Source organism: Paenibacillus oleatilyticus, assembly GCF_018998565.1.
GTDB lineage: Bacteria > Bacillota > Bacilli > Paenibacillales > NBRC-103111 > Paenibacillus_G > Paenibacillus_G oleatilyticus.
Map to the genome: position 1 here is coordinate 113109 of NZ_JAHNZO010000011.1, position 57671 is coordinate 170779.

A 57671-nucleotide genomic window follows, 5' to 3' on the forward strand; every position below is an offset into this window, starting at 1 on the left:
CGGCTGCTGCAGGATTTGGTGCGGATTCCGAGCGTTAATCCGGGCTTCGACGGCGGCGTGCCGGAGCGGGAGATGGCCGACTATGTCGAGGCTTTTTTCACGCGTCTCGGACTGAAGGCCGAACGCAGGGAAGTGCGTCCGGACCGGCCGAATGTGATCGGCATCCTGCCTGGGATTGCCGACGATGCGCCCGCTCTCCTGCTGGAGGCCCATATGGATACGGTGCAGACCGCAAACATGACCATCGATCCGATCGGCGCGGAAATACGCGATGGCAAGCTCTATGGCCGCGGCGCCTGCGACACGAAGGCGTCGCTGGCAGCGATGCTGGCCGCTATGGAGTGGTTCGCCGAGAACGGCGTGAAGCCGCCTGTGCCGGTTCATCTGGCAGCGACCGTCGACGAGGAGGTTAACTATCTCGGCGTAGTGGACGTGCTGGAGGCGGGACACGATTATGCCGCCGCCATTGTCGGGGAGCCGACCGGACTTCAGACGGTTGTCGCGCACAAGGGCGTCGTCCGCTGTGAGATCGAGACGGTGGGCGTCTCCGCCCATTCCGCGAAGCCAGAGGAAGGCGTCAACGCGATCAGCGGCATGATGAAGGTCGTCGCCCATATCGAAGGGGCGATGCAAGCCCGGCTGCGCCGTGCTGCGCACCCGCTTGTCGGTCCGGCGACGCTTGCCGTGACGCAGATTCAAGGCGGCGTGGCGCCGAACACGATTCCGGAGCGATGCGTGATCCGGATCGATCGCCGGACGATCCCCGGCGAGGATAGCGAGCAAGTATGGCGCGAGATCCGGGCGGAGATGGAGCAGCTGGCGGCGGAGGACGGCGGGCTGAGCGTCATCGTTCATCCTGCTTTTGTGCTGGATTACGCGATGGATACAAGCCCTGACAGCGAGATTGTGAGGCTTGTGGCTTCGGCAGCTGCGAGGAAAATTGGCGAAGCGTGCACGCTCGGCGTGCCATACGGCACGGATGCAAGCAAGCTGGCCCGGGCAGGCATTCCTTCGGTCGTATTCGGACCGGGCTCCATCGAGCAAGCGCACACGAAGGACGAATGGGTGGAGCTGAAGCAGGTGGTGCTGGCGGCTGAAATCATTGCGGAGACGATGCTGGAATTTGGGAAATAACGCTTGGAATTTGCCAAGGGAAAAATCTTGCCCATTGTAGTGCCGAAACTGTATCAAAGAAACGGAAAGTATAAAGGAAAGCAACGATTTATTTGTAAATCCTGTAATAAGACTTTTACTGACTTCACAAACTCTGCCACTTACAAAAGCAAGAAAACATTAGATAGATGGCTTAAATACGCTAAATGTATGATTGCAGGTTATTCCATTACAGAAAAGAGAGGTATCTCTAACGAACAGATTTGCATTGCTACTGCTATTGATAGACAGGGTAATCTAATTATGGAGTTACTATGCAGAGGTAGAATCATGAATTAGCTTCCTCGCTACTCGACATGGGTAAAATAGACCGCGATTTTATATGGAGGGGCGAGCATGATAAGCTAGTTAGCATCGCGAAGTCCTTATGCTTCTCGGCTTTCGCGAGATAATCATGCCCGCAGAGGCTCCATGTCAAATCGCTCTATTAGCCAAGAAAACGTAAATTTACCCACGAATAGAGCGAAGAGCCATGAATTATTTATTTTTCATGGAGGATCGATGTAATGATAAGACATAATTTAAAGATAGAAAATATTCCAGCAATTTTGTGGGGGGACAAATCAGATAAGTTATTTATAGTTGTGCATGGTAACATGTCAAATAAGGCAGATGACTTGATTATTGTATTTGCAGAAGAAGCAACAGCAGTAGGTTATCAAGTTCTTAGTTTTGATTTGCCTCAACATGGTGATCGTAAAGATGATACTTATCTTTGTACAGTTCAAAACTGTGTTCAAGACCTTAATAAAATTATGACATATGCAAAATCGTTATCAAATAATATAAGCATTTTTGCTTGTAGTATGGGAGCATATTTCAGCCTGTTAGAATATTGCCATGAGCCATTGAATCAGTGTTTGTTTCTCTCTCCCGTGGTAAATATGGAACGTATAATAAATAATATGATGACATGGTTTAACGTAAGTGAGAGTAGACTAAAAATAGAGAAAGAAATTTCTACGCCTATTGGACAAACTCTCTATTGGGATTACTACTGTTATGTGAAAGAACATCCTATTGTTGCTTGGAATAATCCGACTTCAATTCTCTATGGTTCAGGAGATAACTTATGTGAGTTTGACATTGTATCTGAATTTGCTAAACGCTTTAACTGTAATTTGCAAGTAATGGAGAATGGAGAACACTATTTCCATACTCAGGAACAGTTGCAGTATTTCAGACAATGGCTAAAAAACCATATATACGTTAAATGATACTAGAAAATGGTTGATGTATAACCTTCTTTAAAAGCGAATTAAGGGAAGTCAAAATGGCTTCCCTTAAAGGTTATATAATTTCAACATTATTTTAAAACACAGCCGAAAACAAAAAGCCTGAATCCGCCGTCCGACCGGATTCAGGTTTTTTTGCTGCGTCGTTGCAGCACTTCATGCTTCCCCTAAGCCCCCAGTCCGGTTTCTCCTCTCCCACGAAAGGGGCCCGAAAGGTCTTCCACGAAGTTTACGTGCTCATCTATTGCATCTTCCTAAAATAAGGCTCAAACGGCAAAGAGGCGAAAGCCGAGCATCAGAGGGTGTTGCTTACTTTATGAAGCCGCCGATCATCGGACAAAAAGACCGTTACCGGATAAATAGACGATCCGCTGCGAACAAAATGACACCCCGGCGGGCTTCCGGGACCGCCTTGCGGAAAAACGCGCAAACAGACACGAAGCAGCGAACAGAAAGCCGTTTTGCGGGAAACGCTTTTTACTTATAATTCATGTAAACGCTCTCTTACTTTTTTTGTTTAAGAGAGCCGTTATCCAGACGACGAGGGGGCTATCGGAATCCGCATGTTGTTCGATCTTCATACCGTGCCGTTCAGCCGTTTCGGTTCGTATTTTGCCTTTTCGATTCTTCCGGAGCGTCCCGACAGGGAAGCGGGTCTGTACTTGAGGCTGGTGCGGGGCGGGGATAACGATATCGGAGCCGTGTTCCGAATCGAGCTGCTCGCAGATGGCCACGCCGTTCCCTTTACTTGCTCCGCTTCTCCGACGTTATTGCGGCTTGAAGCGGAGGAAGGGACAGTCGAGTGGTGCATACCGGAGCCGGATTTTATACGCGTTCGTTCGCAGGGTGTTGGCGTGCGGTTAACCTGTTCGCCCGGCGTATACGATTATGCGTTTCCGCTTGGTGAGCGGGGCTGGGAGTTCAACAGCTTCGTGCGGGAACGTCGCTTTCTGCTCTCTCCAGTATCCGGTGCGATTTACGAGGACGTTCGCTGGGACGGGGTGAAGGCGCAGCGGCTTGCGTTCGACGGAGTGCCGGGCGGCGACGGGAAGCTGGAGCTTACGCTGGAGGAATACCGCACCGTTCCGTGCCCGCCGCGCCCCGGATCGTTCGATCAAGGGCTTGTACAGGTGGAAGGCGAGTACGCCGCTTGGCGCAGCCGGATGCCTGCCGTTGCCGCGGTCTGGTCCGAAGCGGAGGAACTGGCCGCTTATATTACTTGGTCCTGCGTCGTGCAGGCCGACGGGTATTTGCCCCGGCCGGCGATGTATATGTCCAAAAACTGGATGACGAATATTTGGAGCTGGGACCACTGCTTCAATGCGATGGCGCTTGCCGCGACCGATCCCGATTTGGCTTGGGACCAGTTTGCGATCTTCTTTGACCGGCAGGACGATAGCGGGATACTGCCGGATTTTATGAACGACAAATATGCGCTGTGGAACTGCTGCAAGCCGCCGATCCACGGCTGGACGCTGCGGTGGCTGATGAACCGCTCCGAGGCTGTCACGATAGAGAGGCTTGCGGAAATTTACGAGCCGCTGGCCCGCTGGACGCAGTGGTGGTTCGATTACCGCGATGACGACCGCGACGGCGTGCCGCAGTACAATCACGGCAACGACTCCGGGTGGGACAACAGCACGGTCTTTTTGGCGGCGATTCCCGTGGAAAGTCCCGATTTATGCGCCTTTCTTATTTTGCAGATGGAAACGCTTGCTACAGTGGCGGCCAAACTGGGACGCGCCGGAGAAGCGGAGCAATGGGAGCGCCGGTCGCAGGAGCTGTTGACGCGGATGATCGAGCATTTTTGGCGCGGCGACCGCTTCCAAGCCGTACAGTCCGGCACGCATGCCGGAGCCGTCGAGGGCGACAGCTTGATGGCGTACTTGCCTGTTGTTTTGGGCAAGCGTCTGCCGGAGCCGATTCTGCGCAAGCTCGTCGAAGGGCTGCGAGAGGAAGGGCGCTTTCTGACGGCGCACGGCTTCGCGACCGAAAGCGTCCGAAGCCCGCTGTACGCGCCGGACGGCTATTGGCGGGGGCCGATCTGGGCCCCGGTCATGCTGCTGCTCGTGGAAGGGCTGAAGGAGGCGGGCGAGGAACAGTTTGCGGGCGACGTTGCGAGGCGTTTTTGCCGGATGGCGGCTTCCGCGGGCATGGCCGAAAACTTTGACGCGCTCGAGGGGCACGGGCTGCGGGACCGGGCGTTCACGTGGACGTCCAGCGTCTTTCTGCTGCTGACCCGGGAATACGGGGCGTAAGCCGATTAATCTGAGCTTGTCCTAGGATAAGGGGGAACAAGGAAGATGCAAATGACAGAACAATTGCTTGCATTGGATGGAAAAGTCGCTGCGATCACCGGAGGCGCTTCTGGGATCGGGCTTGCCACGGTACGGAAACTCGCCCGGCACGGGGCGTCCGTCGTCATCCTTGACGTGAACGAGATGGCCGGCAGCCAAGCCGCAGAAGAGCTTCGGAGTGAAGGGCTTGCGGCCCGCTTCATCGGCTGCAACGTAACGTCTGCGGCCGATTGCGAAGCGGCGGTGGAAACGATACGTCGGGAATACGGCCGGTTGGATATTTTGTTCAATAACGCCGGAGTTATCCGGCGGCGCACCATCGTTGAAATGACGGAGGAGGAATGGGACGCGGTAGTCGATATTTCGCTCAAGGGCGCTTTTTTGCTCTCGAAATACGCGGTTCCGCTCATGGCAGAAAGCGGCGGAGGTAGCATCATCAACACCGGGTCCGGCTGGGGATTGAAGGGAGGCGACCGGGCGGCCGCCTACTGCGCCGCCAAGGCAGGGATCGTCAACCTGACGAAGGCGATGGCGATCGACCACGGCGGGCAGCAGATCCGGGTCAACTGCGTCTGTCCCGGAGATACGGATACGCCACTGCTGCGGGACGAAGCGAAGCAGCTCCAGCGGGAGGAGCAGTCATTCGTGCAGGCGTCAGCGCTCGAACGGCCCTTGAAGCGCATCGGCACGCCGGACGACATTGCTAACGCCGTACTGTTTCTTGCGAGCGGCATGTCTTCGTGGGTGACGGGCTCGGTGCTTGTCGTCGACGGCGGCGGACTGGCATAACGAAAAGGAGGAATTGCGACGCATGGCCACGCTTAAAAAAACAACGTCTCATCCGTATATCCCGAACACCGTGCCCGAGGTCCAGCAGGCGATGCTTGACGAAATCGGCATATCCGATATCGACGAGCTGTACCGGATGGTGCCGAAGGAGCTTCGGCTGACGGGCCCTCTGAAGGTGGAGCCCGCGCTGTCCGAGTATGAGCTGCAGCGTCATGTCGACCGGCTGCTGGAGCGCAACCGGAGCGCGAAGGAAACGGTCAGCTTCCTCGGAGCAGGCTGCTGGCAGCACTTTGTGCCCGCCGTTTGTGACGAAATCAACCAGCGCTCGGAGTTCGTCACCGCGTATGCGGGGGAGCCTTACGAGGACCATGGCCGCTTCCAGGCGCTGTTCGAGTACCAGAGCCTGCTGGCGGAGCTGGTCGACATGGACGTCGTGAACGTGCCGACGTTCGACTGGGCGCAGGCCGCTTCCACCGCGCTGCGGATGGCGGGCCGCATCACCGGCCGCCGTACGGCGCTGCTTCCGGCGGCAATGCATCCTGAGCGGCTTCGGGTCATCCGCAATTATTTGTCCCCGCAGATGGACTGCGTGCTCGTCGATTACGAGCCCGGCACCGGACTCCTCGACATGGCCGATCTGCAGGCGAAGTTGTCGGGCGACACGGCCGCCGTGTATATCGAGAATCCGTCCTACATCGGGCATATCGAGACACAGGGCCGCGAAATCGCCGAGCTTGCACATGCGGTAGGCGCGCTCTTTGTCGTCGGCGTCGATCCGATCTCGCTCGGCCTGCTTGAGCCGCCGTCCCGGTATGGTGCGGACATCGTCTGCGGCGACCTGCAGCCGCTCGGCATCCGGATGCAGTACGGCGGGGGTCAAGCGGGCTTTATCGCCACGCGCGACGAGGAGCAATTCGTCATGGAATATCCGTCCCGTCTGTTCGGCATTGCTCCGACAGCGGTCGAAGGCGAGTACGGCTTCGGGGACGTCGCTTATGAGCGGACTTCTTTTGCCAAGCGGGAGAAGGGAAAGGAATCGGTCGGGACCCAAACGGCGCTGTGGGGAATCACGGCAGGCGTTTATCTGGCCTTAATGGGGCCTCACGGCATGCGCGAGGTCGGCGAAACGATAATCCGGCAGGCCCGGTATGCGGCTGATAGAATGGCGGAGCTGGAGGGAGTGCGGATTCGGTTTCAGGCGTCGTCGTTCAAAGAGTTCGTCGTCGATTTCAACGGGACGGGGCGTATGGTGAGCGACATCAACAAGCGGCTGCTGGAGTACGGGATCTTCGGAGGCAAGGATTTGTCCGGGGAATTTCCGGACTGGGGCCAATGCGCGCTCTACTGCGTCACCGAAATCCACACGAAAGAAGATATCGACGCGCTTGCGGCCGCTCTGAAGGCGGTCCTGTAAGCCCAAGGGCAGAAGGGAGCCATGCGAATACCTATGAAACGGATACCTAGAAACCGGAACGTGCGTCAATTTCATCAGGCCAAATGGGACGAACCCGTCATTTTTGAGCTGCATCAGCCGGGCGAACGGGGCGTCATCCCGCCGTCCGTCAGCGAGGAAGTGGCAGCGGCCGTTGGGGACGCCGAAGCCTGCGTGCCGCAAGGCATGCTGCGCAGCCAAGCTCCGGCTTTGCCGGAGATCGGGCAGGCCCGGGTGCTGCGCCATTATCTGCGCCTGTCGCAGGAGACGCTGGGCTCGGATTTTAACGTCGAGATCGGACAGGGCACCTGCACGATGAAATACATTCCGCGGGTCAACGAAATGCTGATCCGCAACCCGAAAATGACCGAACTGCACCCGCTGCAGGACGAGTCGACCGTGCAGGGGATGCTGGAGGTGTACCACCGCCTGGACCTCGCGATGCGCGAGATTTCGGGCATGGACCGGTTCACGTTCCAACCGGGGAGCGGGACGCAGGCGTTGTTCGCTATGGCGTCGATTGTGCGGGCCTACCACGAAGCGAACGGTGAAGGCGACAAGCGGGACGAAATCATAACCACCATATTTTCCCATCCATCACAAGCGGCGACCGCTGCCGTGAAGGGGTATAAAATCATTACGCTTTACCCTGACAAAGACGGATTCCCTGATTTGGAAGCGCTGCGGGGGGCAATCTCCGAGCGGACGGCGGGCTTCGTCGTTGCCAATCCGGAGGATACAGGCATCTTCAACCCGCGGATTCGCGAGTTTACCGACCTCGTGCACGCCGCAGGCGGGATATGCTATTACGACCAAGCGAACGCAAACGGGCTGCTCGGCATTACCCGGGCGAAGGAAGCGGGCTTCGACATGTGCTTTTTCAACCTGCACAAAACGTTCGCCGCCCCTCATATGTGCGGGGGCCCGGCGACGGGAGCACTCGGCGTGACGGAGCGGCTGGCCCCGTTCCTGCCCGGCCCGCTCGTCGAAACGGACGGAACCCGCTACACGCTGAATCATTCGCCTGCCCAAAGCATCGGCAAAGTCCGCATGTTCCAAGGCGTGGCCCAGACGGTGCTCCGCTCGTATGCATGGATTCGTGCGTTGGGACCGGAAGGGCTGCTGGACGCGGCGAAGGTGGCGGTGCTGAACAACAACTATTTGTACAGCCGCATCCTGAAAATTCCGGGTGCCAGCGCTCCGTATGTGGAGGGCGGACGGCTGGAGCAGGTGCGCTACAGTTGGGAGGGGCTGACCAAGGAAACCGGCATTACGACGGAAGATGTGCAGCGCCGCATGTGCGACTTCGGGCTCCATTACTGGACCAGCCACCATCCGTACATTGTGCCGCAGCCGTTCACGCTGGAGCCGACCGAGTCGTATTCCAAGGAAGACTTGGACGAATACGTGAGCGCCTTGGAACAGATCGCCAAGGAAGCCTACGAGCAGCCGGACATCGTCCGCAGCGCCCCACACAACAGCACCGTGCACCGGATCGACGAATCGAGCTTCGACGACCCGGCGAAATGGTGCATCACTTGGCGGGCTTATCTCAAAAAGACCGCCCCGCTTGAGGCCGGTGTCGAGTCTTGATCCAATAAAGCCGGGGTGATCCCGACAATGTCAGCAGCAGCCGGAATCCGCCTTGGAGTCCGGCTTTTTGCTTCACGAGACGTTCCCGCATAGGTAAAGTTTCCGGCAGGCGCAGGTCCTGCGCTTGATGCTGGCGGTCTTGGGGGCGTGGTATAATAAACGCGGAAAGCGCTTACGAGATTGCAAAAACAACAACTGCTTGCGGGGGATGTCCATGCTATCCATGCTGCCAAGAAACGGATTGAAGCTGCCGCGGGGGTTTCGAAGCACCCTGCAGACCAAGCTGATGCTGCTCATTGCGCTTGCCGCGGCAATTCCGCTGCTGACGCTCGGGTACGTGCTGTACCACAAATCGTCGGGAACGATCAACGAGCAATTCGGCCGCTACGGGGAAAACTCCGCCTCGCAGCTGCAATTTCAGATCGATTCCACCTTGGGACAAATGAAGTACACGGTCAGCGACATTTTGTCGTACTTGCTTGATCCGAAGTTTACGGTGCTGCACGAAGAGGTGCCGACGTCGTACAAGGGCTTCCAGGAGGAGCAGCAGCTTGAACAGTATTTGAAAGCCCATAAATCTCTGGACATGAAAGGCATTTTCCTGATTACAAAATCGGGCTACTATTACGGCGAACGGATCATCCGCTTCGATCTGCTTCAGGCGGAGCCATGGTTTCGCGACGATGCCGACGGCTACCGCTTCGACCTGTACGAGCCGAACCATTACAACGACACGGCCCGCGTTCCCGGGGAGAAAGTGATTGGTCTGCTGTTCCGCATCCGCAATCAGGTGGGGGTGCTGGAGAACAGCAGCATTTTGATCGAGACGAACGCCGACAAGCTGCTGCGGCTGTTTCATGAATTCGAGGAGGATACGGGCTCACAGTTGACGATCACGGGGGGCGGCAAAACCGTTTACCAGACGCAGGGCTCGTTTGCCAAACGGGACGACGATGTCGTCTGGACGAAGCATTCGGACGAGACGGACTGGACCATTGAGGTGCGGACGCCGTACGAGCAATTTTATAAGCCGTCGCTGCTGATCCGCACTTTTACGTTCTCCGCGGTCAGTCTGTCGATTGTGCTGGCATTCGTGCTGGCCTATATGTGTTCGGCTCCGCTGCTCAAGCGGGTCAAGAAAATGAAAGAATCGATCCGCCGCGTCAGCCTCGGAAAGCTTGATACGCGGATCGACGTGGAGTCCGAAGACGAGCTGGGGCTGCTCGGCCACAGCTTCAACCGGATGGTGGGGCAGCTTCAAACATTGTTTCACGAGATGAAACAGGTCGAACGGCAGAAAAAAGAAGCCGAGCTCCGCGCGCTGCATCATCAGATTAACCCGCATTTGCTCATCAACACGCTCGCTTCCATTCAATGGAAAGCCAGATTGGCAGGGGCCGCCGACGTCAACAAAATGATTTATCATTTAACCAACGTGCTGGATGGCAATCTGAATGTGGATCGGGAGGTCGTTACGCTGGAGCGGGAGCTTGAGGTGATCGATCATTATTTGAATTTGCAGGAGCTGCGGTACGGCAGTGTGTTCGCCTACCGGATCGAAGCCGCCGGAGTCGATCTGTCCGCCGTGGACATTCCGCGGATGACGCTGCAGCCACTGGTGGAAAATGTCTTTTTTCACGCGTTTGAGGATGGGGAGGGGACGATCGTGCTGCGCATTGAAGCGGACGGCGCGGACGTGCTCGTCTCTTTAACCGACGACGGAAAAGGCATGAGCGAACGCACGCGTCAACAGCTGCTTCAGCCGCAACTGGACGGCGTCCGCAAACGCCGGAGCATCGGCCTGCGCAATGTGGAGGAGCGCATCAAGCTGCATTTTGGCGAAGCTTACGGACTGTCCGTTCAGTCCGCGCCGGGAGCGGGGACCCGCATCGTTATCCGATTGCCGATCAAAGCCAAGGAGGGGATCGCATGAATGCCAAACCGATTAAAGTGCTGATTGCCGACGACGAGGTCATCATCCGCCGGGGGTTGATCTCGACGGTGCCGTGGGACAAGTACGGGATGACCGTCGTAGCGGACGTGCCCAACGGCAGCCGGGGCTGGGAAGCGTTTCTGGAACACCGGCCGGATGTGGTTATTACCGACATCGTCATGCCCGAGATGGACGGAATCGAGCTCGCCCGAAAAGTGAAAGCATGCGAGCCCCGGACCAAAATATTGCTGCTCAGCTGTCACCGCGACTTCGACTATGCGCAGCAGGGGATCAAGCTGGGCGCTTCCGGCTATTTGCTGAAGACGTCGTTCAACGATGAGGAACTGGAGGAATTTTTGGCCGCTTTTCGTCAGGAGCTCGGCGCGAACGACATTGAGGCTCCGCGGCGCGCTGCCGCCGACCTCGCTACTCCCGCGATCTCCGGGCTGCTGCTGGAATGGCTGTACGGCGTCGGCGACCGGTTTCCGGCCGAGCTGGACAGGCTGCTTCAAGGAGCTTGGAGCTGGATGAATGCGCCGACCGCGCTGTTTCTGATCTCCGCGCCCGGGAAATGCGGAGGGACGCTGGAGCATGAGCTGCGCGGCTGCGCGCCGGGCGAGCTCAGCGAGGTGCTGCCCTTCGGGGAAGGGCACCTGCTGCTGTTTGTGCCTGAAGCCAGGCAGCGCGAATGGGACAGCCGCCTGAGCGAGCGCAAGGCCGAACGGCCGGAACTGCACTGGTCCCGGCTGGCGCCGCTGGCCGGACGCGAGGCATGGATCGACGCCGTGCGCAAAGCCCGAGGGCAGATGGAACTGGAGAAGCGGTACCGCATCAGCGTCGGGCAGTGGCCTACTCCGATTGCCGAAGCGGTGCAGCTGATCGTCCGGCATACGGATACCCAACTGTCCGTATCCGAAGTGGCGCATGAGGTGGGACTGAGCCGCAGCCATTTCAGCACGTTGTTCAAAAAGACGGTCGGCGAAAGCTTCGTCTCGTTCACGTACCGGGCGAAGCTGAAAATCGCCTGCGAGCTGCTTGGCGCCCAAGGGATTACCGTTCAAGAGATCGCGGATAAAATCGGCATGCCCGACGCCAAATATTTCAGCAAATGGTTCAAGCGCTGCACCGGCAAAACACCGAGCCAATATCGCAGCGAGCGGCGCGAGGAAAGGAACGTCATCTAAAAACACGGCTGGCATCGAACGAAAAGACACCTTTGCCTGGCAGAGGCTGTGCGTGCAGCCGATGATGCACGATTTTCCGAACATCCCTCCGTTTTGTATGCGTTTTACTCCCGTTACAATAATCATGTAAGCGGTTAACTAACAGACGTTCAGGGGGAATTCGAAATGAAACGAAGGATGCTTCTTGTTACGACGGCGATATTGTCCGCTTCTTTGTTGGCCACCGGGTGCGGCAAGCCGGCAAGCGAGCCTCAAAACGGCGCAGCGGGGGCGGGGACGCCATCGTCCGAACCGGGCAAGCAGGTGACGCTGCGTTTTGCGACGTGGGATACGGGCGATCTGCTCAAAATCCAGGAGACGATCGCGCGCCAATTTGAAGCGAAGCACCCCGGCGTCAAGGTGCAGGTGGAAGCGTACGGAGACGGCTTCGACCAGAAGCTGGCCGCTTCGATCGGAGCGAACAATGCGCCTGACGTGATGTACATGTGGGATTTTCCGACCTACTCCCAGAACCTCGAACCGCTGGATGCGATGATGTCCGCCGATGCCGGCCTCAAGCCGGACGATTTTTATCCCGGGCTGTTCAACTACGTGAAGATTGGCGGCAAAACGTACGGCATGCCGGCCGGGTTTACGACTCGCGTCATGTACTATAACAAGAAGCTGTTCGACGAAGCGAACGTGCCGTATCCGAAAGCGGGCTGGACGTGGGACGACTTCAAGGAAACGGCCAAGAAACTGACGAACCCCGCCAAGAAGCAGTACGGCTTCGGCATCCGGGCGGAGAACGATCCGTACGATCTGCAGGGGGTCATCTGGAGCAACGGCGGCAGCTTTATCAGCCCGGACGGCAAGTCGATAGACGGGTTTATGAACGGCAATGAAACGGCCGAAGTGCTGCAAATGTTCGGCAGCCTCGTCAAGGATAAAACGGCCGTCATTGTCGGTGGCAAAAACCAGCAGTCCGGAGACGACGTTTTCAAAGCGGGCAAAATCGCCATGTGGGAAAGCGGCGTATGGCCGCTGGACGGCTTCAAAGAGGCCAAAATCGACGTGGGCACGGTCGTCATGCCAGCCTTCCCGGGCAAGAAGCTCAAGGGCGTCATCGCCGAATCGGCGGTCTCAATCTCCAAATCGTCCAAAAACAAGGAAATGGCTTGGGAATTCGTCAAATACTACGCTTCCGACGAGGCGATCAAGCTGCGGACCTCCGACCTGCCGGTGCGCAAAAGCGTCGTGGCCGAGAAAAAGCTTGACCAAGACCCGCTCTACCAATCGTTCTACAAAATGCTGGAGGCTTGCGACGACACGCCGGCGTTCCTGCTGAATCCGAAATGGAACGAAGTGAACCGCAACCTCACGTCGGCGATCAATACGATTATGCTCGGCCAGAATGCGAAGGATTCGCTTGACAAGGCCGTCAAGGATTCGGAGAAATTTTTCAAATAAAGCCGGCAGGCGAAAAATGGAAGAAGGATGAACCTATGGATACGACCGCCGTTCGACAGGCAGCTAAGCCGGGCATCCGACTGAAACGAAGAGGCTGGCTCACGCCTTACCTCTTCGTCCTTCCCTGGATGATCGGTTTCATTTCCTTCACGCTGGGGCCGCTGCTGTTCTCGCTGGTGATCAGCTTGTACGATTGGCCGATTGCCGGAGAGCGTACGTTTGTCGGGTTGCAAAATTATACCCGCATGTTCACGGATGACCCGCTTTTCTGGGAGTCGCTCGGCGTCACGCTGAAATTCACCGCGATTTTTGTGCCGCTGAATTTGTCGGTAGCGCTGCTGCTTGCTGTGCTGCTGAATCAAAAGGTGCGGGGAAGCGGCATATTCCGCACGATCTTTTATTTGCCGTCCGTCATCTCCGGAGTCGCGCTTGCGATGATCTGGGCGTGGGTATACAGCGGCGAGTACGGCATCCTGAATTACTTTTTGTCGCTCGCGGGCATTACCGGACCGGATTGGCTGCGGGAGCCGGGCTGGGCGCTGGCGGCTATGGTCGGCGCAAGCCTGTGGGCGCAGGGCTCGATGATGCTGATCTTTTTGGCCGGGCTCAAGAACATCCCGGGAGATCTGTATGAGGCAGCTTCCATCGACGGGGCCGGCGTGTTCACCCGATTTTTCCGGATCACGCTGCCCATGCTCAGCCCGACGCTGCTGTTCAATCTCGTCACCTCGATCATCGGCGCGTTCCAGCAGTTAACGCTGGCGTTGACACTGACCGGCGGGGGGCCGTCGAACTCGACGTATTTTTACGCGATGTACGTTTATGAAAACGCCTTTAAATATTTTCATATGGGCTACGCCGCAGCGAACGCGTGGATCATGTTCCTGATCATCCTGACGCTGACGATGCTCGTCTTCCGCTCGACCGGCATGTGGGTGTACTACGAGGGCGAAGTGAAGGCCAAACGTGCGGGCAAGCGGCCGCGGAAGGCAGCTTAAGGACTGGGGAAAGGAGAGGATCGGAGATGAAAAAAACGCTCACGTACGCGCTGCTCGTCTTGTTCTCGCTGCTGTTTCTGATGCCGTTCTTCTGGCTCGTGACGACGGCGGTGAAAGCGCCGGACGAAATCTACATGTACCCGCCGAAATGGATTCCATCGGAGATCCAGTGGGGCAACTTCGTCAAAGCGTGGACGATTCAGCCGTTCAATACGTTTTTGCAAAATTCGTTGACCGTGACGATTCTGTGCAATATCGGGCAGCTGATTTCCTCCTCGCTGGTGGCGTACGGCTTTGCGCGCTACCGCTTTCCGGGACGCGACGCGCTGTTTCTGATCGTGTTGGCGACGATGATGATTCCGTGGGACGTGACGATGATTCCGCTGTATATGGAATTCAACTTTCTCGGTTGGATCAATACGCTCAAGCCTTTGATCGTCCCGGCCTGGTTCGGATCGGCCTTCTATATTTTTCTGCTGCGGCAGTTTATTATGACCATTCCTACCGAGCTGGAGGAGGCGGCGAAAATCGACGGGGCCAGCGATTTCGGCATATTTATCCGGGTGATCGTCCCGCTGATGCTGCCCGCGTTGATTCTCGTGAGCGTGTTCAACATGCTCGATACGTGGAACGATTACCTTGGACCGCTGATTTTCCTGAACGACTCCAGCAAATATACGCTGACGCTCGGGCTCGCTCAGTTCAAAGGGGTGCACGGCGTCGATATGACGTCCGTGATGGCGGTGACGTCGATCATTTGCCTGCCACCGCTGCTTGTGTTTTTCGGCGCACAGCGGTACATCGTGGAAGGAATTGCGCAGACGGGAATTAAGTAGCGGGACGACTGCGGGTGATGCAGCAGTGAGGAAACAATCTCGTTCTATGCCGCATAACATCAATAAAGCTGAGTAATTAGATGAATATACTTGGAGGTTTATCATGAGTGACCATCTGGCAAGACGGGATTGGCAAAATTTGAACGTATTGGAGCGGAACCGGCTGTCTGCCCGCGCCTCGTTCGTTCCGTACGGCGCTGCGGACGCGGCGTTGACGTACGACCGGGGCAGCTCGGACCGGTTCATGCTGCTGAACGGCGAATGGGCGTTTCATTACGCCGGACGTCCCGAGGAGGCTCCGGCCTCGTTCTACATGCCGGAATTCGACGACAGCGGCTGGGATCGGCTCGTCGTGCCGAGCCACTGGCAGCTTCACGGGTACGGCGCGCCGCATTATACGGATTTGTATTATCCGTTCCCGGTCTGTCCGCCCGAGGTGCCGGCAGATAATCTGACCGGAACGTACCGGCGGACGTTTACGCTGCCGGAGGGCTGGCTGTCCCGGAACGTGTTCTTGCAGTTTCAAGGCGTGGACAGCGCATTTCACGTTTGGCTGAACGGCAGCTATGTCGGCTATAGTCAAGGCAGCCGCTTGCCGTCGGAGTTCGCGATTGCCCCGTTTGTGCGCGAGGGCGAGAACGTGCTGGCGGTGCAGGTGTACCAGTGGTCGGACGGCAGCTATTTGGAGGATCAGGATATGTGGTGGTTGAGCGGCATTTTTCGCGATGTCGCTTTGGTTGCTCAGCCGAAGACGTATCTCAAAGATTACACGGTCGTCGCCGATCTGGGCGCAGACGGCCGCACCGGATTGCTCCATGTGCAGGCGCAGGTCGCTAAAGAGCGGACAACGACGGGAAACGTCGTGCTGGAGTGGCGGCTGACGGATGGGGAACAAGGAACGGAGGCTGCATCCGGCGTTTGTTCCGTGGAGAGCTGGAGCGAAGATGGCGGCGCAGCAGCGGTGAACTTCCAGGCTCAGATGAGCGACGTCCGTCCGTGGACGGCGGAAACGCCAGCCTTGTACGATCTGCTGCTCACGCTCAAGACGGCGGACGGTGACACGCTCGAAGTCGTGCCGACGCGCATCGGCTTTCGCCGGTTGGAAGTGCGGGGCGGCAGGCTGCTCGTCAACGGGAAGCCGATCCGGCTGCGCGGCGTAAACCGCCACGATCATCATCCGGAGCGCGGCCGGGCGGTCACGGTCGAGACGATGGAGCAGGATATCATCCTGATGAAACGGCACAACATCAATGCGGTGCGGACGGCGCATTACCCGAACGATCCGCGGTTTTACGACTTATGCGACCGGTATGGGCTGTACGTGATGGACGAGACCGACCTGGAGACACACGGCTTTGAGCTTGTAGGGGATGCCGACCGGCTGAGCAACGATTCCGCGTGGGAGGAAGCTTATGTCGAGCGGATGCGGCGGATGGTCGAGCGGGACAAAAATCATCCGAGCATCCTGTTCTGGTCGCTCGGCAACGAATCCGGCTTCGGCTGCAACCACGAGGCGATGGCCGCCTGGTGCCGCAGCGCCGATCCGACGCGGCTCATTCACTATGAAGGCGACCGTGAGGCGAAGGTATGCGACGTATTCAGCACGATGTACTCGACCGTGGAGAAAATGATCGGCTTCGGACAGCGCGAAAACGAGGAAAAGCCGCATGTGCTGTGCGAATATGCGCATGCGATGGGCAACGGTCCCGGTGGGCTGCTCGAATACGAGGAAGCGTTTCGCACCTATCCCCGGCTCGCCGGCGGCTTCGTATGGGAGTGGATCGACCACGGCCTCAGCCGCAAAACGGCGGACGGGCGGACGTATTACGCCTACGGAGGCGATTACGGCGACGAGCCGAACAATGGCAACTTCGTTATCGACGGGCTGATCACACCGGACCGCACCCCTTCGCCCGGACTGTTGGAATATAAAAAGATCATCGAGCCAGTAACGGTGGAAGCGTTCGATGCCGGGCAAGGGACGGTCACGATCCGTAACCGGTACGATTTCCGCGACCTGAGCCATCTGCAGCTCGTCTGGACCGTCTCGGCAGACGGCACGCCGCTTGCGAGCGGCAGCGCGCCGCTGCCTGACGTGCCGCCGGGCGGCACAGCGCCGCTGACGCTTCCGCTGCAAAGACCGGCACGCCTGCTGCCCGGCGCGGAGTACCGGCTCGAGCTGCGCTTCGTGCTCGCCTCGGACACAAGCTGGGCGCCGTGCGGCCACGAAGTGGCCTGGGCGCAGCTTGAGCTGCCGGGCTGGGCGGCGGCCGGGCTGAGTGCCCAGCCTGCTGCGACGGTGCCGCACCCGCTGCTCGCGGAAGAGCGCGCGGGCGAGCTTGTCCTGCGCGGCGCGGACTTCGCGCTCAGCTTCGACCTCGCGCGCGGCGATATCCGCTCGTGGACCGGCGCGGGCCGTCCGCTGCTCCGCCGAAGCCCCGCGCTGACGCTATGGCGGCCGCCGATCGACAACGACATGTACGTCGTGGCCGACTGGCGCAAGGCGTGCCTCCATTTAGTGCGCGACGACGCCCGTTCGTTCGCCTGGGAGCGGCTCGACTCCGGCACGGTGCGCTGCACCCGCCGTATACGCACGGCTCCGCCCGTCTACGACTGGGGCTACGACTCCGTGTGGACGTATACGGTCCACGGCAGCGGTCTTGTCGAGCTTCGGGTGCAGGGGACGCCGTATGGCAAGCCGCCGGAGATGCTTCCGCGCATCGGGCTGCGGATGGAGCTGCCGGGCGACTATGACCGCGTCGTCTGGTACGGCCGGGGGCCGGGGGAATCGTACCCGGACAGCAAGCAGGCGGCCCGGTTCGGCCGGTATGACTGCTCCGTCGACGGGCTCGGCTTCACGTACGTGTATCCTCAAGAGAACGGCAACCGCTCGGATGTCCGGTGGGCCGCTTTTCTGAGCGGCAGCGGCTCGGGGCTGCTGGCTGCCGGGATGCCGCAGTTCGATTTCGGCGCGCACTGGCATACGCCGGAAGACATCGAGCAAGCGAAGCATACGACCGACTTGGTCAAACGGGATTTCATTACCGTGCACCTCGATTACCGGCACAACGGGCTCGGAAGCGCAAGCTGCGGGCAGGGACAGCTTCCGCCTTACCGGCTGGAGCCGCATGAATTTACGTTCGAGGTGCGGTTCATGCCGATCAACGAGCAGGGCGCATCTCTCGACACCGCAGCACGGCGGCTCCGTGCCTGAGCGGGCGAGTTGAGAGACATCGATGCGTGCCAAGCGATGGCAAGAAAATCGAAAAGCGCAACGCGGGGCGTATCCGTCCCGCGTAGCTTGTTGAGAAAGTGGTCAAATGAGGTAATAGAGGTTACGATGGGGTGGGGTATCCACTTCCGACCGCTGCTCCACCCCACAAAGTGAAGTTGAATCAGGGAAGCTTAGTCCGAGTACTTTGCGGGGGCCCGGGTCCTCGGGAAATTTGATTAGAAGCCCTTAGTGCGGACATTTCCCGAAGACAAAGGCGGACGCTATCGCTTCTCCAGTGGATACCCCACCTCCGTATGTTTCTCTATTTCAGTCAAAGCCACTTTCTCAACAGACTGGCGGGGCGTATCCGTCCCGCGTTTTTTCGCAATAGCGGACTATGGCGGCAAATGCAGACAATCGCCGAGGAAGCACGAATGACGGTTATCGCCCTCGACTCGACTTGAAAATAAAGGAACGAGGATGCGCTAAGCGAAGAGTTTAAACGTTCCTCGGAACATAGCGGAAGCAGGATGACTTATTCGTGTCGAAAAATGTTCATTCTCCCTGGGATGGGGGTGTTAAGTGCGTCGAAGTTCCTTTATTTTGCTCAGGTGGACCAATTCAGACACATTAGCGCACCTCACTTCCTCTAATTGTATCGCATCGCTAAAATATATGCTGAGAGCGTGAGCGCGGGTCTCACTCCATCCCCCACGCCTTGCCGCTCACATCCCCCCATCTATCGCCCCACCCCGTTAACACTGCCCTGACAAATGTTTGCTAAGATAAACTCGAGCTGTGCAGAGATGGTCAGCGTATAGCGCAGTGCGGACGCTTGGAAAGGGGCAGAGAACGTGAAGCAGGCATTATACAAGTACATGGGGGACAAGCGCATCATTCCCGCGGTGCGCAAAGCGGAGGATTTGCAGGCGGCGTGCGCCAGCGAGTGGCCCGTCGTCTTTTTGCTGATCGGCGATCTGGTCACGGCGGGGGAGTACGTGGAGACGGCGCTCAAAGCAGGCAAAAGTGTGTTCCTGCACGTCGATTTTATCGCGGGGCTCGGCAGCGACCCGATCGTCATGAAGTACGTCGCGGAGCGCTGGCGGCCGACCGGCATTATTTCGACGAAGAGCCATTTGGTCAAGCAGGCGAAAAAGAACGGCTTGGCCGCGATCCAGCGGCTGTTTCTGATCGATACGTCGGCGCTGGAGCACGGCATCCACAATATCGGGCAGAGCGAGCCGGACGCCGTAGAGATTATGCCCGGCCTGATTCCACGGGTCATCACCCAACTGCGCCGGAGTATCTCCATGCCGATCATTGCCGGCGGGCTGATCCACGATCATGCGGAGATCGACATGGCGCTGCAGGCAGGGGCAAGCGCCGTATCGATGGGCAGCCGGAAGCTCTGGGGACCGGGTTCGGGAGCCGCCGACGTGCCGGAAGTCGTGCCTTTACAAAAACTACACAAACCGTTAACATCTCGATGACAAAACGCTGTTAGAGTAAGAGTCGAAAGTCCCAATTGCATATTCAAGGGTATGAGACGAGGAGAAAACCCTTATGCAGCTGCAGGAAGCGCCTGAATAACGACGCGCCGCTTCTTTCTGCTGGATAAAGGGTTTTTTTGTGTTTTCATCACGAAGGGAGCTGCGCAGGATTTTGCCGGATTTGAGGGAAGTGGACGGTTTCTTTTTCGATTTGGACGGAACGATCATGCTCGGCGACAGGCTGCTTCCGGCGGCTGCCGAAACGTTCTCCGTCCTGCGGGAAAAAGGAAAGAGCATTTTGTTTTTGAGCAATACGACGACGCGGACGAGGAGCGACTGCCAGGCCCGTCTGCAGGCGTTCGGGCTGGAAGCGCACGTGCACGAGGTCGTGACGGCCGCCTACGCCGCTGCGGTATATTTCACGGAGCTGCGCGACCCGGTCGTGTATCCCGTCGGAGAGCCTGCGCTGATCCGCGAATTGGACGAGCTGGGTGTCAGGCGAACGGAAGACCCGCTCCGTGCGACGCACGTGCTTGTCGGGATGGACATGCATTTCAACTACGGCCGGCTGCATCAAGCGATGAAGGCCGTACGCAGCGGAGCGGCGTTGATCGCAGCCAACCCCGACCCGTATTGTCCGGTCGACGGCGACGTTATCCCAGACACGTGGGCGATGGTGAAAGCGATCGAAGCGGCGAGCTGCGCCGAGACACAGGTCGTCATCGGCAAGCCGTCGGACTATTACGCCCGCAAGGCGCTCGAATGGAGCGGCCTTCCGGCGAAGCGCTGCCTGATGGTGGGCGACCGGCTGGATACGGATATCCTGCTGGGACTCGGCAGCGGCATGCGTACGGCGCTGGTGCTGACGGGGGTGACAACGCGGTCCGAGCTGGCGGCGTCGCCAATCCGGCCCGATTACGTCTGGGATTATCTGGGAGGTTTACTGGAAGCACTCCGTTCCGATTTTTAACATTTGCTTTACATTGCTCTAACGAGGGCATCACACACGTTTGCTACAGTACTACATACAACCACCAAAGGAGAGAAAACGATGCGTTCCGTAACTGCAAAAATGGTAAGTCTGGGTCTGTGTATTTCGATGCTCGCCGGGTGCGGCGCCAAAAGCGAATCGCCAGCCGCTTCCTCCGCTTCAAATAAGGCAGAGACGAAGGACGAGAAGGTCGAGCTTACGTTCTATTACCCGATAGCCGTCGGGGGGCCACTCACCGCCACCATCGAAGGGATGGCTCAGGAATTTACGAAGCAAAACCCGAACATTACCGTCAAGCCGGTCTATACGGGCAGCTACGCGGATACCGCGGTGAAAACGCAAGCGGGCGTACAGGGCAAAACGCCGCCGGATGTGGCCGTGCTGCAATCGACCGAGCTGTTCAGCCTGCTCGACATGAACGCGATCCTTCCGCTGGACGAGTTCATCGCCAAAGAAGGCGGCGACAAGTATTTGTCGGACTTTTATCCCGCGTTCCTCGCGAACTCGCAAACCGGCGGCAAGACATACAGCATCCCGTTCCAGCGCAGCACCATCGTGCTGTATTACAACAAGGATCTGTTCAAAGCGGCCGGTCTCGACCCGAACAAACCGCCGCAAACGTGGGACGAAATGAAGGACTACGCCAAGAAGCTGACCAAAGACGGCAAGTGGGGCCTCGAAATTCCGGTTACCGGCTTCGCCTACTGGATGTTCCAGACGTTCGCGCTGCAAAACGGCAAAAACATCATGACCGAAGACGGCAAAAAGGTTATGTTCAACACGCCGGAAAACGTGGAGGGCTTGCAGTATTGGGTGGATTTGGCGAAAAAGGAAAAGGCGATGCCGGAAGGCGTGACCGAGTGGGGCACCGTGCCTTCGGACTTCCTGGAAGGGAAGACGGCCATGATGTACCATACGACGGGCAACCTGTCCAACGTGAAGAAGAACGCCAAGTTCGACTTCGGCGTCAGCTTCCTGCCAAAACAAAAGAGCTTCGGCAGCCCGACGGGCGGCGGCAACTTCTACATCTTTAAAGATATCGACAAGAAAAAGCAGGAAGCGGCTTGGAAGTTCGTGAAGTTCATGACCGAATCCGAACGAGCCGCCCAATGGAGCATTGACACCGGCTATGTCGCCGTTCGTAAATCCGCCTACGAAACCGAGCGGATGAAAAAATACGCCGCCGAATTCCCGGCCGCCGTCGTGGCGCGCGACCAATTGCAGTATGCGGCTGCCGAGCTGTCCACGCACAACAACGGCAAAGTGATGAAGGCGCTCAGCGACCAGGTGCAGGCGGCGCTGACAGGCACGACGACGCCGGCGGACGCCTTGAAGAAAGCGCAGGAGGAAGCGGACAAAGCGCTCGCTCCTTTCAATAAGTAATCCGGATACCGAAGGCGGCGGCATGCGCTAATCCAGGCAGCCGCCCCGGGGCTCCGGCGGGCACGGTTTTATTTTAACGATCGCGGGGAGGCTTCCTTTTGGGCGGCAAAAACTTCAACTTACAATGGAAAACGGACGCATTCGCATGGCTTTTGCTTTTGCCTTCGCTCGTGTTCTTGTTCCTGTTTACGTTTTATCCGATCGCCAAGACGATCCGGCTCAGCTTTTATCAGGCGGATCTGGCGAGCCCGGTGCCGATATTCATCGGCCTGGACAATTACGCTCATCTGATGAAGGACGAGCTTTTCTGGCAGGTCATGTCCAACAATCTGTGGTTTGCGCTCGGCACGGTGCCGACATCCATGGCGCTGGCGCTGCTGATGGCGGTGTTCGCGAACAAGGCGATTCGCGGCAAAGGCTTCGTGCGAACCGCGTTCTTTTACCCGACCATGATCCCGATGATCGCTATCGCCAACGTGTGGCTGTTCATTTATACGCCGCAGTACGGACTGCTGAGCAGGCTGACCCAATGGATCGGGCAGGGCGACATCAACTGGCTCGGCACGCCGGAGCTGGTCATGTATGCGATGATCGTCATGATGATCTGGAAGGAAGCCGGGTATTTTATGATTTTTTATCTTGCCGGGCTGCAAAATATTTCCCGGGACTTGTACGAGTCGGCGGAAGTGGACGGCGTCGGACGCTGGACCGTATTCCGCAAAATTACGTTCCCGCTGCTCATGCCGACGACTTTATTTGTCGCCATCGTGGCGCTGACCAACGCGTTCAAGCTCGTCGATCATCTGCTGATCATGACGAAGGGCGGACCGAACAACGCGAGCAATCTGCTGCTTTATTACATTTACGAAACGGCTTTCAGCTTCTGGGATCAAGGCATGGCCTCGACCTTGACGGTCGTTATGATCGCCGTCCTTTTGCTAGTGGCGGCGCTGCAATTTTTCGGGCTGGATAAAAAAATACATTACCATTGATGCGGAAATGCCCTGTGAAAGAAGGCGGTTGAAATGCTGCGTAACAAATTGAAAATAAGTCATGCGTTCATATATATATTTGCATTGGTTTGGCTCGTTCCGCTCGTCTGGGTGACCAGCACGGCTTTTCGTCCGAAGCAGCTTGCGCTGCAGCCGGGCTTGTCTCTGGAGTTCACGCTGGACAACTTTACCCACGTCTGGGCGGCTGCGCCATTTGCGCAGTACTATGTCAATACGCTGCTGATCGTCGTCTGCGTGTTCGCCGTACAGATGGTTACGGCGACGATGGCGGCGTTTGCTTTTGCCCGGGTCCGCTTTCGCGGCCAAAGTCTCGTGTTTCTGCTGTTTCTGGTGCAGATTATGATTCCGGCGGACGTGCTGATTTTTCCGAACTACAACGTCCTGAAGGAATTGTCGCTGCTTGATACGAAGCTCGGCATTATGCTGCCTTACTTCGCGTCGGCCTTCGGCATTTTCCTGCTGCGCCAGATGTTCAAGACGATCCCGCCGGAGCTGGACGAAGCGGCCGTTATGGAAGGCTGCTCCAAGTGGCAGGTGCTGTGGAAAATTTATTTTCCGCTGGCTCGTCCGTCTTACATCGCCTTCGGTCTGGTGTCTGTCAGCTACCATTGGAACAACTTTTTGTGGCCGCTGATCGTTACCAATTCCGTTGAAAACCGGCCGCTTACGGTAGGGCTCGCTATTTTCGCCCAATCGTTCGAAACGGGCGCGCAGTGGACGGAAGTGAGCGCCGCAACGCTGATGGTCATCGCTCCGCTGCTGGCCGGGTTTCTGCTCTTCCAGCGCCAATTTATGAACAGCTTTATTCAGTCGGGAATCAAGTAACTTGCACGGAGGAAGAGGAGGGTGAAAGCTATGGAAACGCTGAGTCAATGCGCCGTTTCGACTTATGCGCTGCTGGGGGAGACTTTGGAGGCGGCGGTCGTTCGTTTGATCGGGGACGGGTGGAAGGAAATCGAGATCATGGGCGAAGGACCGCACATTGAGCTGCTGGAATGGCCGAAGGAAAAGCTCGACTGGCTTCGTAAGCTTGGGAAGGAGCATGGCGTTCGCTGGACGGTTCATGCTCCGATCACAGGGCTGAACCCGGCTGCGTACGAGGCGGAAGCGAGAAAAGTCTCGATGGAGCTGTTGTTAACTACGCTTCGGATCGCAGAGCGGCTGGAATGCGTTTATGTCGTGCTGCATCCCGGGGAAGCGGACGGAGCGGAAGAGATCCAAGCCGATTCCGAACGGGAGTCGGAGCTTGCGGAGCGGGTAGCCGAATTTGTCCGGGAAGCGCTGCGTGCAACAGGCGGTTCGAAAGTCATGATCGGACTGGAAAACGTACCGCCGTATCCGAACCTCTTAGGTACGGACGTGAAGTTTCTGGAGCGGATCGTCCGCTCGGTCGATTCACCGCGTCTGCGGGTCGTCTTCGATGCGGGGCACGCCCATTTGACCGGCACGGGGCTTTGCCTGCTATCGCTCAAGAGCGTCATGCCTTACGTTGTCGGGCTGCATTTGAGCGACAACGGAGGCGTGCGCGACGATCACTGGGCGTTCGGCGCAGGCTCGGTTCCGCTCGAAGCCGTAACGGTGCTAGCGCAGGATCACGGCTTCGCCGGCTCTTGGGTGCTGGAACTGCGCAGCGTGCAGGACGCGGTCGCCTCTGCGGAAGCGCTGGCCCGGATGCGGCGCTCTTCGCGGGTGGCCGAGCTGCGGCAGGCGGAGTAGAGTAGAGGCAGACGAGGGGCTGCTTGAAATACGACCGTTTCCCGGTGAGGGTTCAAGCAGGCTCGCGTTTTGCCGTTACCTCACTTCCAGAACCTTCAGCTTCACGGATGCATATGTCGATACATCCTCCGGCACGACGGCTTCGAACGGTTGAAGGAGGCCGTTCCCCGGATAGGATGCATCAAGCGCGAATTCCAGCGGAGCCTTAGCTAACGCTGTACCGTTGGCGTTCAGGAACGACAGCTCCGCCTTCATATGATGCTCGCCGGCAAGTTTGGAGGCATATTGACCGGTCACGATGCTGAACACGCCATCGCGCCTCACTTGAATCGAACCCAATCGCAGATCGTGATTAGCCGCATCGTCTGCGATGGCCATCGGGTCGTCCGGTTGAATCGCGCTTACGATTTGGTCGTTGAACATGCCGACTTGAACGGTGGCATACGCAAACGTCTGGATGTTCTGGTCCACCGTCAGCTCGACCGGCGTTGCTTCCCCGCCTTTAAGCCGGACTGCCGCTCCCGAGGAGGCACCGATTCGTTCGCCCTTTTCGTTGTACAACAGGACGGTGAACCCGACCGGGATCGTCTCTCCCGTCTCCCGCCACTTCGGCCCGAGCTGCACCGAGGCTCGAAATCGCGTCTGATTCCCGTCGAAATAATAATATCGCAGGCCAGCCTCCATGCGATGATCTGCGTCGGTCGCATCCAGTTCATGAAGCCGGAACCAGACCGGCCCCAGCCACGAATCGGCCCGGTACCAATCGCGCCAAACCGCAGTAACCTGCATCAGTTGGGGATTGACGCTCGCTCCGGCATCTTGGTATGGAAAACGAAACAATCTCGTCGGCGCCGTCAGTTGAACGTCCGTCTGAACCAATTTTACGCCAACCGCCGCCCAATTCGGTGCGATCCATCCTTCTCCCTCGGGTGTCGCGACCTTGTAGCGTTTATCCCAGTTGGCAATCGCTTTGACGGTTTGTTTGTCGATCTTCCCTTTAGGCGACAATAATCCCGGATCGTTGTACAAAGTTTCTTCGTCGGACAGTTCGATGTACGCGTCCATCGGTTCTTCTTTTCCTCTCAGCGCGTTGTCGGGAACGATCCATGCGTTGCCCATCCAGGTGGAAATCAAATATCTGGGTACCCGATAGCCTTCTCCATGTCCTCTTCTGATGCTCGACGTTTGCAGCACATGAACTTGCTGGGGTGCGATCATTCCGACTTGTTGATAACGGTCGTCATAGAGTTCCGTCGGCTCGAACAGCGTCAAGGTTTCGGCTGAATCCGCCAAGCTCGTGGATTCGCTGGCTAGAGCGGATGGTATCGGTGTTTGACCGTCCAGCGCACCTGCCAACATTCCGAGGATTAATAACATCCCGGCTTTTTTTCGCATACGTTCACTTCCTCTCTTTCGGCAGACATCACCAATTTAACCCTAATATTACACATGGTATGACGTGATGAAAAGCAGAACGTGCTGTTGTTCTGTTATGTAATTTTCGAACATTGAGAGTAATGAAATATAACAAATATGAAGTTACTGCAGATCCAAACGATTGTGCAAAAAAATCGGTTAATCTGCTAAAGATTTTGCTCCATCTTCCACGCTATGATTATCGATAAACCCTGCATATCCCCGCATCGTCAAGGAGGGAAGACAAAGGAACGTATGCGGCTGCTAATGCGAGAAAACGATTGTGGAACGAAATCTCTTTCACCGCTTCTATCGGAACCGTCCTACGAAGCCGCAATGTATTTTTTTACTCCGCCGGTCCTCGTTTAATTTATTTTTTTCAATTCCAGTCCAAAATCATGCAGACGGCCCGCAGCCTGCCTGCCGACAGGAGCCTGGCCGTACTAGAGGAGGATATGAACAATGTCCGAATTCAAGCCCGCCGAGTCCGAGTCCGTATCTGTACCGCAAGAGACGTCCCTTCCGCCCGAGCCGAAGCGGCTTAGTCGTCGTTCGGTCATAGCCACGCTCGGCATGGCCGGCGTAGCCGCCGCAGGCGGATTGCTGACCGGCGGCGGACTGAGGTCCGCTTACGCCGGGGAATCGCAGACCGTGACCGACATCGTATACGGAAGCCGGGTCAATCACCCGAGAGATCTCATGAACATGGATTTCTGCACGCCTGCCAGTATAGCGGCATTGCGGGCAGCAAAAGATGCGAGAGACGGATTTTTGTACTATGTGAGGGATCAGGGACAGGAAGGGTTCTTTTACTATGATCCGAGCGACAGCACGACGGCGGACAATACGGGGCTCGTGCTTGTTTCGACGGTGAGCGGGTACCGGTTTAAGCGGATCGTGGACCGGGACGAGATTAGCGTGAAATGGTTCGGGGCCAAAGGCGACGGCGCTGCGGACGATATGGCGGCCATTCAGGCGGCGATTGACGCGGTTTCGGCTTTGGGGGGCGGCACCGTTTATTTTCCCGTCGGCACGTACATCGTATCGCCGCTTCTTCAGACGAAACGCATCATTCTGAAAAGCAACGTAAATTTGCGTGGCGAGGGAAGCAATTCCGTAATTAAGGTGAGGAACGATGCGGGCGATTACTGGACGATTTTCGGCGGCTTTCAAGGCTCGCCCAAAGTGTCGAACGTCCGCATCAGCCAGCTGCGGATCGACCAGAACGTCTTGAACAATACGACATGCAGCATCGATCCCGGCCGGGATACGAACGGAACGAAGGATTTTTATTGGCGGCAGTTTTGCATCGCGCTGTTCGACTTCGACAATATTACGATCGAGCATGTCCAGTTCGCTCCGATCTGCGGTGTCAATACGATCACGCTCAATAACCCGGCTTGTAAAAACGTCCGGATCTTGAACTGCTCCTTCGAATTCGTGGAGGCGAAAGCGCCCAAATATTACGATAATTCCGCCGTATACATCAACGCCCGAAGCCATACGATTCAAAACTGCCGGTTTCTCAACACGAATCCGAAAAAATACAAAGCGTTCGGCGCGATGGAAACGCATGCGGGTCAAAGCGTCGTGTCGGGAAACATTACGGACGGCTATTTTACGGGCATTCACATCCAGTCCAGCGAAATCGCAAACGACCCCGAGCTCCGAAAAACGCTGGATTTCAGCGATATGACGATTTCGGGGAATACGTTCAGCAACGCTTGCCTGGCCGTGCAGCTATGGCCGCGCAAGGAGTTTCCGGTTAAGAACGTGTCGATCACAGGCAATACGATCAGCATCAACAACAAGCACCACAATTTCTCCATGATGCTGGGCATCGGTTCGTTTCCGGGAGTGCTTCCGGACTCCGGCGGCTACGACAATATAACGATCAGCGGCAATACGATCCAGTTTCAGGAAGAGTTCGTCAGACGCAATCCGAACGACCCGAACGAAGCCGGGGTTCCCATTCTCGAAGACCGGGCCTTCGGGATCGGCTTCGTGCGCCCGGTCGAAGCGAGCAACATCGTCATCAGCGGCAACGTGATCAAAAATTGCCCGTTTACGGGCATCCGCATCGGGAATGCGGAGAAGCTGGGCAAAGTAACCGGGGTGCAGATCAGCGACAACCTGATCCTTAACGCCGGCCATTACCCGGCGGTGAACGAAAAGTACAAGTCCGCCATTTTGCTCCAATCCGCTGTTAGCGACGCGTACATTACGGACAATTATATCCGGGATTCGTACGATACGGCCCGGGGACTCTATTCGATCCGGATTAACGAGGCGGACGGCACGTTCTCGAAGATTCGCCTGAAGAACAACTGCATCGCCTCGAAGCAGGGCGGGCTGTGGCTCGACCTCAGTCCCGTTGTCCTTTTTGACGAGCGGGACGGTGCCGTTGCCAGATTTGTGCAAGCGTTTCCGCCGGTCTCGGGCACGTTCGAGACCGGCTCGTTCGTCTATGTGGCCGATCCGGCCGTGGAACAAGGCCGGACGCCGGCCGGCTACAAGGTGACCTCGGGCGGAACGGCAGGGGCGCTGACCGGAGTTACGGCCTCGGGAAGCTCCGGATCGGCGGTGCTGAACGTGAATGACGCTTCCCGGCTTGCCGCAGGTCAATGGATTCGCATCGGAAACGGCAGCCAGCGGCTGAGGATCGTCGCCATTTCCGGCACGGTTCTGCGCATGCACGAACCGGTCGCCTCCGGCCAGCCGCTCACCGGTGCGGTCAGCTTCGTCGCGCCTTCGTTCGAGCCGTTCGGCGCGATTGGCCGGCTCTCCGCCATCGGCGATACGAATGGCTCCACCTTGGCGCAGCTTGAGTCGGAGGTGAACAAGCTGAAGCAGGCGCTGCGCGAGTACGGCGTGCTGTCTCTGTAAAATCCCGCTACGGACGAAAATGCAAAATTTTCGTACCAACCTGCAAACCGGAGTACAAAAAGTGCGGCGAAACGGGCAAAGCTTTTGCCAAAAGCTTCGGTTATCATAAGCAGGGAAGAGACCAAGAAAGCGGGTGAAGCCTTTGGAAATTGGTGTCATTAACATTTTGCGGAACGGCGGAGATTGCTTCGGACATGTCAGCGAGTTCGGCTTGTCGGTATGCCAACTGATGTGCTGGGACCCGAAGCTGGCTACTGCGGAAGTGGCCGATCGCGTCGTAGCATGCGCGGCCCAGGCGGGCGTGCGCATCTGCGCGGTCTGGGGCTGGGTTGCCGGCCCCGGGAAGTGGGATTTTACCGAAGGCCCGGTTACCCTCGGCCTGATCCCCGAGGAATACCGCAGCGAGCGGGTTGCGACCCTCAAGCGTTGGGCGGACTTTGCCGAGCGGATCGGCGCTCCGGCGCTCATTACCCACTGCGGCTTCATTCCGGAAAATATGACCGACCCCGCTTATCCGGCGGTAGTGGAAGCGATTCGCGAAGTCGCCGCGTACTGCGAATCGAAGGGGCTCGGCTTCTGGTTCGAGACCGGCCAGGAAACGCCGGTCGTTCTGCTTCGGACGATCGAGCGGGTCGGGACGTCCAATCTCGGCATCAATTTGGATCCGGCCAATCTGATTTTGTACGGAAAAGGCAATCCGGTCGATGCGCTCGACGTCATCGGTCCTTACGTGCGCAACGTGCATGTGAAGGACGGTTTGTATCCGACCGATGGCGATCGTCTCGGCAAGGAAGTGCCCGCCGGAGAAGGAAAAGTGAATTTCCCTGCGCTGCTTTCCAAGCTGCAGGAGCTTGGCTACGACGGCGAGCTGATTATCGAACGGGAAATAGCCGGCGATGAGCAGGCCCGGGATATACGGGCGACGATCGGGCGGCTGGAGCAGTGGAGGAGACGGGAGGAATTCGCATGAACTTGTTCACGACACTGAAGGGCTCCTTGATGGAAAGCTTTTTCCCGCAAGGGTGGGACTTGGAGAAAATGGACGCCTGCTGCAGCCTGGGCCCCGAGCGTCTGCTGGCGCGTCAAAGCCACTGGCATGACCGGTTCGAACCGGTCGCTTGCGAAGATTTGCAGGAATTTAACGCGCTGATGGGCCATGAGATCGCTATGGCGATCAAACAGGCTCGGGACCGCGGGGAAAAGCTTGCGATTATTTTCCCGGTAGGGCCGATGGGGATGTATAAGTGGACCGCTTACTTTCTCCAAGCGTGGGATGTGAGCGCTTCCCATGTTTACGGCTTCAACATGGACGAATGGAGCGACGCCGAAGGTCGCACGCTGCCGCCGTCCGATCCGGGTGCGTTCCAATACGCGATGGAGCACGGCTTTTACAACCTGCTGGGCGATCGGACCGTGCCGAAGGCGCAGCGGCACTATGCAACGGCAGACAGCTTGCCGAGATATGCGGAGCGCATTGCCATGATGAAGAGGGAGGGCGCCAAGCTGCTGGTTATTTATGGCATCGGGCGCGTCTGCCATATCGCCTTCTGGGAGCCGCAATATGCCGGGGAATTTGCGGACGAAGCGGCTTGGCGGGCCGCCACGCACCGGATCGGGGCGAAGCTGCACCCGCTTACAATCGAGCAAAATGCGATAACGAGCTTCAAGAGCCGGACGACGCGCGTGCCGTGCTATGCGAATACGATCGGGCCCGGGCTGTTCCTGCAGGCCGATTATGCGATAGGCGGCGCGGACGGCGCGCTCGGACGCGGGATGATGTGGCAGGGCATGTCGCTGGCCGTTACGCTTCGGCACGGCGCCGACCCCTGGATTCCGTCAACGTATATGCCGACGCTGCCCGGCAAGCTCTTTTTCCTAAGCGAGCTGGCCGGACCGCTTGAGCCGGAGCTGAACTAAGGAGGAGGCGCTTCATGATCGTACTTGCCATCGGCGCGCACCCTGACGACATCGAAATCTCGTGCGCGGGTACGCTTGCCAAGCTGAAGCAGGCAGGGCACGAGGTCGTGCTGTGCCACGTCTGCAAAGGGGATAAAGGGCATTACCACATTCCGCCGTCCGAGCTGACGGACATCCGCCGGAAAGAAGCGGAGGAAGCGGGAGGCGTCATCGGCAGTAGGGTGCTCACGCTCGGCTTCGGCGACGGCGAAGTGATCGCCGACAACCAGGAGAACCGGATGAAGTTCATCGATCTGATTCGCGAGGTGCACCCGGATCTCGTTATCACACACGCCCCGAACGATTACATGCCGGATCATATCGCCGTCAGCCACTTGGTGTTTTACGCGACATTTTTTGCCACGCTGCCGCATTTCGTCACGGATCGCCCGGCGGCGGCCAAGGTGCCCGGACTATATTACATGGACAACTTGTCCGGTCTCGGGTTCGAGCCGACGTTTTACGTCGATGTGACCGACCATTTTGCCACGAAGCTGGAAATGCTCAAGAAGCACCAAAGCCAGCTTGTCTGGCTTAAAGAGCACGATGGGGTCGATATCGTTGATTTTGTGGATGCGCTGGGAAAGACGAGAGGAATTCAAGCAGGCTGCGCCTACGCCGAAGGGTTCGTCCAGCATTTGGTCTGGACCCGCCCGAACGCCGTCCGCTTCCCGGTCTGACGGGAGGAGGTCGCCGGCGGCACGGACATGCCATTATTTATTGTGGAGGAGAGAGAAACCTGATGCTGAACGTAGGGTTAATCGGAATTGGCTTTATGGGCCGGACTCACATGACCCAATATCTCCGGCTGGAGCGCGAGGGCTTCCCGCTCCGGCTGACTTCGATATGCGATGTCGATGCAAAGAAATTCCAGGGTGTTTTTACCGAGGGCAACATTCACAACCCGTCGACGCAATTTGACTTTAGCCCATACCGGCTGTATAGCGAGGTCGACCGGATGCTGGAGGAGGAACGGCTGGATATGGTTGACATCTCGCTGCCGACGTATCTGCATGCCGAAGTGGCGCTCAAGGCGCTGCGCCAAGGCGTCCATGTCCTCTGCGAGAAGCCGATGGCTCTCACGACGGGCGAAGGCGAGGCGATGATCGAAGCGGCCCGGGAATACGGCAAGAAGCTGATGATCGCGCAGGTGCTGCGCTTTTGGCCGGAATACGAATATTTGAAGGAGACAGTTGCCAGCGGGCGATACGGTAACGTGCTGTCTGCTTACTTTTTCCGCGGGGGCAATCCGCCGGTATGGACGTACAACGACTGGATGGTGCTTGAGAATACGAGCGGAGGCGGCATGCTCGACCTTCATATTCATGACATCGATATGGTGAATTGGCTGTTCGGCATCCCCGGCTCCGTAGCGACGATTGCCCGCAACGTTCTGCCGGGAAGCGCGTACGATATCATTTCCACGAACTATGCGTATCCCGACGGCAAAGTGGTCAATTCGCAAATCGACCGCTCGTTGCAAGGCGATTTCGGCTTCGAAATGACGTTTCGCGTCAACTTCGAGGGCGGCAATCTGGTATACGACAAACGGGTGCTGAAGGATAACCCCAAGGACGGCAAAGGCTTCGTGCCGGAGCTGTCCCAGGACAGCGGGTACTACCGCGAGATCAAATATTTCGCGGAAGCGGTGATGCACGACCGCCCGTTGGACCGCTCGGCTCCTGAGGATACGCTCGTATCGCTGCGAATTGCGGAAGCGGAGAAGCAGTCCGCCGATCAGGAAGGCGTGCCGGTGCGGATCGCGTAAAATTTGCAATAACTTGAAAGGGGGAAAAGCGATTGCTTTCGGGTATCGGATTATCGGGTTTGCTGCTCATTGTTTTGGTGGCGCTCATTTTGTTCGGTCCGTCCAAGCTGCCGCAGCTCGGACGGGCGGTTGGGACGACGCTGAGCGAGTTTCGCCGGGGGAGCCGGGAGCTGGTGGAGGAGATCGGAACGGAGGAACGGCATCAAGCGGAGGAAGGCAGACGATAACCATTTTCCCTTGCTAAACGATGCAGCGGTATCATTCAGGAGAGAATTCGATCGCTTCCACGGGATCGGGTTCTCTCTTTTCGTTCCGGCAGCGAGCGAAGGAAGGCGTCGATCTCCCGGGCGCGGCGCTCCCAAGTATGGTTCAGGGCATAGGAGATACGGGCCGCCCCGTCGCCCGGTTCGTCAAGCCGTTCCGCAACCTTCCGGATAAAATCCCCGCGGGATTCCGCAATATCCACATGCGGAGCCATCCCCTGACATTCGGGAAGCGCGGTGGATATCACGGGTTTGCCGGCGGCCAGGTACTCGTACGCTTTGACCGGGTTGGCTGCGACCGTGACGGGCGTTATGCGAAAAGGAATGACGCAGACGCTGAAGCTTTGAATATAGTCGCGCAGCTCCTCATGCCGCTTGAGCCCCAAGAACCGTACCTTGCCGCCGTAAGCGCCGGGCCGGTGCCTTCTGTCGAACGGCGGCCCGATTACCGTCACTTCGGCTCCGAACAGCTGCGAGCATTGACCGATCAGCCCTTCGTCGATCCAAGGCGCCCACGCTCCGACGTAGCCGATCTGCCTTCGCTTCGATGATCCATGACTTGCAGCGACTTCTTCGTCGAGCAAGTGAAGCTTCATGCTTGGATCATAACCGTTGCGGATCAAGGCGGCCCGCTGCTCCGGATAGCATCTTCGGATTCGGTCGTACAGCCGCTGCGATGAGCAGACGATGGCGTCCGCCCGGACGGCCAGCTGTTTTTCGGCCCGAAACCATTCGCCGAGCTCGTCCGAGCAATCGTAAACGATCTGATCGGGGGAGTAGGCAGCGGCAATGGACAAGTAGGCGAAGGGCAGCGAGCACCAGACGAGAACCGGGGCGGTTTTGCGGATTTTGGGCCAAGCTGTTTGCAGCCAATGCTCATGATGATGGACGACAAACAGGTTCGGCTCGATGCGCTCCACCCGCGGAACGGATCTCGTTCGGTTGCAGAAAAAAACCGTGTAGCCCAGCCTTGCCAGTTGAGTCATCAACTGCTGCGGACGCTGCTTCATCCATGTCCAATCGAGGGTCGGGGGATAAATAACGATGCTCACCGGACAGTCCCTCCTTCGAAAAATCGATAACAAATTTTAGGTGTTTATCATATAGTAAACAGTGAATCCGAAAGTGCAGATGACAGGAGGCCGTGCCCGAGATGCTGTTTATCGTGCTGGACTCGCGTCAAAGCGGACCTGCGGAGCAAACGCAAGCTTCCGTCCGGGACGTCTTCCCGGATAGCCGGTGTGTACTGCTGGAATCGCATGCTGCGGCCGGCATGAATGCAGCGCTTGCCGATGATGACGGGTCTTGGTTTGCCGTGCTGTATGCGGGTGAGCGGCTGCTCCCGGCGTTTCGCCGCGAGATCGAGACTTGGGTCCGCTCGTTGGAGGAGAGCGAGGCCGGTGTACTGCTGCTCCCGGCGGCTGCGGACGGCCATCGTCTGCCTGTGGCCGGCGTGCCCAGAGGGCCTGTACTCTGGCGAACGAAAGCGTGGAGCAGCGGCCTGTCTCCGGGATTTGCCGGGTCTGAGCTGCTTCCGTTCGAACGGTATACCCTGGTGGAAAAGCAATTCCAGTTAAGCGAGGCGTGGCATTGGCCGGAGCGGCGGTCGTTGGGGTGGCTGCCCGCCGTGCAGAATGTTCCCGTCTCCAAGAGAGAGGCGGACGAATGGCGCGAGGTTGCCCCGATCCTGAAAGGGCGGTATAGCGCGGCGATTCCCGGCAAGTCTCCGTTCGTAACGGTAGTCCTTTGCACATTCAATGATGCGGAATATTTGGTTTGGGCGATCCGAAGCGTCTGCGTACAATCGTACCCGCACTGGGAACTGCTCATTATGGACGACGGATCGACCGACGGCGCGGAGGAGACGCTGAGAGGCTGCCCTTTTTCGGCGGACCCCCGCATACGGTTCGTGCGCTGCGAGCGGAACAGAGGGAAGTCCCATGCCTTGAATCGGGCGTTATCGATGGCCCGGGGCCGATGGCTGCTTGAGCTTGACGCCGACGATTGGCTGACGCCGGACTGCTTGCGATTCCTCGCCGGCCGGGCTGCGCAAGGAAGCGAAGCGGCTTTCCTCTACGGGAGGCACAGGCTGTGGCACGAGCGCCAGGACAAAAGCTTGATTATGGGGCGGATCGGCGAGCGTCCGAAAGAGATGACGGTCGATTCGCTTCTGCAAGACGGGTTTCCACTGGCTCCACGCATGTACAACGTCAAAAGGCTAAAGCAACTGGGCGGCTGGCTCACTACGGACCCGTTCGAGGGGCGTTTGTACGAAGACATTCAGCTTCTGGCGCGTCTTCTGCCGTTCGGTCCGCCGAAGGAAGTGCCTGAAGTCATGTACCATCGAAGACTGCGAATGTCCAGCATAACCCATCGCGCACCGGGGCGTTATGCCAAGTGGCTGCAGTGGATGAGGGAAACGCTGCCGCATGTAAACCCGTCGCAAGATTAAGCCGCAAGAATACGCACGAATTCTACATTTTGGATAAATACCGTCACTTGAATCGTCGGAGAAGTGTAAGAAGGATTGGGGACCTGCACCGTAAAAAAGCCGTCTCCAACGCCGAGCAGCGTACCTTGCACGAATTGATTCGTCAAAAACGCTTCGATCTTTCTGCCGATGAAGGCGGCCAGCGCCTGCGTGAAATTCATGTCCTGCAGCCTCCTTTCTCAAGTTACGGAATTTACGTTGGCGAGGGGGATTAAGACAATGTCGCCGGTTGGCTCTTGGATTTGGGCAAAATCGTCGCCTACCGCAGTCAGCGTACCGGAGATGGAGCCTGCGTTCGATTCGATCGAAACCGTCGTACCGACACGTCCTTGCAGCAGCGTACGAACGGCACGGCTCGGGGCGGTGAGGCTCGCGACTTCCGCTTGCAAGCTGCTGATCTGAGTGGCGAACGGCTCCGTCCGGGTTGCAAGCGCAGAGACTTGCCCGCTTAAGCCGTTCAGCGACTGTGTCGTTTGCGCTACCTTCACGGCCAACTGCTTCTCTTGTGCGGAGACGTCGTTCACCTGTCCGGCGAGCCGGCTTACGTCGCGCGAGATTCGATGAAGGCGTCGGCTCAAGCTGTTAAACAGCCTGAGAAAACGGTGGCGGAGGCTGTTGATCATATTTAACAAGGTCGGGCGTTTCTTCCGGGTAGCCGCCTTTTTGTGTGCCGGAACGCGGGTGCTTTTTACGAAGAGGATTTGCCGTAAGGACACGGTCATTTCACACTCCTTCCGAAATAGATACGTTGTACCATATGTCGGTCAAATGCGGATAGGAACTTGTCAGGGCTAAATTGATGAATTGACCTAATTTCTGGAAGAAAACGGAACGGATGCTGACCGCCGTTTGATTCGGCAACGATGGGGAGGTAGAGGAAGGTGACGGCAGAGAAGAAACCGCACTTTCGTTCGGAATATCATTACAGGCAGCAGTATTATGCCAGCTTCCTGCATGGTCCGATCGATCGGCATGCAACGGAAGTGATGAAGATGATGGGGAATAAAGCATTCAAAGCGATCGTCGTATTCCCCGAAGCCGTTCCCTGGGAGCCGCTCCAGCGTCCGCAGCAGCTGCTGAAAGAATTTGCCCGACGAGGTTATCTTTGTTTCTTTTGCGATCCTACCGGCGAGCCATTTCAGCTCCGCGAAGTCGAGCCGAACCTTTTCGTCGTGAGCGGTGAAGCGTATTTGCTTCCTGCGCTGCGCAGCCAATCCGTTATTGTGCTGTGTACTTGGCTGATGCAGATGGCTTGGGCGGACTTATTGCCGCATAAGGTGCTTTGGTACGATGTGCTCGATTGTCTTGAATTTTTTTCGTTATACGATGAGAACATGCTGGAGAAGCACCGTCAAACGACGGTCCAAGCGGATATCGTGACCTATTCCGCGAAATCGCTGCAGAGGTATGTGAAGGAACGGCCCGACGCCCATTATTTGCCTAACGCTGCGAGAATCGAAGATTTCGACATGCCACGGGGCTTCATTCCCGGGGATATGGCCCCGTTTGTCGCAGCAGGCTCCCCGGTCATCGGATATTTCGGAGCGGTGGAAGAATGGTTCGACGACGAGCTGGTGCTGGAACTGGCCCGCAGAAAGCCGGAGTGGCAGTTCATCATTATTGGCAAGCCGGGCATTCCCAGGGATAAACTCGCTGCGCCCAACGTCCGCCTGCTCGGGATGAAGCCGTACCATCAACTGGCACACTATGGAAAATGGTTCCATGCGGCCATCATTCCATTCCGCGTCAACGAAACGACCAACAGCGTGTCTCCCGTCAAATTTTTCGAATATACAGCGCTTGGCCTTCCGGTCGTGTCCACGCCGCTGCTGGAGCTGACGGCGTACCAGACCGACATCCTGCGTCTGGCGGAAGGCGCCGACGAATTCGAAGCGGCGCTCGAATCGGTCCTGGCTCCGGAATTCGCTGCGGTAGCGGCCCGGGAAGGGGGGCGTTTCGCCGCGGGACACCAATGGTCGGAGCGGACGGATCAAGCGGAGCGTCTGCTGGAGGAGCGTCTGGAAGCCTGGAAGGCGTATGCCAATTACGATCCGGCTGGCAAGACGGCGGTGATGACGGTTACCTTTCTGGATTATGAGGGGGAGAAGTTCTATAACGGCGGAGCGGAGCGGTATTTGACAGATTTGCATCGGCTGATGGAGCAGCAGGGGGTGCCGCTTACCGTCTACCAGTACGGCCATGATGCGTGGCTGCGCCGGGTTCGCGGCATCGACGTCGTGTCTTTATCCAGAGGCGGACAGCACGCGAAGCAATATACGATCCCCGCCGTCAAAACGTACAGCCGGTTGTTTCAGGAGCAGACGGCCGAGCGTTCGGCACTGACGATCTATTCCGCCTTTTTCAACGCGTGGCCCTATGAAACGAGCGGTACGGGTATCGGTATTATTCACGGCGTGAGCTGGGATAACCCGGATTGCAGTTATCCGGACGGGACGGTTTTCTGGGAAACGAACCGGCGTTTTATCGAAGGGGCCCGCCTGTGCGGAACGCTGGTATCGGTAGATACGAATTCGGCGAACTGGCTGCAGACGGTCGATTATGCTTTGGGCCACACGATCAAAGTGATTCCGAACTACGTCGATACGGACGAATTCACGCCAAGACCCGATTACGACAAGCCGGGCGGCCGTATCGTCATCTTATATCCCCGGAGATTATACCATGCGAGAGGATTGTACCTGGTGCTGGAAGTGATCGATCAAATTTTGCTTAAATATTCCAATGTCGATTTTCATTTCGTCGGGCAGGGGCTCGATGACGACCTTCGGCATGTAGATATCAAAATCAAACGGTGGCCCGGTCGCATTAAACGGTACTCGCTTAAGCTTGACGACATGCCGCAGGCTTACCGGCAGGCGGATATCTCGCTGATCCCGACGCTATACAGCGAGGGCACGAGCTTGTCCTGTCTGGAGGCGATGGCTTCCGGGAATGCGGTCATTGCCACCCGGATCGGCGGCTTAACGGACCTCGTCATCGACGGGTACAACGGGCTGCTCATCGAGCCGAACGCCCATGCCCTGAGGCAAGCCATCGGCAGCTTGCTGGACGATCCGGCGAAGCTCGTTTCCTTCAAGCAAAAAGCGACCGAGGTCGCCGAGGTGTTCACCAAGAAGCGTTGGACCCGGCAGTGGACCGACATCATCGCCTCCCATTGGCGCAGCCGTGCCGATTTGTCCGCCTCGCCCGGGCGCAGCCGGCTAATCGAGATTTGGTTGACCCGGTTCCCGTCGGAACGGAACGCAGGCCAAGCGATCGTGAGCTATTTGGCCGGAGGCGATTTGGTCTATGTCCGGGTAAAGGACGGGAAGGCGTACCGATCCTGCAGCTTCGGCCGCTTGCAATGGCTGGACTGGGACGATCCGCAGCATGACGAACCGGATGAGCTTATTGTGGAGCGGGGAATCGATCGGGAGTTCGGACGTCCGGTCCGAACCTTGGCGATTGAACAAGGGGAGTGGAGCATGGAGGCTGGCGGCTAAGGCGCGCCAGCCCTTTTGGGTTAGGCGAAGTTTCCGACAAAATCATCCGACATGCAGGGAATTCCACCATACGCCAAAATATGGTACGATGAACAGGAAGAGGTACGGATGGCGGAGTATGACCGGTGCCCGGCTGGTTAGTGGGAAGCCGCGGCCGAGTGTTTGGCAATCAAGCTACGATATGTCTCTTTCGGCCTCAAGCCGACCAGCCTTTCGACAGGTTCGCCATCCTTGAGCAGGATGACCGTCGGCATCGACATCACCCCGAAGCGGGCCGCAATGTTCGGCGAAGCGTCGACGTCTACCTTCAGAATCGTCACGCGCTCTCCCAGCTCTTGCCCGAGCTCCTCCAGCAGCGGGATCAGCCTTTTGCACGGCGGGCACCACACGGCGGTAAAATCGACCAAGGTCAGTTCGGATTTGCGGATATCTCCGGAAAATTCGGCATCGTTGCTTGTTTTAAGACTCATCGTTCGTTCCCTCCATAGATTCGTTATCGGTTCGTTCCGATAGAATAGATTCGATGCGCTCCTCCAGATTGGACCTGATCCGGACCAGCGTCTGGATTTGCTCGTCGATTTCCTTCAGCTTCTGCTGATACACGGGCAATACCTCGTTGCAGAACGCTTCTTTGTTCAACAGCACGCAGTGCAGAAAACCGGCAATCTGCTCGGTAGACAAGCCCAGATTCAGATACAACCGGATCGTTTTGACCTGCTCTACGGCGAATTTGTGATATTCCCGGTAGCCGCTTTCGGTGCGGGCCGGCGCGATAAGCCCTTGTTGCTCGTAATAACGGAGCGATCGGATGCTGGCTCCGGTCGCCTTGGACAGCTCGCCGATTTTCAGGGCCATCCCTCCTTCGGGTGAATTGCGGATCGTAGTTTTATTATAGACCGTGACATTGATGTCAGAGTCAATCGTTTTTTTACATCTATTAAAAAGTGAGGAGAAGTCATGCTACTTCGTAAACTGGAGCCTCAAGACGTGGAGGCATTTTGGAGCTTGCGGTTAAAATCGCTCAAAGAACACCCCGAATCGTTCGGATCGAACTACGAGGACGCGTCGCTTACCGGTATGGACGAGGTTCGCCGCCGTTTTCCGAATTCGGCGGACCAGTTTCTTCTAGGGGCGTTCGGTGAGAACAACGAATTGATGGGCATGATCGGCTTTCGCCGAGAGTCTTCGCGCAACCTGGCTCATAAGGGCATGCTCTGGGGAGTGTATGTGGACAGCGCCCATCAGGGGAAAGGGATCGCCACCGCACTGCTCCGGCATGTGCTGGAGGAGGTAAGCTCGCTGGACGGGCTGGAGCAGGTTTATTTGGCCGTGGTGACCGTCAACGAACCGGCGGTTCGATTGTACCGTTCGGCCGGATTCGAAATTTTCGGAACCGAACCTAATGCGCTGAAAATCGGCGGCGAGTACTACGACGAATACTGGATGGTATGCAAACTGGAGATGACGGATTCAAGGAGTGAATCGGATGGTTAAAACGATAAGGAATGCCCTTATGTTCGCAGCGGCGGTTCATATTGTGTATGTTATCGTGCAAGTCGTTTCGGGGATGCTACTTACTATGCGATATGTGCCGAAGATGGTCGACGCTTATTCGAGCAAGCAAGGGATGGAATCGCAGGTTTCCTTCGGGCTGACGGCGGGCCCGTCCGGATGGCTCTACGTCCTGACGTTCGCCGGCAGCGCCGCCTTGTACGCCTTCGCCCTGCAGCCGCTCTTGCGGAGATGGGCCAATCGGCGGAACCGGTCGTAGTTTCCCGGGCGGAGCTGACGCCAGGCAGCATGAAGGACTCGCCGGTTTCGTATAAATGAACAGAAGCTTTTTGCCTAGGGAAAACGATGGACTGGGGGGAGCATGATGGATTTGGTATTCGTCATTCACGGTGAATCACAGCATTCGCTCGGTTTGCCCGGAAGCCGGGAAATGAAGGATCCGCAGCTCACGGAACGAGGCAGAACGGAAGCGCTTCGGCTTCGAAGCTTGAAGCCGCTCTCGGATACGGACGCGGTCGTTGCCGGTCCGACGCTGCGAATGCTCCAAACGGCGGAGCTCTGGTGCGAAGGGATGCCCGTCGCCCGGTTTGTGCATCCGCTCGCAGGTCCGCGCCAATATCCTTTCCGTTACGATTTTCATACGATGCCTTGTGACACGCCTTTGGAGCCTGGCCGGCTTGCGGGCCGGTTCCCCAAGTGGCAGCTGCCGGCCGACTTGCCCGAATATTTGTGGCTGCAGGGCATTCATACACTGCCAGGCTTGCTCTTCGCCCAACAGGCGGACCGCTTTCTTGCCTGGTGTCGCAATCTAGGCAAAGAACGGGTCTATGTCGTGACCGAGGCGGGAACGAGCCGGGCCTATCAGGCACATTTGGCTGAAGCGCGCTGCGGCGGAACGAGGAAGTTACTTACAACAATGGAGGAGAACGGAGGTTTCGCGCTATCCGTCTGCTCGGGTTGATATTTTACTATTTCAAGAGAGATAGGGCATATGATATAATAACTCACTAGTTATGTAAAAGTTTGCGTAGGGAGTGAGCAGCTTTGTCTCTGATAGTGATGAAATTCGGCGGGAGCTCCGTAGGTGACGCGGAGCGGATGAAGCGGGTGGCGAACCGCATCGTGGAAAGAAAGCTTGAAGGCCACGGTTGTGTCGTCGTCGTTTCGGCCATGGGAGATACAACGGACGATTTGATCGATTTGTCCAAACAACTGTGCCCCGGCACGCCGCCGGCGCGAGAAATGGACATGCTGCTGACGACGGGCGAGCAGGTTTCGGTTGCGCTGCTGGCGATGACGATCCACAGCCTCGGGCACGAAGCCGTTTCGTTTACGGGCTGGCAAGCCGGCATGTATACGGAAGCGCTTCATGGCAAGGCGCGCATTACCGATATCCGCCCGGACCGTATCCGCAATGCGATCGCAGCCGGCAAAATCGTCATCGTCGCGGGCTTCCAAGGCATGACGGAAGAAGGCGAGATTACGACGCTCGGACGCGGCGGGTCGGATACGACGGCCGTAGCGCTGGCGGCTGCCATTGAAGCGGACGTGTGCGAAATTTTCACCGATGTGGACGGCATTTATTCCACCGATCCGCGGATCGTGAAGTGCGCGCGCAAGCTGAACGAAATTTCGTACGACGAAATGCTGGAGCTTGCCAATCTCGGAGCGGCGGTTCTGCATCCGCGCGCCGTGGAATACGCCAAAAATTACAATGTACAGCTGGTCGTCAGATCCAGCTTCAATCATAATCAGGGCACGAATGTGAAGGAGGAAGCGGCGATGGAACAAGGCATCGTAGTACGCGGCATTGCTTACGACAAAAATGTGGCGAGAATCAGTATTTTGGGAGTGGAAGAAAAGCCGGGGCAATTGGCTAAAGTCTTCACTGCCTTGGCCAAAGCGCAAATCGATGTGGATATCATCGTCCAAAGCGGCGTACAGAACGGTCTCGCCGATTTCTCCTGCACCGTATCGCTGTCCGATCAAGAGAAGGCGCTTCAAGTCATCGAAGGGATTCGTCCGGAAGTCGGCTTCCGTCAAGTGACCTCCGAAACCAATCTGGTCAAAGTATCCATCGTTGGCGCGGGCATGGTCAGCACGCCGGGCGTGGCTGCGAAAATGTTCGAGGTCATCTCCGAGCTCGGCATCAGCATTCTGCTGGTGAGCACGTCCGAAATCAAGACGTCCTGCGTCATTGAAAACGGCCGTCTGAACGAAGTGATCGCGGCGCTGCACAGCGCTTATGGCCTCGATACGGATCAGACCGTATTTGTGGGCGGCCCTTCCGAAAGAAGATAAGCTAACGCAGCTTATCGAAGACGAACGTAAACAGCTTGAACAGAAAAGCGGTAATGCCGGCGGCCATCAGCGGCCCGACCGGAATGCCTTTCAAGAAAATAATTCCGAAAATGGAGCCAATGACAAGACCCACAATCAATTGTGGGTCTATTTTTAATAACTCCAAGCCTTTGCCGTTCATGTACGTTGCGATTGCGCCCCCGACCAAGGCCAAGATCCCCGGCCAAGTGGTGAACATCGACGTCACGTCTTTAATGGAAATTCGCTCGCTGGCGAACGGAACCAATACTCCCATCGTCAAAAACAGCAGCCCGAGCTCCAGCCCTCTTCGTTCGATGGTAGGCAAATACCGTTCCAAACTGATGAGCTTGATAATCAACAGCACGCACGCTGCCGTTGTAATAATATGGGAGCGACCGATCAGACCGATGATAATCAGCGCTACCAGCAAAATGTCTCCGTTCATGGTCAGGCCCCTTGTCCAATGGTTTCTTTTCCAGTGTATGAACGAGGGCTTGGTTTAGAACTAGAACGAGGCGGAGGCGTGCTCCGGCTCCAGCTTCCCGGCACGCACGACAGGGGCCAAGGGCAATAGGTCGATTTGCGAGCAGTACGTCACATCCTCACGGAAGCCGAGCTTGGTCAGCCGTCGTCCGCCTGCGCAGGAGAGCAGCATTTCGGTCAGACGGTCCTGTACTTGCCGGTAGGCGTGAAGCATGGCCAGGCCAAAATCGCCGACCGTCTGAGCGGCTGCCGGACTGTCCGGATCGCAGCCGGACAACTGAAGCAGCTTGTGTACAAGCAGACCGGCGCATAGGCCGTCTTCCAGCGAGAACACGTCCTGGGCTCCCGAGCAGACCAGTACGATTTCCTGGTCCAGCGAGGCCGCCTTACGGGCGCAAGCCCCGGCGTTCAGGAAAGCGCCGATCAGCACGTGATCCGCTTTCCTGGCCTTATGAATCGCCCGGGTGCCGTTTGTCGTCGTCATGATTAACGTTTTGCCGGACACGGCTTCAGGCGTATACTCCAGAGGAGAATTGCCGAAGTCGAAGCCGGGAATTTTTTTGCACGAACGTTCGCCCCCCAGCAAAGTCTCAGGGCTCTGCAAGCTCTTCGCCTGGCTCACCGTTTCGACCGGGACAAGCGTCCGGCATCCCCCGGCAAGCGCTGTCAGCATCGTGGAGGTCGCACGAAGCACATCGATGACGATAACGGTTTTGTGCTGTAGATCGTCGGACCTCGCTTCGTTTATGGAGGCGATCACTTGAATATTCATGGAAACCGGACCTCCTTCCGCTTCAAATTTGCCAATCCCATGAATGGCCGACGGCTGCGGATTGCAGCCTTTCGGGAAGCATCGTATCCGAACGGAGCCCCCGACGGAGCGCTTCGAGCGAGATGACGTCCGAGGGAGCGACGTTGCCCAGATGCACGTCGGCTCCCAGCATTTGCATCAGATGCACCTGCTGCTCCTTTTGCGGCGCTTCCCAGAGCAGAACGCCCGGACTCGGCACCTGCCTGAGCACCTGCGCGATTTCCTTATCCTTGCAAGCGCCTTGAGCGTCGTAGATGCCGACGCCTTTGCCGGATTCCCGGCCTTCGATCGTGACAAGCGCAGCGCCAAGCCCGGTATCCACAATCACCGTCTCAATCAATTCGTCCAATTCGATCGTGGAGCCCCACCCTTTTTTTCCGTATTCGGTGATGACGGTGAGCCCTGCTTCCACACCTCGGGAGATCAACTCGCTGCGCAAACTCCGGGGTACCTCGATGGTTCCGTCCGACACTTCGACACCGCTGAAGCCCATGTAAGCTGCCATATCAAAGTAATGATCGACCGCATCTTGCCGGATCGCCACCTCAAGAAATGTGCCTCCGGGGTAGACGATAATGTCGTGGGCTTTGGCCATTTCGATTTTTCGCTTAAGCAACTCCGTCTTATAAAGCGGCGAGGTGCCGAATCCGATTTTCAGCATGTCGATATAGACGCCTGCCGTCTGCAGCAAATCCTCAAGCGCATGAAGCCCAAGGCCTTTGTCGATCACCATCGTTTTGCCTAAAGCTCGCGGCTTCTCCGTACGACGCCCGGTCGGATCGCTGAGTAGGGTGTTCCACTGCAGCGCTGATGTAACCTCCATCTTGTATCGCCTCGCAGTAACTTTAAAGTTGAATTACGGTGTCATCATATGCATTTTGGGCGAATGGTGTGCCCCGCTAGCCTAAAATAAGACGGGCCCGCATAACATTACATAAGGAATGCGAAGGGGGGAAACGCATGTCGGTCATTAATAAAATCGTCCTCAGTATGGCGCTGATCCGAATCTTCTCGGGCAGCATCGAGATCATGGCGGGGCTGCTGATGCTGCGCTACAACCAGATTGAGAAAGCGCTTCTGGTCAATTCGGGGTTGGCGTTGGTCGGGCCTTTCGTACTGCTAACGACAACGACGATCGGACTCGTGGGGATGGCGGATAAGCTGTCGGCGGGCAAAATGCTATGGGTGCTTATCGGCGTGAGCTGTATTTTTATTGGAATCTTAAAAAAGTAATCGGTCATAGTTCAGTAGATTGCATCATACATATGATTGTAAAAGTTGGACAGCTTGGAGGGATAGCCATGATCCGGTCGCTGCTGCCGTTCTTCTCTGCCGCTATGCAGCAGATCCTAGCAACTCTACCAACCCGCATTGCAGCCGAGCTGCAAGAAATCCGGATCCGCGAAGAAAGGCCTTTGGAAATCGTCTGGGCCTCAGGCTGCGGCTTCGTATCGGACAAGGGCCGCTTGTGTGACGATCCCGGGCAAGCCTACCGGCCGTCGCGCCGGGACTGCGCGGAGCTGCTGGAGCAGCTGACGCAGCATTCGATGTACACGTTCGAGGAGGAGCTGAAGCGGGGATTCATTACCGTTGCCGGCGGACACCGGATCGGCCTCGCCGGACGAACCGTCCTGGAACAGGGAAAAGTGAAGTACATCAAGGATGTCAGCGGCTTCAACGTACGGCTGGCGCGGGAATGGAAAAATGCCGCCAAGCCGGTCCTTCCCTATCTGCTCGAACCGGGCGGCGAGCGGGTGTACCGCACGCTGATCGTCTCTCCTCCGCAGCAGGGAAAGACGACGCTGGTCCGCGATCTGGCCCGATTACTGGGCACGGGAGGAGCGGACAACGGCTTGCGCCGGTCCTTCAAGATCGGCATCGTCGACGAACGCTCCGAGATTGCCGCTTGCGTCAAAGGGGTGCCCCGCTTCGATGTCGGGTACCGGACGGACGTGCTGGACGGCTGTCCGAAGGCGGAAGGCATGATGATGATGATCCGCTCCATGTCGCCGGAGGTGCTGATGGCCGACGAGATCGGCCGGGCCGAGGACGCGCTTGCGATCCACGAAGCGCTGCATGCCGGCGTTGGCGTCATCGCTACCGCCCACGGCCGGGACGCCGCGGAGCTCAGGCGCCGTCCGATCCTGCGCGAGCTGCTCGAAGACGGCGTGTTCGACCGCTTTGTTGTACTGGCCAGACCGCCGGGAGCGGGCCCGGAAACGGCCGTTTATGACAAGCAGGGCAAACGGCTGGACGACAGGCTGGCATGGAGAGGGGGGCTAAGCTGATGAAACGAACCGGCGAAGAGGACGAGGACCCCGCATGCTGAAGCTGCTTGGCGCCATGCTGATTTTGCTGGCAGGTACGCTGTTCGGCTTTTACCAAGCTTCCCAATTGTCGCGCCGACCGAGGCAAATCGCCGATCTGATCCGCATGCTCCAGCGGCTGGAAACGGAGATCGTCTACGGCTTCACGCCGCTGCCGGACGCGCTCCGGCGCGCCGCAAGAGCGGGCGACTCCCCGGCGGGCGCTTTGTTTGCGGCCGCTGCGGAGGAACTCGGCAAGCCCGGCGGCCGTTCCGCACAGGCTGTCTGGGAGCAGGCAGTGAGCCGGGGATGGAAATTGACGTCGATGAAAGCGGCGGAGCGGGACATTTTGCTGCAGCTTGGATCTACGCTGGGGCTGACGGACCGCGATGACCAGGTGAAGCACCTGAGACTTGCCGTCGGCAGCCTGCAAGGGGAAGCGGACATTGCGCGGGATGAGCGGGAGCGGTACGAGCAGATGTGGAAAAGCCTCGGCCTGCTGATGGGCGCGTTAGTCGTCATTTTAATATATTAGAAGCAGAGCCAGGCTTAAGGGTGAGGTGCCGCCAATGAACGTGGACGTAAACGCGATATTCCAGATCGCCGGCATCGGCATCATTATCGCAATGATTCATACCGTGCTGAAGCAGATGGGCAAAGAGGATATGGCGCATTGGGTCACCGTGATCGGCTTCGTCGTCGTGCTGTTTATGGTGGTCCGGCTGCTCGACAGCTTGTTTAAAGAGATCAAGACGATTTTTCTCTTCCAATAAAAGCAGGTGAAGCCCGTGGAGATCATTCAAATCGTAGGGCTCGGGTTGGTGACGACCGTGCTGGTGCTGATCATCAAGGAGCAAAAGCCGATGTTCGCCTTCCTGCTGACGGCCTTCACCGGCATTACGATCTTTCTGTTTCTGATCGGCAAAATAACCGCCGTGATCGGAGTGCTGGAGGAGCTGGCCAACAAGGCGAACATCAACCTGATTTTTCTGAAGACAATTCTGAAAATCATCGGCATCGCCTACATCGCCGAATTTGGCGCCCAAATCGTGCGCGATGCCGGCCAGGAAGCGATCGCCTCCAAAATCGAGCTGTCCGGCAAAGTTCTCATTATGGTAATGGCGATTCCGATCGTCTCGGCCATCATCGAAACAGTCGTCAAGCTGCTTCCCGCGTAGCTCCGGAGATGGGCAGCTCGGCATGAAAAAGCGGGTGGAGGCGAAGCGATGAGGCGGCGCTGGATGCAAGGATTACGACATTCGTCTGGGAGACTCGCTGCCTGCGGCGCGCTCCGGCTTGGACTGCTGCTAGGCGTGGCGTTCCTCACGGCGTTCCTGTTGGACGGAGGCGCTGGCTGCTGCGGAGTCGCTTATGCCGCCGTACCGGCGGAAGAGCTGATCCGGGAGCAGGCGCAGCGGCTGCCGCTCGATCAGGTCGAGCAATTCTGGAGCCGGCTGACCCGGCAGTACGGCGGATATTTTCCGGACAGCCGGGCCCCGAGCTTCATGGAGCTGCTGCTCGGCGCCAAGGATTTCGGCCTCGGCTCGGTTTTCTCGGGACTGTTCAAATATTTGTTTCATGAGCTTCTCTACAATGGCAAGCTGCTCGTTTCCATCGTCATTCTTACCGTGTTTAGCATGCTGCTGGAAACGCTGCAGAGCTCCTTCGAGAAAAATAATGTCAGCAAAATCGCCTATGCCATTTCGTTTCTGGTCCTGATGATTATGGCGGTCAACAGCTTCAGCGTCGCGATCGGCTATGCGAAATCGGCGATCACCGATATGATCCACTTCATGATCGCCGTCGTGCCGCTGCTGCTTACGCTGCTCGCCTCTATGGGCAACGTGGTGACGGTCACCGTCATGCACCCGCTGATCGTGTTCATGATCCACGCCGTCGGGACGGCGATCTACTTCATCGTATTTCCGCTGCTGTTTTTCTCGGCGGTGCTGCATATCGTCAGCTCGCTGTCGGACAAATACAAGGTAACCCAGCTTGCCAATTTGCTGCGGAATGTCAGCGTCGGGTGTCTTGGAGTTTTCGTTACGGTATTTTTGGGGGTCGTTTCGGTACAAGGCATCGGCAGCGCTGCAGCGGACGGGGTGACGATCCGGACGGCCAAGTACATTGCCGGCAACTTCGTGCCGGTGGTCGGGCGGTTGTTCTCGGACGCCTCGGAGACCGTGATCGGTGCTTCGCTGCTGGTGAAAAATGCGGTAGGGCTGGCGGGGGTTGTCATTCTTCTGGTGCTCTGCGCCTTCCCGGCGCTCAAAATATTAACGCTTGCCTTCATCTATAATGTATCGGCTGCGGTGATGCAGCCCTTGGGAGATAACCCGATGATCACGTGCTTGGAAACGATTGGTAAAAGTTTGATATTCGTATTTGCAGCGCTCGCCGTCGTCGGTCTCATGTTTTTCCTGGCGATCACCATCGTGATTGCCGCTGGCAACGTATCCGTCATGATGCGCTGAATCGCGCCCCGCGAAGGAGAGGATGACGATTGGACTTCCTGAGCGGGTGGCTCAAGTCGATCGTCATGGTCATCTTGCTCGCCACCTTCGTCGACCTGCTGCTGCCGAACCAGTCGATGCAGCGCTACGTCAAAACCGTGATCGGCCTGTTCCTGCTGCTCACGCTGCTGCAGCCGCTTTTCTCGCTGCTTGGCCAACGGTCGCAATTGGATGAGCGAGTCAAGGATGCGCTGTTCAAAAGCGGCGCGGCGAGCCCGGAACGGCCGGCGGGCGGGGCAAGCGGAGAGGTCGAGTCGCTGCCCGTCACCCTGCAGCGGGCTGAAGCGCTGAAAACCAAGCAACAGGAGCAATCGCGCAAGCTGGTGGAGGCGCAGGCTGCCGATCTGATGAAGCGAAGCATCGAGCGGAAGGCCGAGGTGAAGGTGCGAAGCATTCAGGTCGAGACCGCCGCCGACAGCGAAGGCCGGCTTGTCATCCGCAGCGTCTCTCTCGCCTTGGAACCGCAATCGCCGGTTGCGTCCGTTACGGATACGGCTTCAAGGCCAGGTACAGGAATCGAGCCGGTTAAACCGGTGGAGCCCGTTGCAGGTGTCGATATCCGCATCGGAGAGCCGCAATCGAGGCCTGTTTCCCGGATAAGCAACAGGGAATCGGATGAAAATAAGCTATCGCCTGAATGGTTGCAGAAAAAGACGCAAATATTACTGATGTTGGAGCAGGATTGGCAGGTGGGCGAAGACCAAATCCGGCTGGAGCTGGCGGCGGGGAGGTGATGCGGATGGGAGAGATACGGAGAAGGATGCAATCGTGGCTTGGCGGCGGCCCGGGCGGTCCGAAGCGAGCGCAAACGTTTCGATGGGTGCTGCTGCTCGGGCTCGTAGGCGCCGCGCTTATGATTCTGAACTCGTTTATCACCGTGAAGGAGGTGGATCCCATCGGCACGGGACGGGCATCTCCTCCCGATCAGACCAAGCCGGCCTTCGGTCAGGGAAGTAAAGAGCGAAGCCTGTTCAAAGATTATGAGGAAGCGTATGAAACCGAACTCAGGGACATCTTGTCGAAAATTGTCGGAGTAGGCGATGTGGAAGTGCTGGTGACCATTGAGTCGACGGAGGAACTGAACGTCGAGCGCAACACCAAGGAAACGCAGCAAATTACCAATGAGAAAGATCCGCAGGGGGCCACGAGACATATCACCGACGTAACCCGAAACGGCGAAGTAGTGCTTTACGAAGTTTCGGGCGGCAAGCAGCCGCTCGTCGTCAAGACGATTAAGCCGAAAATCCGCGGCGTGCTCGTCGTCGCCAAGGGCGCAGAAAATCTGACGGTGAAAAAAATGATTACCGAAGCAGTAGAACGCGGGCTGGATGTGCCTGCCCACCGGATATCGATCCAGCCTCGCAAGCAGTAAGCCGTACGAGGCCGGTGCGATACATTCAATTTAAACAAGGATAAACGTTAAGGAGGATATGCAATGAATTCGAAAAGACAAACCATTTGGCTTGTATCCATGCTTAGTTTGATGGTGGTGCTGTCCGCCTACTACTTGTTTACGGAAGACGTGGGCAATGTGGAAGTGACGGGAACGACGCCGAAGGAAATGACGATCAGCGCCGGGCAAACGGACGCGACGCATCCTACGGCTACCGATGCGAACGCCGGTCCGAGAGGCGAGCAAAAGCCGGGGCAAAAACCGGAAGTGAAGCCCGAACAGAAGCCTGAGGTAAAGCCGGAGCAAAAGCCCGAGGCAAAACCCGAGCAGAAGCCTGAGGTGAAACCGGAGCAAAAACCGGAAATGAAACCCGAGCAGAAGCCGGAGCAAAAACCGGAAATGAAGCCCGAACAGAAGCCTGAGATGAAGCCGGAACAAAAGCCGGAAGGCAAGCCGGAGCAAAAGCCCGGTAAAGGCGACAAATCCAGCAGCACAGGGGCGGAGACGTCATCGATCGCCGCGCAGCCGGTCTCCAAAAACGAAACGGACGCCAAAGTGCTGCAGCAAGTGCAAGCGCAGGCGAATGTCCAGTCGGGGAAAGACTATTTTGTAAACCTTCAGCTTAAGCGCAACGAGGAGATGGCTAAGAAGGCCGAGCAGCTCCTGACGGTTATCGCAGACCCGAAACAAACGGCCGAAGCTGCCGTTAAGGCACAGGAAGAGCTGCGGAAAATCGAAGATATGGAAGCTAAAGTTACGAATCTCGAAGAAAGCTTGACGAAAGATTTCCCGCAAGCCGTTGTAACCCAAGATTCCAACAAATGGAAGGTTACCGTCCAAGCAAGCAAGCTGGAGAAAAGCCAAGCGCTCAGCATCATCGACAAAACGATCAAAGAATTGAGCGTCGGCCCTGACAGCGTATCGGTACAAATGATTCCTTAAACCGGTATAGTAAAAGTCGGTAAACGGGAGAAGATGCAGGCAAGGAGAGTCCGGAAAACCCGGCTCTCCTTTTTTTGCGGCATCGTTCGACGATATTCGTCATATTCTTTTCTTATTCGCGGCGGCTTTTCAGGACAGCCGGTGGAGCTGAAAAGTTCGCGCTATTCCCGGAGCAAGGAAACTCTTTTCTTACCGAAAGATTGTGATATAATAACAACGTCGTTTGTTTTACGGTGTTGACCGCTGCCGCGGGACAAGCCGTCGGTGTGCCTGCCGTTTGGCCGGGGGGATGCCGCAGCTTGCGGAGCGGCCGTCAACAAGATGCCCAAAGGAGTGAATTCCGTGTTTAAGTTAAGCGAAATTAAAGAATTGATCAAGCTGGTGGATCAAACATCTTTGCACGAACTAGAGATCGAAAACGAAGGCTCCCGCCTTTTAATCCGTAAACCGAATAAAACCGAGCAAGTCGTCGTCACCGCCGCACAGCCTGCGGCCAGCCTCGTTGCCCAGCAGCCTGCACCTCAAGCCGTCGTTCAGACATCTGCGGCAGTCAACATACCTGCAGCCGAAACTCCGGCAGCAATCCCATCCAATTTACATACGATTGTTTCTCCGATGGTCGGCACGTTCTATGAAGCTCCGTCTCCGGGAGCGGCGCCGTTCGTTTCCAAGGGCAGCAGCGTGAAGGAAACGACGATCGTCTGCATCATCGAAGCGATGAAGCTGATGAACGAGATCGAAGCCGAAGTCAAAGGCCAGATCGTCGAAGTGCTTGTCGAGAACGGCCAGTTGGTAGAGTACGGCCAACCGTTGTTCCTGGTGAAACCGGAATAATCCGCTAGGAGGAGAACCCATTGAAGTTTCAAAAAATATTGATCGCCAACCGTGGGGAAATCGCCGTGCGCATTATTCGCGCATGCCGTGAGCTCGGAATTTCTACGGTCGCGGTCTACTCGGAGGCGGACCGCGATGCGCTGCATGTCCGTTTGGCGGACGAAGCCTATTGTATCGGACCTACAGCTTCCAAAGACAGCTATTTGAATTATACGAATCTGATGAGCGTCGCGACGTTGACGGAGACTGACGCGATTCATCCGGGATATGGCTTTTTGGCGGAGAACGCCGACTTCGCCGAAATTTGCGAGAGCTGCAACATTACGTTCATCGGTCCTTCGCCGGAAGCGATCAGCAAGATGGGCGACAAGTCCGTCGCGAAGCAGACGATGAAGGAAGCGGGCGTTCCCGTGATCCCCGGCTCCGACGGCCTTGTCGAGGATATGGACGAAGCGATCCGTCTGGGACGCGAGATCGGCTATCCGATCATTATTAAAGCGACGGCCGGAGGCGGAGGCAAAGGCATTCGTCTGGCCGAAAACGAAGAGATGCTGATCCAGCAAATTACGACCGCCCAACAGGAAGCGCAAAAAGCGTTCGGCAATGCGGGCGTTTATTTGGAGAAATATTTGACGGGAATGAAGCACGTCGAAATTCAGGTGCTGGCCGACAAGCACGGCAACGTGGTACATCTGGGCGAGCGCGACTGTTCGGTGCAGCGCCGCCGCCAGAAGCTGGTGGAGGAAGCGCCTTGTCCGATTCTGACCGAGGAAATTCGCGAACGAATGGGCGAAGCGGCTGTTCGTGCGGCCAAAGCCGTCAATTATTCCGGCGCCGGTACGCTGGAGTTTTTGCTCGGACCGGACGGACAGTTTTACTTTATGGAAATGAACACCCGGATTCAGGTGGAGCACCCGGTAACGGAGCTCATCACGGGCATCGATATTATTAAAGAAATGATCCGTGTCGCGGAAGGCGAGCCGCTTTCGTTCACTCAGGACGAGGTGCGCATTAACGGCTGGGCGATCGAATGCCGGATCAATGCGGAAGACCCGGAGCGCAATTTCATGCCTTCCGCGGGTCAAATCAAATTTTACTTGCCACCCGGCGGCTTCGGCGTCCGCGTCGACAGCGCCGCATACCCGGGCTACACGATTCCGCCTCACTACGATTCGATGATCGCGAAGCTGATCGTGTGGGGAGAGGACCGCGACGAAGCGATCCAGCGAATGAAGCGCGCTTTGGCCGAATTTACGATCGAAGGCATACATTCGACGATTCCATTCCATCTGAAGCTGCTGGAGCATAAAAAGTTTTTGGCCGGCGACTTCGATATCAAGTTTTTGGAAGAGCATGACGTGAACGATCCGGACTCTTAAGCGCACGGTTCACTTCGTTGTCATATTTTTAAGGGAATGGTATAGTATACAATAAGTTTAGGTGTGGGCAAGCCAAATGTTTAGGAGGTCCTGACCATGAGTACACTGGCAGCGGATTATGAGAAGACCGAGATGGGCACGATTCAGATCGCTCCGGAGGTGATCGAGATCATCGCCGGTATGGCAACTGTCGAAGTGCCCGGCGTTGCAGGCATGAGCGGCGGATTTGCCGGAGATATCGCCGAGTTTCTCGGACGTAAAAATATGTCCAAAGGCGTAAAGGTTGAAGTGGGTCAGCGCGAAGCGGCGATTGACGTGTCTGTCATCATCGAATTCGGCACGCGGATTCCGGAGGTTGCAAGCGCGGTTCAGCATAATGTCAAGCAGGCCATCGAATCGATGACCGGACTTAGCGTCGTTCAGGTGAACGTTCATATTCATGACGTTATTTTCAAAGGTGCGGACAAAGTCGAAGAGCCGGAAACGCCCGCACATCGCGTAAAATAATTAATAAATACCCCGGTTGAACCCCCATCCTTCACCGTTTGGGGGTTTCCTCCATCTTAGGAAGGAGTCAGGATTCGTGGTAAAAGTTCTCGACAGACTGCTGCTCTTTATTTTCAGCTTGGCCGTGCTGATCGCAACGTTCATTTTGCTGTTCGCTGCATTCGGCCTGATTTCCTTCAATACGGCGGGCAATTTCGCTCACGATGTGTATTACGATTTAAGAACGGCGATTATTTTCATCAGCTCCACGGTGGTGGCTGCGCTGTTAAGCCTTCGCTTCCTGTACTTGTCCGTCAGACGCGGCAAATCTTCGTCGCCATCGATCGATCAGCGGACCGAATTCGGGGACATCCGCATTTCGCTCGATACGGTGGAGAATTTGTCGTTGAAAGCGGCAGGCCGGACGCGCGGCGTTCAAGATTTGCGCGCACGCGTCAAAGTGAATCAATCCGGACTTGAAATCGTCATTCGCGCCATCGTGGACGGCGAAAATTCCATTCCGGCGATGACCGAAGAGATGCAGGCGAACGTGAAGCGGCATATCGAGGAAATTACCGGGATTCCCGTAGCTTTCGTCACGGTATTTATCGCGAATATTCAACAATCGTCCCCGACCTTCAAAAGTCGAGTGGAATAGAGGTGAGCCCCCGGATGTGGATGCGAATTTGGGAGCAGCTGTGGGAACAGCACAGGGGTAAGACGATCGGCGTTCTGGCCGGAAGCGCCCTTGGCCTCATTTATTTGTTCTTCGGCTTCTGGCGTATGTTAATCTTTATCCTGATCGTATATACTGGATACTACATAGGGAAAAGGTTGGACCGGAACGAGCCGGTGTTTCCCGCAGAAGACACTTGGCGCCGGCTAATGGACAAATGGAGACTGTTCCGCTAAAATCCTTGGATGACGCCCAAGGATTTTTTTCGGTTAATAACAATGTATAAGTCTTCTACTTAAGACAAGGAAGACGCAGCCGGTTTATTCTGGTGAAGCAAGTGCAAACCCACAGGAGGATTTGATCGGATGAGACGAAGATTGGCAAGGGAGCTTGCGGTGCAAAGCTTATATCAGATCGAAATGAACGAAGCGACAGCGGCCGATGCCATCGCGCACGTAATCGAAGAAGCGCGGACGGAGGACGAGGCGCAGCTGACGCGGGAGCGCGATCAGATTGTGCCTCATGAGGTGCTTGAGCTCGTGGAAGGCACGATGCAGCACAAGCGGCAAATCGACGGCCTGCTTTCCGATTATTTGAAGGGCTGGCAGATGGACAGGCTGTCCAAGGTGGACCGGGAAATTATGCGGCTTGCCACGTACGAAATGGTGTTTCGAGAAGATGTGCCGCCGAAGGTTGTCGTGAACGAAGCGATCGAAATGGCCAAAAATTTTGGCACGGAGGAATCGGGGAAGTTCGTCAACGGCGTACTCGGCAAAATGATCAAAGACCTGGAGACGATCCGCAGCCGTTCGTCCGAAGCGTAGAAGCGACCTAGCGAAAGGGGAAAACAAGCATGTCCGCGCAAATCATTAACGGCAAAGAAATCGTCAGCGCTTACCGCGCCGATATTAAGCAGCAAGTCGAGCAGTTGAATCAGCAAGGGGTACAGCCAGGACTTGCGGTAGTCATCGTCGGTGACGACCCGGCCTCGCACGTCTACGTGCGCAATAAAGCGAAAGCCTGTGAAGAAGCGGGCATGCATTCCGAAGTGTACAAGCTTCCGGAACATACGCCGGAGGCCGATGTGCTGGCTCTTATCTCCAAGCTGAATGGCGATAAGGCGATTCACGGCATTCTTGTCCAGTCGCCGCTGCCGGGACATATTTCGGAGGAACGGGTAGTCGAAGCGATCGCGGTCGAAAAAGACGTTGATTGCTTCCATCCGGTCAATGTGGGCAACCTGATGATCGGCAAGGAAGGACCGGCTCCTTGCACACCTGCGGGCGTCATTGAGATTCTCAAGAAAGTCGGCGTTGAAATTGCCGGCAAGCATGCCGTCGTGATCGGCCGCAGCAACATCGTCGGCAAGCCGATGGCCATTTTGCTGCTTCGTGAGAATGCAACTGTAACGGTGTGTCACTCGCGCACGAAAAATATGGAAGAAATTACGCGCCAGGCGGATATTTTGATCGCGGCGGTTGGCAAAGCGAAGATGATCAACCGCAGCCACATCAAGCCGGGAGCCGTTGTCGTCGACGTGGGCATCAACCGGCTCGATACCGGCAAGCTGGCGGGAGACGTCGATTTTGACGACGTTCTGGAGACGGCGAGCTATGTAACGCCGGTGCCGGGCTGCGTCGGCCCGATGACGATTACGATTCTGCTTCGCAATACGCTTGAAGCGGCACAGCGTGCGGCTTCTGCAACCAACTAGCGGTAACGGGCGTAGTTATGAAAGAAAAACAAATTTTATCGATCAAAGAGCTGAATCGATACATTAAAATGCTGCTTGAGGGCACGGACCGGCTGCAGGACGTTTGGGTGCGGGGTGAAATTTCGAATTTTACCCATCATTCCAGCGGACATATGTATTTTACGTTAAAAGATGCGGACAGCCGGTTAAAAAGTATTATGTTCGCCTCCTACAACCAGCGGCTTCCGTTCATTCCCCGAGAAGGGACGAAGGTGATCGCCTGCGGGAACATCTCGGTGTACGAACGGGACGGACAGTATCAATTCTATGTCACGCAAATGCAGCCGGATGGCATCGGGAGCTTGTATCTGGCATTCGAGCAGCTGAAGAAAAAGCTGGAATCCGAAGGCCTGTTCGCTCCGGCGAGAAAGAAGCCGATTCCGCGCTTCCCGCGCGCGATCGGGGTTATTACGTCGCCGACGGGCGCAGCGGTTCGCGATATTATTATCACGCTGCAGCGCCGTCATCCGACCGTGCCCATCCTGCTGTATCCGGCGCTTGTGCAGGGGAAGCAGGCGGCTCCTTCGATCGTGAGGGCGATCGAGGAAATGAACGCGAGAAACGAAGTCGACGTGCTCATCGTCGGCCGCGGCGGCGGATCGCTTGAGGAGCTGTGGGCCTTCAACGAAGAGGCGGTGGCCCGGGCGATCTTCGCTTCGAACCTGCCGATCATTTCGGCCGTCGGCCACGAAACGGATTTCACGATCGCGGATTTCGTCGCCGATCTGCGCGCGCCGACTCCAACGGCGGCCGCCGAGCTGGCCGTTCCGCATCATCAGGAGCTGAAGCAGCAGATCGGGTACTTGCGCCAGCAATTGTACGGCGGATTGACCCAGCAACTGGAGCGCAGCAAAGAGCGACTGAAGCGGCTCCAGAGGTCGCCATACTTGACGAATCCCCGCAGGCAGCTGCTTTTGCAGCCGGCGGAACGTCTCGACCGCATGCGCGAGCAGCTCGGCTACAAGATGCGCAGCCGCCTGACGAAAAGTCACGAGCGGCTGATGAAGGCCGACCGGCAGCTCGCTTCGTTTAATCCGAAGGAGCAGGTCGTTTACTCCCGGAAGCGGCTGGACTCGTCCGCCCGTTTGCTTCGTCAGACGATGCAGGCGGTGCTGAGGCGCAAGCAGCAGGAGCTCGTATCGTCCATGCGCCAGCTGGATGCGCTCAGCCCGCTCAAGATCATGCAGCGGGGGTACGGCCTCGTATACGACGAGAAAGAGAAACAGCTCGTGAAATCGATTCAGCAGGTGCA

The 57671-nt window shown here is 57.1% G+C and carries 56 protein-coding genes and 1 pseudogene (2 of these 57 cut by a window edge); 48 read left to right on the forward strand and 9 right to left on the reverse strand.

What is annotated here, in order from left to right:
* The 19 genes and pseudogenes from KQX66_RS16180 to KQX66_RS16270 all read left to right on the forward strand — a co-directional run.
* Positions 1 to 1134 carry the 3' portion of a M20 family metallopeptidase gene (locus tag KQX66_RS16180; RefSeq protein WP_216793876.1) on the forward strand. Its footprint begins 33 nt before the window's first position, so 1134 of the gene's 1167 nt are visible here — the last part of the coding sequence; its start codon lies off the left edge, out of view; it ends in the stop codon at positions 1132 to 1134.
* A 9-nt stretch (positions 1135 to 1143) separates the two neighbouring features.
* Positions 1144 to 1443, forward strand: a pseudogene (locus KQX66_RS16185) (transposase); the annotation flags it as partial.
* 236 nt (positions 1444 to 1679) lie between these two features.
* Complete coding sequence (locus tag KQX66_RS16190) at positions 1680 to 2390, forward strand: alpha/beta hydrolase (RefSeq protein ID WP_216793877.1); 711 nt, start codon at positions 1680 to 1682, stop codon at positions 2388 to 2390.
* Between the two features lie 581 nt (positions 2391 to 2971).
* Entirely contained in the window at positions 2972 to 4666 is a 1695-nt protein-coding gene (locus tag KQX66_RS16195) for an amylo-alpha-1,6-glucosidase (protein ID WP_216793878.1), read from the forward strand.
* Positions 4667 to 4711: 45 nt separating this feature from the next.
* On the forward strand, positions 4712 to 5494 hold the full coding sequence (locus tag KQX66_RS16200; protein ID WP_216793879.1) for an SDR family NAD(P)-dependent oxidoreductase: 783 nt from the start codon (positions 4712 to 4714) through the stop codon (positions 5492 to 5494).
* A gap of 22 nt (positions 5495 to 5516) precedes the next feature.
* Positions 5517 to 6908: an aminomethyl-transferring glycine dehydrogenase subunit GcvPA gene (gene gcvPA, locus KQX66_RS16205; protein ID WP_216793880.1), complete on the forward strand. Its 1392-nt coding sequence runs from the start codon at positions 5517 to 5519 to the stop codon at positions 6906 to 6908.
* Positions 6909 to 6941: 33 nt separating this feature from the next.
* On the forward strand, positions 6942 to 8519 hold the full coding sequence (gcvPB, locus tag KQX66_RS16210; protein WP_216793881.1) for an aminomethyl-transferring glycine dehydrogenase subunit GcvPB: 1578 nt from the start codon (positions 6942 to 6944) through the stop codon (positions 8517 to 8519).
* 214 nt (positions 8520 to 8733) lie between these two features.
* A complete protein-coding gene (locus tag KQX66_RS16215) occupies positions 8734 to 10452 on the forward strand; it encodes a sensor histidine kinase (RefSeq protein WP_253957196.1) in 1719 nt (572 codons plus the stop codon).
* Positions 10449 to 11636, forward strand: coding sequence for a response regulator transcription factor (locus KQX66_RS16220; RefSeq protein ID WP_216793882.1), 1188 nt, complete (start codon positions 10449 to 10451; stop codon positions 11634 to 11636). The genes KQX66_RS16215 and KQX66_RS16220 overlap by 4 nt, the downstream gene beginning before the upstream one ends.
* Positions 11637 to 11801: 165 nt before the next feature.
* Positions 11802 to 13085, forward strand: a complete 1284-nt coding sequence (locus KQX66_RS16225) for an ABC transporter substrate-binding protein (protein ID WP_216793883.1) — start codon at positions 11802 to 11804, stop codon at positions 13083 to 13085.
* A gap of 35 nt (positions 13086 to 13120) precedes the next feature.
* A complete protein-coding gene (locus KQX66_RS16230; protein ID WP_216793884.1) occupies positions 13121 to 14083 on the forward strand; it encodes a carbohydrate ABC transporter permease in 963 nt (320 codons plus the stop codon).
* Between the two features lie 26 nt (positions 14084 to 14109).
* A complete protein-coding gene (locus tag KQX66_RS16235; protein WP_054971762.1) occupies positions 14110 to 14919 on the forward strand; it encodes a carbohydrate ABC transporter permease in 810 nt (269 codons plus the stop codon).
* A gap of 103 nt (positions 14920 to 15022) precedes the next feature.
* On the forward strand, positions 15023 to 18133 hold the full coding sequence (locus KQX66_RS16240; protein WP_216793885.1) for a glycoside hydrolase family 2 TIM barrel-domain containing protein: 3111 nt from the start codon (positions 15023 to 15025) through the stop codon (positions 18131 to 18133).
* An 854-nt stretch (positions 18134 to 18987) separates the two neighbouring features.
* Positions 18988 to 19623 (forward strand): glycerol-3-phosphate responsive antiterminator, encoded by a 636-nt coding sequence (locus tag KQX66_RS16245; RefSeq protein ID WP_308647242.1) that lies wholly within the window; start codon positions 18988 to 18990, stop codon positions 19621 to 19623.
* 172 nt (positions 19624 to 19795) lie between these two features.
* Entirely contained in the window at positions 19796 to 20593 is a 798-nt protein-coding gene (locus KQX66_RS16250; protein ID WP_253957197.1) for an HAD-IIA family hydrolase, read from the forward strand.
* Positions 20594 to 20674: 81 nt separating this feature from the next.
* On the forward strand, positions 20675 to 21997 hold the full coding sequence (locus KQX66_RS16255; RefSeq protein ID WP_216793886.1) for an ABC transporter substrate-binding protein: 1323 nt from the start codon (positions 20675 to 20677) through the stop codon (positions 21995 to 21997).
* 98 nt (positions 21998 to 22095) lie between these two features.
* The gene (locus KQX66_RS16260; protein ID WP_216793887.1) at positions 22096 to 22989 is read left to right on the forward strand and encodes a carbohydrate ABC transporter permease; all 894 of its coding nucleotides are present in this window, start codon (positions 22096 to 22098) and stop codon (positions 22987 to 22989) included.
* A gap of 33 nt (positions 22990 to 23022) precedes the next feature.
* Entirely contained in the window at positions 23023 to 23835 is an 813-nt protein-coding gene (locus tag KQX66_RS16265; protein WP_216793888.1) for a carbohydrate ABC transporter permease, read from the forward strand.
* Positions 23836 to 23865: 30 nt separating this feature from the next.
* A complete protein-coding gene (locus KQX66_RS16270) occupies positions 23866 to 24726 on the forward strand; it encodes a sugar phosphate isomerase/epimerase family protein (protein WP_216793889.1) in 861 nt (286 codons plus the stop codon).
* A gap of 75 nt (positions 24727 to 24801) precedes the next feature.
* Here KQX66_RS16270 and KQX66_RS16275 read toward each other — a convergent pair whose 3' ends face one another.
* Complete coding sequence (locus KQX66_RS16275; protein WP_216793890.1) at positions 24802 to 26121, reverse strand: hypothetical protein; 1320 nt, start codon at positions 26119 to 26121, stop codon at positions 24802 to 24804.
* A 483-nt stretch (positions 26122 to 26604) separates the two neighbouring features.
* On the opposite strand from KQX66_RS16275, the gene KQX66_RS16280 reads away from it, so the two are divergent.
* The 6 genes from KQX66_RS16280 to tatA all read left to right on the forward strand — a co-directional run bounded on the left by KQX66_RS16280 (position 26605) and on the right by tatA (position 32979).
* Positions 26605 to 29028 (forward strand): glycosyl hydrolase family 28-related protein, encoded by a 2424-nt coding sequence (locus KQX66_RS16280; RefSeq protein ID WP_216793891.1) that lies wholly within the window; start codon positions 26605 to 26607, stop codon positions 29026 to 29028.
* A gap of 133 nt (positions 29029 to 29161) precedes the next feature.
* On the forward strand, positions 29162 to 29998 hold the full coding sequence (locus KQX66_RS16285; RefSeq protein ID WP_216793892.1) for a sugar phosphate isomerase/epimerase family protein: 837 nt from the start codon (positions 29162 to 29164) through the stop codon (positions 29996 to 29998).
* Positions 29995 to 30945 (forward strand): 6-phosphogluconolactonase, encoded by a 951-nt coding sequence (locus tag KQX66_RS16290; protein WP_216793893.1) that lies wholly within the window; start codon positions 29995 to 29997, stop codon positions 30943 to 30945. Before KQX66_RS16285 ends, KQX66_RS16290 begins: the two co-directional genes overlap by 4 nt.
* Before the next feature lie 14 nt (positions 30946 to 30959).
* Positions 30960 to 31664 (forward strand): PIG-L deacetylase family protein, encoded by a 705-nt coding sequence (locus KQX66_RS16295; protein ID WP_216793894.1) that lies wholly within the window; start codon positions 30960 to 30962, stop codon positions 31662 to 31664.
* A gap of 62 nt (positions 31665 to 31726) precedes the next feature.
* Complete coding sequence (locus tag KQX66_RS16300) at positions 31727 to 32752, forward strand: Gfo/Idh/MocA family protein (protein WP_216793895.1); 1026 nt, start codon at positions 31727 to 31729, stop codon at positions 32750 to 32752.
* A gap of 32 nt (positions 32753 to 32784) precedes the next feature.
* Positions 32785 to 32979 (forward strand): twin-arginine translocase TatA/TatE family subunit, encoded by a 195-nt coding sequence (gene tatA / locus KQX66_RS16305; protein ID WP_216793896.1) that lies wholly within the window; start codon positions 32785 to 32787, stop codon positions 32977 to 32979.
* Positions 32980 to 33014: 35 nt separating this feature from the next.
* On the opposite strand, the gene KQX66_RS38000 is transcribed toward tatA, so the two are convergent.
* On the reverse strand, positions 33015 to 34067 hold the full coding sequence (locus tag KQX66_RS38000) for a glycosyltransferase (protein WP_216793897.1): 1053 nt from the start codon (positions 34065 to 34067) through the stop codon (positions 33015 to 33017).
* A 101-nt stretch (positions 34068 to 34168) separates the two neighbouring features.
* Here KQX66_RS38000 and KQX66_RS16315 point away from each other — a divergent pair, with 101 nt between their 5' ends.
* A complete protein-coding gene (locus KQX66_RS16315; RefSeq protein WP_216793898.1) occupies positions 34169 to 35467 on the forward strand; it encodes a glycosyltransferase family 2 protein in 1299 nt (432 codons plus the stop codon).
* Here the strand turns inward: KQX66_RS16315 and KQX66_RS16320 are convergent.
* Both KQX66_RS16320 and KQX66_RS16325 read right to left on the reverse strand, forming a co-directional pair.
* Entirely contained in the window at positions 35464 to 35667 is a 204-nt protein-coding gene (locus KQX66_RS16320) for a hypothetical protein (protein WP_216793899.1), read from the reverse strand. The two genes, KQX66_RS16315 and KQX66_RS16320, sit on opposite strands and share 4 nt — an antisense overlap.
* Before the next feature lie 18 nt (positions 35668 to 35685).
* Positions 35686 to 36228: a hypothetical protein gene (locus KQX66_RS16325; protein ID WP_216793900.1), complete on the reverse strand. Its 543-nt coding sequence runs from the start codon at positions 36226 to 36228 to the stop codon at positions 35686 to 35688.
* Positions 36229 to 36387: 159 nt separating this feature from the next.
* On the opposite strand from KQX66_RS16325, the gene KQX66_RS16330 reads away from it, so the two are divergent.
* On the forward strand, positions 36388 to 39009 hold the full coding sequence (locus KQX66_RS16330) for a glycosyltransferase (RefSeq protein ID WP_216793901.1): 2622 nt from the start codon (positions 36388 to 36390) through the stop codon (positions 39007 to 39009).
* 137 nt (positions 39010 to 39146) lie between these two features.
* Here KQX66_RS16330 and trxA read toward each other — a convergent pair whose 3' ends face one another.
* Positions 39147 to 39479: a thioredoxin gene (gene trxA, locus KQX66_RS16335; RefSeq protein ID WP_216793902.1), complete on the reverse strand. Its 333-nt coding sequence runs from the start codon at positions 39477 to 39479 to the stop codon at positions 39147 to 39149.
* Positions 39469 to 39858, reverse strand: a complete 390-nt coding sequence (locus KQX66_RS16340) for a MerR family transcriptional regulator (RefSeq protein ID WP_216793954.1) — start codon at positions 39856 to 39858, stop codon at positions 39469 to 39471. The genes trxA and KQX66_RS16340 overlap by 11 nt, the downstream gene beginning before the upstream one ends.
* 108 nt (positions 39859 to 39966) lie before the next feature.
* Between KQX66_RS16340 and KQX66_RS16345 the strand changes: the two genes are divergently transcribed.
* The 4 genes from KQX66_RS16345 to KQX66_RS16360 all read left to right on the forward strand — a co-directional run bounded on the left by KQX66_RS16345 (position 39967) and on the right by KQX66_RS16360 (position 42822).
* The gene (locus KQX66_RS16345) at positions 39967 to 40503 is read left to right on the forward strand and encodes a GNAT family N-acetyltransferase (RefSeq protein ID WP_216793903.1); all 537 of its coding nucleotides are present in this window, start codon (positions 39967 to 39969) and stop codon (positions 40501 to 40503) included.
* Positions 40496 to 40780, forward strand: a complete 285-nt coding sequence (locus tag KQX66_RS16350; RefSeq protein WP_216793904.1) for a hypothetical protein — start codon at positions 40496 to 40498, stop codon at positions 40778 to 40780. Before KQX66_RS16345 ends, KQX66_RS16350 begins: the two co-directional genes overlap by 8 nt.
* Positions 40781 to 40885: 105 nt before the next feature.
* Complete coding sequence (locus tag KQX66_RS16355) at positions 40886 to 41482, forward strand: histidine phosphatase family protein (protein WP_253957198.1); 597 nt, start codon at positions 40886 to 40888, stop codon at positions 41480 to 41482.
* Between the two features lie 83 nt (positions 41483 to 41565).
* Positions 41566 to 42822, forward strand: coding sequence for an aspartate kinase (locus tag KQX66_RS16360; RefSeq protein WP_216793905.1), 1257 nt, complete (start codon positions 41566 to 41568; stop codon positions 42820 to 42822).
* A 1-nt stretch (position 42823) separates the two neighbouring features.
* Here KQX66_RS16360 and KQX66_RS16365 read toward each other — a convergent pair whose 3' ends face one another.
* From KQX66_RS16365 to comA, 3 genes are read right to left on the reverse strand one after another with little or no spacing between them, the layout of a single operon-like run.
* Positions 42824 to 43288: a DUF441 domain-containing protein gene (locus tag KQX66_RS16365; protein ID WP_010499056.1), complete on the reverse strand. Its 465-nt coding sequence runs from the start codon at positions 43286 to 43288 to the stop codon at positions 42824 to 42826.
* Positions 43289 to 43348: 60 nt separating this feature from the next.
* A complete protein-coding gene (locus KQX66_RS16370; RefSeq protein WP_216793906.1) occupies positions 43349 to 44098 on the reverse strand; it encodes a 2-phosphosulfolactate phosphatase in 750 nt (249 codons plus the stop codon).
* Between the two features lie 22 nt (positions 44099 to 44120).
* Positions 44121 to 44960, reverse strand: a complete 840-nt coding sequence (gene comA, locus KQX66_RS16375; RefSeq protein WP_216793907.1) for a phosphosulfolactate synthase — start codon at positions 44958 to 44960, stop codon at positions 44121 to 44123.
* Positions 44961 to 45097: 137 nt separating this feature from the next.
* Here comA and KQX66_RS16380 point away from each other — a divergent pair, with 137 nt between their 5' ends.
* From KQX66_RS16380 to xseA, 17 genes are all read left to right on the forward strand, one after another.
* On the forward strand, positions 45098 to 45370 hold the full coding sequence (locus KQX66_RS16380) for a YqhV family protein (RefSeq protein ID WP_090665576.1): 273 nt from the start codon (positions 45098 to 45100) through the stop codon (positions 45368 to 45370).
* Between the two features lie 68 nt (positions 45371 to 45438).
* Positions 45439 to 46425, forward strand: coding sequence for a stage III sporulation protein AA (spoIIIAA, locus tag KQX66_RS16385; protein ID WP_216793908.1), 987 nt, complete (start codon positions 45439 to 45441; stop codon positions 46423 to 46425).
* Between the two features lie 34 nt (positions 46426 to 46459).
* On the forward strand, positions 46460 to 46978 hold the full coding sequence (gene spoIIIAB, locus KQX66_RS16390) for a stage III sporulation protein SpoIIIAB (protein ID WP_216793909.1): 519 nt from the start codon (positions 46460 to 46462) through the stop codon (positions 46976 to 46978).
* A 34-nt stretch (positions 46979 to 47012) separates the two neighbouring features.
* The gene (spoIIIAC, locus tag KQX66_RS16395) at positions 47013 to 47216 is read left to right on the forward strand and encodes a stage III sporulation protein AC (protein ID WP_010499062.1); all 204 of its coding nucleotides are present in this window, start codon (positions 47013 to 47015) and stop codon (positions 47214 to 47216) included.
* 15 nt (positions 47217 to 47231) lie between these two features.
* Positions 47232 to 47621, forward strand: a complete 390-nt coding sequence (gene spoIIIAD / locus KQX66_RS16400; protein ID WP_010499064.1) for a stage III sporulation protein AD — start codon at positions 47232 to 47234, stop codon at positions 47619 to 47621.
* Between the two features lie 63 nt (positions 47622 to 47684).
* Positions 47685 to 48917: a stage III sporulation protein AE gene (gene spoIIIAE / locus KQX66_RS16405; protein ID WP_216793910.1), complete on the forward strand. Its 1233-nt coding sequence runs from the start codon at positions 47685 to 47687 to the stop codon at positions 48915 to 48917.
* 29 nt (positions 48918 to 48946) lie between these two features.
* The gene (gene spoIIIAF / locus KQX66_RS16410; protein WP_216793911.1) at positions 48947 to 49690 is read left to right on the forward strand and encodes a stage III sporulation protein AF; all 744 of its coding nucleotides are present in this window, start codon (positions 48947 to 48949) and stop codon (positions 49688 to 49690) included.
* A gap of 5 nt (positions 49691 to 49695) precedes the next feature.
* Positions 49696 to 50328 (forward strand): stage III sporulation protein AG, encoded by a 633-nt coding sequence (spoIIIAG, locus tag KQX66_RS16415; protein WP_216793912.1) that lies wholly within the window; start codon positions 49696 to 49698, stop codon positions 50326 to 50328.
* 63 nt (positions 50329 to 50391) lie between these two features.
* Positions 50392 to 51291, forward strand: a complete 900-nt coding sequence (locus KQX66_RS16420; protein WP_216793913.1) for a SpoIIIAH-like family protein — start codon at positions 50392 to 50394, stop codon at positions 51289 to 51291.
* Between the two features lie 342 nt (positions 51292 to 51633).
* Positions 51634 to 52125: an acetyl-CoA carboxylase biotin carboxyl carrier protein gene (accB, locus tag KQX66_RS16425; protein WP_216793914.1), complete on the forward strand. Its 492-nt coding sequence runs from the start codon at positions 51634 to 51636 to the stop codon at positions 52123 to 52125.
* A 20-nt stretch (positions 52126 to 52145) separates the two neighbouring features.
* Positions 52146 to 53504, forward strand: a complete 1359-nt coding sequence (accC, locus tag KQX66_RS16430; protein WP_216793915.1) for an acetyl-CoA carboxylase biotin carboxylase subunit — start codon at positions 52146 to 52148, stop codon at positions 53502 to 53504.
* A 96-nt stretch (positions 53505 to 53600) separates the two neighbouring features.
* Complete coding sequence (locus KQX66_RS16435; RefSeq protein WP_216793916.1) at positions 53601 to 54011, forward strand: Asp23/Gls24 family envelope stress response protein; 411 nt, start codon at positions 53601 to 53603, stop codon at positions 54009 to 54011.
* 76 nt (positions 54012 to 54087) lie between these two features.
* Complete coding sequence (amaP, locus tag KQX66_RS16440) at positions 54088 to 54648, forward strand: alkaline shock response membrane anchor protein AmaP (RefSeq protein ID WP_216793917.1); 561 nt, start codon at positions 54088 to 54090, stop codon at positions 54646 to 54648.
* A 14-nt stretch (positions 54649 to 54662) separates the two neighbouring features.
* Positions 54663 to 54902, forward strand: a complete 240-nt coding sequence (locus KQX66_RS16445) for a DUF2273 domain-containing protein (protein ID WP_054976928.1) — start codon at positions 54663 to 54665, stop codon at positions 54900 to 54902.
* Positions 54903 to 55031: 129 nt separating this feature from the next.
* On the forward strand, positions 55032 to 55490 hold the full coding sequence (nusB, locus tag KQX66_RS16450) for a transcription antitermination factor NusB (protein WP_127460141.1): 459 nt from the start codon (positions 55032 to 55034) through the stop codon (positions 55488 to 55490).
* 29 nt (positions 55491 to 55519) lie between these two features.
* Positions 55520 to 56380: a bifunctional methylenetetrahydrofolate dehydrogenase/methenyltetrahydrofolate cyclohydrolase FolD gene (folD, locus tag KQX66_RS16455; protein WP_216793918.1), complete on the forward strand. Its 861-nt coding sequence runs from the start codon at positions 55520 to 55522 to the stop codon at positions 56378 to 56380.
* 17 nt (positions 56381 to 56397) lie between these two features.
* On the forward strand, positions 56398 to 57671 hold the 5' portion of the coding sequence (gene xseA, locus KQX66_RS16460; protein ID WP_216793919.1) for an exodeoxyribonuclease VII large subunit. It continues 115 nt past the right edge of the window; 1274 of the gene's 1389 nt are visible here — the first part of the coding sequence; its start codon is at positions 56398 to 56400; its stop codon lies beyond the right edge, outside the window.

What these genes read in the sequence shown, in the direction of transcription:
- KQX66_RS16190 (WP_216793877.1), top strand. Translation starts at nt 1,680, where the DNA reads ATGATAAGACATAATTTAAAGATAGAAAATATTCCAGCAATTTTGTGG.
- KQX66_RS16195 (WP_216793878.1), top strand. Translation starts at nt 2,972, where the DNA reads ATGTTGTTCGATCTTCATACCGTGCCGTTCAGCCGTTTCGGTTCGTAT.
- KQX66_RS16200 (WP_216793879.1), top strand. Translation starts at nt 4,712, where the DNA reads ATGCAAATGACAGAACAATTGCTTGCATTGGATGGAAAAGTCGCTGCG.
- gcvPA (WP_216793880.1), top strand. Translation starts at nt 5,517, where the DNA reads ATGGCCACGCTTAAAAAAACAACGTCTCATCCGTATATCCCGAACACC.
- gcvPB (WP_216793881.1), top strand. Translation starts at nt 6,942, where the DNA reads ATGAAACGGATACCTAGAAACCGGAACGTGCGTCAATTTCATCAGGCC.
- KQX66_RS16215 (WP_253957196.1), top strand. Translation starts at nt 8,734, where the DNA reads ATGCTATCCATGCTGCCAAGAAACGGATTGAAGCTGCCGCGGGGGTTT.
- KQX66_RS16220 (WP_216793882.1), top strand. Translation starts at nt 10,449, where the DNA reads ATGAATGCCAAACCGATTAAAGTGCTGATTGCCGACGACGAGGTCATC.
- KQX66_RS16225 (WP_216793883.1), top strand. Translation starts at nt 11,802, where the DNA reads ATGAAACGAAGGATGCTTCTTGTTACGACGGCGATATTGTCCGCTTCT.
- KQX66_RS16230 (WP_216793884.1), top strand. Translation starts at nt 13,121, where the DNA reads ATGGATACGACCGCCGTTCGACAGGCAGCTAAGCCGGGCATCCGACTG.
- KQX66_RS16235 (WP_054971762.1), top strand. Translation starts at nt 14,110, where the DNA reads ATGAAAAAAACGCTCACGTACGCGCTGCTCGTCTTGTTCTCGCTGCTG.
- KQX66_RS16240 (WP_216793885.1), top strand. Translation starts at nt 15,023, where the DNA reads ATGAGTGACCATCTGGCAAGACGGGATTGGCAAAATTTGAACGTATTG.
- KQX66_RS16255 (WP_216793886.1), top strand. Translation starts at nt 20,675, where the DNA reads ATGCGTTCCGTAACTGCAAAAATGGTAAGTCTGGGTCTGTGTATTTCG.
- KQX66_RS16265 (WP_216793888.1), top strand. Translation starts at nt 23,023, where the DNA reads ATGCTGCGTAACAAATTGAAAATAAGTCATGCGTTCATATATATATTT.
- KQX66_RS16270 (WP_216793889.1), top strand. Translation starts at nt 23,866, where the DNA reads ATGGAAACGCTGAGTCAATGCGCCGTTTCGACTTATGCGCTGCTGGGG.
- KQX66_RS16275 (WP_216793890.1), bottom strand. Translation starts at nt 26,121, where the DNA reads ATGCGAAAAAAAGCCGGGATGTTATTAATCCTCGGAATGTTGGCAGGT.
- KQX66_RS16280 (WP_216793891.1), top strand. Translation starts at nt 26,605, where the DNA reads ATGTCCGAATTCAAGCCCGCCGAGTCCGAGTCCGTATCTGTACCGCAA.
- KQX66_RS16290 (WP_216793893.1), top strand. Translation starts at nt 29,995, where the DNA reads ATGAACTTGTTCACGACACTGAAGGGCTCCTTGATGGAAAGCTTTTTC.
- KQX66_RS16295 (WP_216793894.1), top strand. Translation starts at nt 30,960, where the DNA reads ATGATCGTACTTGCCATCGGCGCGCACCCTGACGACATCGAAATCTCG.
- KQX66_RS16300 (WP_216793895.1), top strand. Translation starts at nt 31,727, where the DNA reads ATGCTGAACGTAGGGTTAATCGGAATTGGCTTTATGGGCCGGACTCAC.
- KQX66_RS16315 (WP_216793898.1), top strand. Translation starts at nt 34,169, where the DNA reads ATGCTGTTTATCGTGCTGGACTCGCGTCAAAGCGGACCTGCGGAGCAA.
- KQX66_RS16320 (WP_216793899.1), bottom strand. Translation starts at nt 35,667, where the DNA reads ATGAATTTCACGCAGGCGCTGGCCGCCTTCATCGGCAGAAAGATCGAA.
- KQX66_RS16325 (WP_216793900.1), bottom strand. Translation starts at nt 36,228, where the DNA reads ATGACCGTGTCCTTACGGCAAATCCTCTTCGTAAAAAGCACCCGCGTT.
- trxA (WP_216793902.1), bottom strand. Translation starts at nt 39,479, where the DNA reads ATGAGTCTTAAAACAAGCAACGATGCCGAATTTTCCGGAGATATCCGC.
- KQX66_RS16345 (WP_216793903.1), top strand. Translation starts at nt 39,967, where the DNA reads ATGCTACTTCGTAAACTGGAGCCTCAAGACGTGGAGGCATTTTGGAGC.
- KQX66_RS16350 (WP_216793904.1), top strand. Translation starts at nt 40,496, where the DNA reads ATGGTTAAAACGATAAGGAATGCCCTTATGTTCGCAGCGGCGGTTCAT.
- KQX66_RS16355 (WP_253957198.1), top strand. Translation starts at nt 40,886, where the DNA reads ATGGATTTGGTATTCGTCATTCACGGTGAATCACAGCATTCGCTCGGT.
- KQX66_RS16365 (WP_010499056.1), bottom strand. Translation starts at nt 43,288, where the DNA reads ATGAACGGAGACATTTTGCTGGTAGCGCTGATTATCATCGGTCTGATC.
- KQX66_RS16370 (WP_216793906.1), bottom strand. Translation starts at nt 44,098, where the DNA reads ATGAATATTCAAGTGATCGCCTCCATAAACGAAGCGAGGTCCGACGAT.
- comA (WP_216793907.1), bottom strand. Translation starts at nt 44,960, where the DNA reads ATGGAGGTTACATCAGCGCTGCAGTGGAACACCCTACTCAGCGATCCG.
- KQX66_RS16380 (WP_090665576.1), top strand. Translation starts at nt 45,098, where the DNA reads ATGTCGGTCATTAATAAAATCGTCCTCAGTATGGCGCTGATCCGAATC.
- spoIIIAA (WP_216793908.1), top strand. Translation starts at nt 45,439, where the DNA reads ATGATCCGGTCGCTGCTGCCGTTCTTCTCTGCCGCTATGCAGCAGATC.
- spoIIIAB (WP_216793909.1), top strand. Translation starts at nt 46,460, where the DNA reads ATGCTGAAGCTGCTTGGCGCCATGCTGATTTTGCTGGCAGGTACGCTG.
- spoIIIAC (WP_010499062.1), top strand. Translation starts at nt 47,013, where the DNA reads ATGAACGTGGACGTAAACGCGATATTCCAGATCGCCGGCATCGGCATC.
- spoIIIAE (WP_216793910.1), top strand. Translation starts at nt 47,685, where the DNA reads ATGCAAGGATTACGACATTCGTCTGGGAGACTCGCTGCCTGCGGCGCG.
- spoIIIAG (WP_216793912.1), top strand. Translation starts at nt 49,696, where the DNA reads ATGGGAGAGATACGGAGAAGGATGCAATCGTGGCTTGGCGGCGGCCCG.
- KQX66_RS16420 (WP_216793913.1), top strand. Translation starts at nt 50,392, where the DNA reads ATGAATTCGAAAAGACAAACCATTTGGCTTGTATCCATGCTTAGTTTG.
- KQX66_RS16435 (WP_216793916.1), top strand. Translation starts at nt 53,601, where the DNA reads ATGAGTACACTGGCAGCGGATTATGAGAAGACCGAGATGGGCACGATT.
- KQX66_RS16445 (WP_054976928.1), top strand. Translation starts at nt 54,663, where the DNA reads ATGTGGATGCGAATTTGGGAGCAGCTGTGGGAACAGCACAGGGGTAAG.
- nusB (WP_127460141.1), top strand. Translation starts at nt 55,032, where the DNA reads ATGAGACGAAGATTGGCAAGGGAGCTTGCGGTGCAAAGCTTATATCAG.
- folD (WP_216793918.1), top strand. Translation starts at nt 55,520, where the DNA reads ATGTCCGCGCAAATCATTAACGGCAAAGAAATCGTCAGCGCTTACCGC.